Origin of the sequence: Pseudoalteromonas sp. JC28, from assembly GCF_013319255.1 — a bacterium.
In the GTDB taxonomy this organism is placed as follows: Bacteria; Pseudomonadota; Gammaproteobacteria; order Enterobacterales; family Alteromonadaceae; genus Pseudoalteromonas.
Genome location: NZ_QOKX01000005.1, coordinates 57,672 through 115,342, shown reverse-complemented (window position 1 = coordinate 115,342; position 57,671 = coordinate 57,672). Strand labels below are relative to the sequence as shown.

44 protein-coding genes (2 of these 44 cut by a window edge) are annotated in these 57,671 nt (G+C 43.2%); 23 read left to right on the top strand and 21 right to left on the bottom strand.

Going from position 1 to position 57,671, the window contains the following annotated elements; all coding sequences use genetic code 11:
* Positions 1 to 243: the beginning of a M90 family metallopeptidase gene (locus DS891_RS12375; protein ID WP_174169955.1), read on the bottom strand. The gene continues 588 nt to the left of window position 1, outside the view; only the first 243 of its 831 coding nucleotides appear in the window; the start codon lies at positions 241 to 243; its stop codon lies beyond the left edge, outside the window.
* A 182-nt stretch (positions 244 to 425) separates the two neighbouring features.
* Here DS891_RS12375 and DS891_RS12370 point away from each other — a divergent pair, with 182 nt between their 5' ends.
* Entirely contained in the window at positions 426 to 2,762 is a 2,337-nt protein-coding gene (locus DS891_RS12370) for a helicase-related protein (protein ID WP_174169954.1), read from the top strand.
* 296 nt (positions 2,763 to 3,058) lie between these two features.
* On the opposite strand, the gene DS891_RS12365 is transcribed toward DS891_RS12370, so the two are convergent.
* The 3 genes from DS891_RS12365 to DS891_RS12355 form a co-directional block, all read right to left on the bottom strand.
* Positions 3,059 to 5,974: a TonB-dependent siderophore receptor gene (locus DS891_RS12365; protein WP_174169953.1), complete on the bottom strand. Its 2,916-nt coding sequence runs from the start codon at positions 5,972 to 5,974 to the stop codon at positions 3,059 to 3,061.
* Between the two features lie 493 nt (positions 5,975 to 6,467).
* Positions 6,468 to 9,335: a TonB-dependent receptor gene (locus DS891_RS12360; RefSeq protein ID WP_010606579.1), complete on the bottom strand. Its 2,868-nt coding sequence runs from the start codon at positions 9,333 to 9,335 to the stop codon at positions 6,468 to 6,470.
* Between the two features lie 381 nt (positions 9,336 to 9,716).
* Complete coding sequence (locus DS891_RS12355) at positions 9,717 to 12,053, bottom strand: DNA polymerase II (protein ID WP_174169952.1); 2,337 nt, start codon at positions 12,051 to 12,053, stop codon at positions 9,717 to 9,719.
* Between the two features lie 167 nt (positions 12,054 to 12,220).
* On the opposite strand from DS891_RS12355, the gene dinG reads away from it, so the two are divergent.
* From dinG to DS891_RS12320, 7 genes are all read left to right on the top strand, one after another.
* Entirely contained in the window at positions 12,221 to 14,290 is a 2,070-nt protein-coding gene (gene dinG / locus DS891_RS12350) for an ATP-dependent DNA helicase DinG (RefSeq protein WP_174169951.1), read from the top strand.
* Positions 14,291 to 14,292: 2 nt separating this feature from the next.
* Positions 14,293 to 15,072, top strand: coding sequence for a TSUP family transporter (locus DS891_RS12345; protein ID WP_010606576.1), 780 nt, complete (start codon positions 14,293 to 14,295; stop codon positions 15,070 to 15,072).
* Positions 15,069 to 15,668 carry a primosomal replication protein gene (locus DS891_RS12340; RefSeq protein WP_039496840.1) on the top strand — a complete coding sequence of 200 codons (600 nt, stop codon included), beginning with the start codon at positions 15,069 to 15,071 and terminating at the stop codon, positions 15,666 to 15,668. Before DS891_RS12345 ends, DS891_RS12340 begins: the two co-directional genes overlap by 4 nt.
* Positions 15,668 to 16,573 (top strand): histone deacetylase, encoded by a 906-nt coding sequence (locus DS891_RS12335; RefSeq protein WP_174169950.1) that lies wholly within the window; start codon positions 15,668 to 15,670, stop codon positions 16,571 to 16,573. Before DS891_RS12340 ends, DS891_RS12335 begins: the two co-directional genes overlap by 1 nt.
* Before the next feature lie 27 nt (positions 16,574 to 16,600).
* On the top strand, positions 16,601 to 16,873 hold the full coding sequence (locus DS891_RS12330; RefSeq protein ID WP_174169949.1) for a late competence development ComFB family protein: 273 nt from the start codon (positions 16,601 to 16,603) through the stop codon (positions 16,871 to 16,873).
* The gene (locus DS891_RS12325) at positions 16,870 to 17,031 is read left to right on the top strand and encodes a DUF2496 domain-containing protein (protein WP_010375809.1); all 162 of its coding nucleotides are present in this window, start codon (positions 16,870 to 16,872) and stop codon (positions 17,029 to 17,031) included. Before DS891_RS12330 ends, DS891_RS12325 begins: the two co-directional genes overlap by 4 nt.
* 100 nt (positions 17,032 to 17,131) lie before the next feature.
* Positions 17,132 to 17,926, top strand: a complete 795-nt coding sequence (locus DS891_RS12320) for an NPP1 family protein (protein ID WP_045989194.1) — start codon at positions 17,132 to 17,134, stop codon at positions 17,924 to 17,926.
* A gap of 63 nt (positions 17,927 to 17,989) precedes the next feature.
* Here DS891_RS12320 and DS891_RS12315 read toward each other — a convergent pair whose 3' ends face one another.
* A complete protein-coding gene (locus DS891_RS12315; protein WP_174169948.1) occupies positions 17,990 to 18,454 on the bottom strand; it encodes a hypothetical protein in 465 nt (154 codons plus the stop codon).
* 285 nt (positions 18,455 to 18,739) lie between these two features.
* Here DS891_RS12315 and DS891_RS12310 point away from each other — a divergent pair, with 285 nt between their 5' ends.
* From DS891_RS12310 to DS891_RS12295, 4 genes are all read left to right on the top strand, one after another.
* Complete coding sequence (locus DS891_RS12310) at positions 18,740 to 21,850, top strand: efflux RND transporter permease subunit (RefSeq protein WP_174169947.1); 3,111 nt, start codon at positions 18,740 to 18,742, stop codon at positions 21,848 to 21,850.
* Positions 21,851 to 21,864: 14 nt separating this feature from the next.
* Positions 21,865 to 22,938, top strand: coding sequence for an efflux RND transporter periplasmic adaptor subunit (locus DS891_RS12305; protein ID WP_174169946.1), 1,074 nt, complete (start codon positions 21,865 to 21,867; stop codon positions 22,936 to 22,938).
* Positions 22,939 to 23,076: 138 nt separating this feature from the next.
* The gene (locus tag DS891_RS12300) at positions 23,077 to 23,832 is read left to right on the top strand and encodes a Nif3-like dinuclear metal center hexameric protein (protein WP_010375821.1); all 756 of its coding nucleotides are present in this window, start codon (positions 23,077 to 23,079) and stop codon (positions 23,830 to 23,832) included.
* A gap of 31 nt (positions 23,833 to 23,863) precedes the next feature.
* On the top strand, positions 23,864 to 24,667 hold the full coding sequence (locus DS891_RS12295; RefSeq protein WP_174169945.1) for a methyltransferase domain-containing protein: 804 nt from the start codon (positions 23,864 to 23,866) through the stop codon (positions 24,665 to 24,667).
* 12 nt (positions 24,668 to 24,679) lie between these two features.
* Here the strand turns inward: DS891_RS12295 and map are convergent, their stop codons facing one another.
* From map to DS891_RS12270, 5 genes are all read right to left on the bottom strand, one after another.
* On the bottom strand, positions 24,680 to 25,450 hold the full coding sequence (gene map, locus DS891_RS12290) for a type I methionyl aminopeptidase (protein WP_174169944.1): 771 nt from the start codon (positions 25,448 to 25,450) through the stop codon (positions 24,680 to 24,682).
* Position 25,451: 1 nt separating this feature from the next.
* The gene (locus DS891_RS12285; RefSeq protein WP_010606564.1) at positions 25,452 to 25,652 is read right to left on the bottom strand and encodes a ParD-like family protein; all 201 of its coding nucleotides are present in this window, start codon (positions 25,650 to 25,652) and stop codon (positions 25,452 to 25,454) included.
* A 181-nt stretch (positions 25,653 to 25,833) separates the two neighbouring features.
* Positions 25,834 to 28,107 (bottom strand): TonB-dependent siderophore receptor, encoded by a 2,274-nt coding sequence (locus DS891_RS12280; RefSeq protein ID WP_174169943.1) that lies wholly within the window; start codon positions 28,105 to 28,107, stop codon positions 25,834 to 25,836.
* 396 nt (positions 28,108 to 28,503) lie between these two features.
* Complete coding sequence (locus tag DS891_RS12275) at positions 28,504 to 28,878, bottom strand: rhodanese-like domain-containing protein (RefSeq protein WP_102057257.1); 375 nt, start codon at positions 28,876 to 28,878, stop codon at positions 28,504 to 28,506.
* Positions 28,875 to 29,363: a hypothetical protein gene (locus tag DS891_RS12270; RefSeq protein ID WP_102057258.1), complete on the bottom strand. Its 489-nt coding sequence runs from the start codon at positions 29,361 to 29,363 to the stop codon at positions 28,875 to 28,877. The genes DS891_RS12275 and DS891_RS12270 overlap by 4 nt, the downstream gene beginning before the upstream one ends.
* A 113-nt stretch (positions 29,364 to 29,476) precedes the next feature.
* Here DS891_RS12270 and DS891_RS12265 point away from each other — a divergent pair, with 113 nt between their 5' ends.
* Positions 29,477 to 29,995 carry a hypothetical protein gene (locus DS891_RS12265; RefSeq protein WP_174169942.1) on the top strand — a complete coding sequence of 173 codons (519 nt, stop codon included), beginning with the start codon at positions 29,477 to 29,479 and terminating at the stop codon, positions 29,993 to 29,995.
* A 415-nt stretch (positions 29,996 to 30,410) separates the two neighbouring features.
* Complete coding sequence (locus tag DS891_RS12260; RefSeq protein WP_174169941.1) at positions 30,411 to 32,051, top strand: methyl-accepting chemotaxis protein; 1,641 nt, start codon at positions 30,411 to 30,413, stop codon at positions 32,049 to 32,051.
* Positions 32,052 to 32,175: 124 nt separating this feature from the next.
* Here DS891_RS12260 and DS891_RS12255 read toward each other — a convergent pair whose 3' ends face one another.
* Positions 32,176 to 33,603 carry a serine hydrolase domain-containing protein gene (locus DS891_RS12255; RefSeq protein WP_174169940.1) on the bottom strand — a complete coding sequence of 476 codons (1,428 nt, stop codon included), beginning with the start codon at positions 33,601 to 33,603 and terminating at the stop codon, positions 32,176 to 32,178.
* A gap of 138 nt (positions 33,604 to 33,741) precedes the next feature.
* Here DS891_RS12255 and DS891_RS12250 point away from each other — a divergent pair, with 138 nt between their 5' ends.
* Positions 33,742 to 35,259, top strand: coding sequence for a winged helix-turn-helix domain-containing protein (locus DS891_RS12250; protein WP_174169939.1), 1,518 nt, complete (start codon positions 33,742 to 33,744; stop codon positions 35,257 to 35,259).
* 25 nt (positions 35,260 to 35,284) lie between these two features.
* Here DS891_RS12250 and DS891_RS12245 read toward each other — a convergent pair whose 3' ends face one another.
* Positions 35,285 to 36,130, bottom strand: coding sequence for a PD40 domain-containing protein (locus DS891_RS12245; protein ID WP_174169938.1), 846 nt, complete (start codon positions 36,128 to 36,130; stop codon positions 35,285 to 35,287).
* Between the two features lie 114 nt (positions 36,131 to 36,244).
* Complete coding sequence (locus tag DS891_RS12240) at positions 36,245 to 36,787, bottom strand: hypothetical protein (protein WP_174169937.1); 543 nt, start codon at positions 36,785 to 36,787, stop codon at positions 36,245 to 36,247.
* Between the two features lie 216 nt (positions 36,788 to 37,003).
* Here DS891_RS12240 and DS891_RS12235 point away from each other — a divergent pair, with 216 nt between their 5' ends.
* From DS891_RS12235 to DS891_RS12215, 5 genes are all read left to right on the top strand, one after another.
* The gene (locus DS891_RS12235) at positions 37,004 to 37,753 is read left to right on the top strand and encodes an SDR family oxidoreductase (protein WP_174169936.1); all 750 of its coding nucleotides are present in this window, start codon (positions 37,004 to 37,006) and stop codon (positions 37,751 to 37,753) included.
* Positions 37,754 to 37,869: 116 nt separating this feature from the next.
* A complete protein-coding gene (locus tag DS891_RS12230) occupies positions 37,870 to 38,217 on the top strand; it encodes a phasin family protein (RefSeq protein WP_017216260.1) in 348 nt (115 codons plus the stop codon).
* Between the two features lie 62 nt (positions 38,218 to 38,279).
* Positions 38,280 to 40,046 (top strand): class I poly(R)-hydroxyalkanoic acid synthase, encoded by a 1,767-nt coding sequence (gene phaC, locus DS891_RS12225; RefSeq protein WP_102057263.1) that lies wholly within the window; start codon positions 38,280 to 38,282, stop codon positions 40,044 to 40,046.
* Between the two features lie 113 nt (positions 40,047 to 40,159).
* A complete protein-coding gene (locus tag DS891_RS12220) occupies positions 40,160 to 40,840 on the top strand; it encodes a hypothetical protein (RefSeq protein ID WP_174169935.1) in 681 nt (226 codons plus the stop codon).
* A 113-nt stretch (positions 40,841 to 40,953) separates the two neighbouring features.
* The gene (locus DS891_RS12215; RefSeq protein WP_174169934.1) at positions 40,954 to 41,442 is read left to right on the top strand and encodes a hypothetical protein; all 489 of its coding nucleotides are present in this window, start codon (positions 40,954 to 40,956) and stop codon (positions 41,440 to 41,442) included.
* A 3-nt stretch (positions 41,443 to 41,445) separates the two neighbouring features.
* On the opposite strand, the gene DS891_RS12210 is transcribed toward DS891_RS12215, so the two are convergent.
* Positions 41,446 to 41,916: a DUF4920 domain-containing protein gene (locus tag DS891_RS12210; protein WP_010606549.1), complete on the bottom strand. Its 471-nt coding sequence runs from the start codon at positions 41,914 to 41,916 to the stop codon at positions 41,446 to 41,448.
* 138 nt (positions 41,917 to 42,054) lie between these two features.
* On the opposite strand from DS891_RS12210, the gene DS891_RS12205 reads away from it, so the two are divergent.
* On the top strand, positions 42,055 to 44,283 hold the full coding sequence (locus DS891_RS12205; protein WP_174169933.1) for a TonB-dependent receptor: 2,229 nt from the start codon (positions 42,055 to 42,057) through the stop codon (positions 44,281 to 44,283).
* Positions 44,284 to 44,358: 75 nt separating this feature from the next.
* Here DS891_RS12205 and DS891_RS12200 read toward each other — a convergent pair whose 3' ends face one another.
* The 4 genes from DS891_RS12200 to DS891_RS12185 form a co-directional block, all read right to left on the bottom strand.
* Positions 44,359 to 46,089: a hypothetical protein gene (locus tag DS891_RS12200; protein ID WP_174169932.1), complete on the bottom strand. Its 1,731-nt coding sequence runs from the start codon at positions 46,087 to 46,089 to the stop codon at positions 44,359 to 44,361.
* A gap of 256 nt (positions 46,090 to 46,345) precedes the next feature.
* Entirely contained in the window at positions 46,346 to 48,310 is a 1,965-nt protein-coding gene (locus DS891_RS12195) for a pre-peptidase C-terminal domain-containing protein (RefSeq protein WP_174169931.1), read from the bottom strand.
* A gap of 11 nt (positions 48,311 to 48,321) precedes the next feature.
* Complete coding sequence (locus DS891_RS12190) at positions 48,322 to 48,993, bottom strand: DUF1566 domain-containing protein (RefSeq protein WP_174169930.1); 672 nt, start codon at positions 48,991 to 48,993, stop codon at positions 48,322 to 48,324.
* On the bottom strand, positions 48,990 to 50,492 hold the full coding sequence (locus DS891_RS12185; RefSeq protein ID WP_368032196.1) for an ethylbenzene dehydrogenase-related protein: 1,503 nt from the start codon (positions 50,490 to 50,492) through the stop codon (positions 48,990 to 48,992). Before DS891_RS12185 ends, DS891_RS12190 begins: the two co-directional genes overlap by 4 nt.
* A 184-nt stretch (positions 50,493 to 50,676) precedes the next feature.
* On the opposite strand from DS891_RS12185, the gene DS891_RS12180 reads away from it, so the two are divergent.
* A complete protein-coding gene (locus DS891_RS12180) occupies positions 50,677 to 52,515 on the top strand; it encodes a di-heme-cytochrome C peroxidase (RefSeq protein WP_174169929.1) in 1,839 nt (612 codons plus the stop codon).
* A 66-nt stretch (positions 52,516 to 52,581) separates the two neighbouring features.
* Here DS891_RS12180 and DS891_RS12175 read toward each other — a convergent pair whose 3' ends face one another.
* Complete coding sequence (locus DS891_RS12175; protein ID WP_088530045.1) at positions 52,582 to 53,691, bottom strand: GNAT family N-acetyltransferase/peptidase C39 family protein; 1,110 nt, start codon at positions 53,689 to 53,691, stop codon at positions 52,582 to 52,584.
* A complete protein-coding gene (locus DS891_RS12170) occupies positions 53,691 to 55,139 on the bottom strand; it encodes a RimK family protein (RefSeq protein WP_010606541.1) in 1,449 nt (482 codons plus the stop codon). The genes DS891_RS12175 and DS891_RS12170 overlap by 1 nt, the downstream gene beginning before the upstream one ends.
* 334 nt (positions 55,140 to 55,473) lie before the next feature.
* On the opposite strand from DS891_RS12170, the gene DS891_RS12165 reads away from it, so the two are divergent.
* Positions 55,474 to 56,301: a hypothetical protein gene (locus tag DS891_RS12165; RefSeq protein ID WP_010606540.1), complete on the top strand. Its 828-nt coding sequence runs from the start codon at positions 55,474 to 55,476 to the stop codon at positions 56,299 to 56,301.
* A 1,060-nt stretch (positions 56,302 to 57,361) separates the two neighbouring features.
* Here DS891_RS12165 and DS891_RS12160 read toward each other — a convergent pair.
* Positions 57,362 to 57,671, bottom strand: partial view of an AraC family transcriptional regulator gene (locus tag DS891_RS12160; protein WP_174169928.1) — the final stretch only. 659 nt of this gene lie beyond the right edge of the window; only the last 310 of its 969 coding nucleotides appear in the window; its start codon lies beyond the right edge, outside the window; the stop codon is at positions 57,362 to 57,364.

The following is a 57,671-nucleotide window of genomic DNA, read 5'->3' as shown; positions in this document are numbered from 1 at the left end:
CCCATCTCTACCCAACACCCGTTTCTCGCCAAGAAACCATACAATATGTTTTTCCAGCTGTGCGCGGTCAACATCTGTCATCTTACGATAGATAGGCATGTATTTTAGCAATACTTGCTTATCTGAGGCGCTCAGCGTTTGATCTTGGTATTTACTTTGCCACTGCAGTCTTTGAATTTTTTCCCAGTTCCAATACAGAGAAACAAATAGAATAAGGCCGATAATAAGCACTATTTCTATCATGGCTTTTGGCCTTTATAAAATAACCTAAACTAGGAATAATGTTAGAAGGCGTATTTTATATCAGTTCCCTAACTTCTTATTCCGAGTTCAGGTTGAATAATCCGTCAAATATTAATTGGTACTGACTCCGACTTTTTCAAGCAAACTTTGTTACTATGGCGAAAAAATGCAAATGAACTGCTATGTCTTTACCCATTGAATCTTTACAGCCTCAGTTTACTCAAACACTAAGCGAACAAAATGCGATTGTTGTATGTGCCACAACAGGTTCTGGCAAATCAACCCAACTTCCGCTCTGGGCCTCACAACATGGCAGAGTATTAGTCATTGAGCCTCGGCGTATTGCTTGTACCTCTTTAGCTGAATATGTCGCGGCTCAAAGTGGCTCACCGCTTGGCGAAAAGGTGGGCTTTGCTATTCGGTTTGAGGGGAAGTTTTCACCAGACACTCAGGTAGTTTATGCAACGCCTGGTGTGGCATTAAGGTGGTTTTTTGAGAGCAAACTTGCAGAATTCAGCGTCGTTATGTTGGATGAGTTTCATGAAAGACGCTGGGACATGGACTTATTATTAGCGCTCTTAAAGCAGGCTCAATCACACAAACTAATTGTTACCTCGGCGACGTTAAACAGCCAAAAATTAGCCTCTTATTTAGGCGCCCCTATCTTCGAGTCAGAAGGATTCATTTACCCCGTTGAAGAGTGTTTTCACGCGCCCGATCCAAGAACTATGCCCCAAAAAGAGCAACTCGATACTCGAGTTTTTGCAGCTTGCCAATACGCATTGGAACATTGCCAGGGCGATATTTTGGTCTTTTTACCTGGCAAGGCCGAGATCCAAGCAAGCTTAGCTAAAGTAAAAGCGCTGCCAGCGACTATCGTTGGTTTATATAGTGGCTGCAGCCCAGAAGCTCAGCGCATTGCATTAACCGCACAAAGTACACGTCGAATTATTCTCGCAACCAATGTTGCCGAGACCTCGCTCACTATTCCCAATGTCACTTGCGTGATTGACTCAGGGCTTGAGCGTCGTACTCATTTGCGCCTTGGAAAAACCGTATTAGGCTTAGATGCGATTGCAAGAGATTCGGCAAAGCAACGTCTAGGACGCGCAGGACGCACGCAACCGGGACTATGTATCCGGTTATATGGCCAATACGCGCCATTGATAGACAGCACCCCGCCTGAGATCCAAAGAGAATCATTGGCAGAGCTTGTACTTGCGGCGGGCTGCGCAACAACGGGCATTTCGTCTATTGATTTTATCGACCCACTCCCAGAAAGCTCACTAAATAAAGCTAAACAACAGCTAATTACATTAGAAGCCATTGACGAACAAAATATAGCAACTCCGCTTGGCAAGCTGCTGTACCCGCTGCCCGTCGATTTTGAGTTTGGTTATGTGATCCATAAATTGGCTTCAAACACGCTACGCCAAGCGGCTATTGACCTTATTTCGCTACTGTCTGTGCCAGCCCGAGTCTACCAGCTACCTAATGATGTAGAGCGTTTAACAAGATTAAATAGCCGATTTACTCGAGGCTCAGATATAGAAATCGCTATCGCGGTGGTGAGAGGACAAACTGAAGAATTAATTGATATTACGCCTGAGGCGCTCACAGAAGCACAGCAATTTAGCACGCAATTGCGTGAAGCATTTGCACTACCGCCTTTAGATAAGGCAGCCAGTTTTGACCATGACAAACTGGTCATTGAGTTAGCTAAGCTAATGCCACACTGGGTTTATATTAATAAGCAAAACCGTCGCAACGGCTTTAACAATGGCCTAGCTGAAGTCATGCCTTCAAACCATACTCGCGTACCGGAACAGGCAGAAGCATTACTGGTATTAGATACTTTTTCTCTCGCAGGTAAAGGTACCAAACAAGCCAAGACGCTCGCGATGTGTAATGCGCTACTAACGAAAAAGCAATTACTTGAAATGGGCCTCGGCAACCAAACATTGCGCTCTGCCCATATTGATAATGGTGAGCTTTGGGGTGAGTTTATTACACATTACAGTGACGAGGTTTTAGGCCAACAAACTAAGCGCCTTGAAAAGCCTAAGGATGTTGTTTATGCCTTAGTATTTCTTATCCATAATAATACGCTCTTTTCAGGTTTGGCCAAGCAAATAGAAGCCAGTATTGAGCAAACTGCATTGTTCTACCAATTTCATGAGCGCGATGAACTTGTGCCCACACTCAACTCCTTTTTAAGTGACAAGCTAACGGCCCTTGGTATAGAAAGCTATGACGATATAGAACTAATCAGCGAACAAGACTTGTTATTCAAAGAAATTGAAGCGTGGGAATTAACACCGTTTATTGAAAAGTTTCCGCTAACCTGGTCAATTCCAGAGCTGACTATGGCGGTAAGCTATAACTTTAAAGGAAAAAGAATCGAGCTTACTCATATCAACGGTACAAGGAAAGGCGCACCAAAGAGGTGGGAATTGCCAGCCTGGAGTGGTTTTAAAATACGCTATCGTAAAGCGAGTAGAGTAGTCGATGTGACTTAACTTAACCTGAACTCGGGATAGTAACTTGTTCTTTAGCAGCTGTTATCCCTTACTACTGCGTTAAATTTGCTTGCTATAGGCCAGCTATTGACGCACAAATTTGCCTTGTATTAAGAAATAACTTCTGGCTAGAGTGATATTACGCTTTTGACCTTAGGTATTTTAGTTTAATAACTAACTTCTTATCCCAAGTTCAGGTTAACTTATTTTTGTCCAACCTCCACAATATTATGGTTGGGATACTGAAATAAAAAAGGGCTAACCGAAGTTAGCCCTTTTTGTATGTTAATTCATTTTTAGAATCGGATATTAAGACCAACGTTTAGACGACGGCCGTAAACATCAAAGAACTCACCTTCATCATATGTTCCTGGATTTCTCGGTGGTGTAATATCAAATAGGTTAGCTACACCAGCACGGACCTCAATCATTTCATTAACTGTATAGCGAGCATTCAATGTCCACTCAGTATATGAAGGAACGTCATTGTAGTTATTGACTTCAGCAGTCCACTTTCTATCGTTTACTGTCGAATGACGATACTTACCAATTAGACCAACATACAAATCATCGTATGTGTAGCCAATCGTCAAGTTACCTTGCCAGCGAGGGTATCTAACTTCGCCAACTGTTGGGTTAAATTCATACTCTTCGTTCGCAACGTCAGTGTTAAACTCGCGGTGCTCTAAGTATGTAGCAAGTAGACGGAAATCAAATGAACCAAACTCAGTCTCATACTTATATGTTGACTCGATATCAACACCTTTAAGTGCATAAGACGCTAAGTTATATGGTGCATTACGTACAATTGAGATCTCTTTGGTCGCTGGGTCACGGTCTACTAACTCGCAAGATGTGTTATCAAGGCTCGATGCCTCGTAACAATCGTTTACCACACGCTGCGCACCTAGAGATGCAATAGCGTCTTCTACATCGAAGCTCCAGTAATCAACAATTAACGTTAAGTCTTCTGTCGGTGTATAGATAAAACCAAACAATGTATCGTCAGAAGTCTCTTCTTTTAGATTTGGATTACCAGAATTCACACTTGGAGGTGTAACACCACGCCAATCAACAGATGGTCTCCAATTTGACTCTAAAGGACCTGGGTTAGGGATACCCGCGGCTTTACAGTTTGCGATAATATTCGATTTCTTTTCAGCATCAGCGGTTGCAATTTCAACTTGGTCACATGGATCTCTATACGGAGCAAATGACTGAGTACCCGCTGCATGAATTTGTGATAATGAAGGAGCACGAACTGACTGCGATTTAGTCGCACGGAAACGTAACTGGTCATTTACCGCATAGTTGAAACCAACCTTCCAAGCAACATTATCACCAACAGACGAGTAGTCCATGTAACGAGCTGCAAGCTCTAGGCTCAACGACTCAACAAATGGCGCGTCTGCTAGTAGAGGGATTGAAGTCTCTAGACCAATCTCATCAACCGTGAAAGATCCTTCCCAGCCATATACAAAGTTACCAAATACTAGGTTATTTTGCATCGCAGCTCCTGGTTTGTTAGAACCAGTTTCTTTCCTGTGCTCTGCACTAAGTGCAAACGATACGCCACCGGCTGGCATTTCGAACGCATAGCCAGATAGTACACCACCGATAATTTGCTGTTGTTTCACTTTCGAGATTGAAGCCGATGTAGTCACATAATCCATCGCTTCTTGAGAAGCACCGTTTAAGCCAAACAGACTAAGCGGTTGACAGCCATCCAACGCACCTAAAAGTTCACCTTCTTCATTACGGTTAGCACAACGAACAACACCATCAATCAACACAGCATCGATCGCGTTATTGTAATTTTCTTCTAGGAATTCACCATTCCAAACTGTGTCGTTTTTATTACGACCATAGCTGAAATAGACTTCATAATCATAGTCATCTAGCAAAACACCTTGGAAAGAAAGCGTCGTGTTTAATGAAGTACGATCATCTTCATAAGTACGGTTACCAAAGCCCTGAGCTAGTTTATAGACTCCGATTGTGTCGTCATCTTCGTAGCCTGCCTCTGCAAACTGTGCTTTTGCATCTGGGTGCCAAAATGCGTTATCCGCACGTAGGGTACTATATAAGAAAATTGGACTACTTTCAGAATACGCACTCGCCTTAGAGAATGAGATCTCGAAGTTCATTGAGTGGTCTTCATGGTAGTTATTTACAACATTTGAAAATACGTTGAAACGTCTAAGTGGCGTTGCCAAATATTGGTGTTCAATAAATTTATAACCATTAGCAAATTCATCACCGAAATAACGGTGTTGATCGTTAGGAGCTGGCTGTGGACCTCCACCTGTCGCAAATGGAGTTAGCTCCCCGTTGTCACCAAATACAAAGTGACCATCAGGTAGAAAAGCATCACCAGCACGGTCATAAATACCTAAAGTTTGAAGTCCACCGTATTGCGCCCATTTACCATCGGCAAGTACACGCTCTGGCAAGCCATCTTTGTCACTTGTGTTGTCTGGGTTACGTAAAGTCGTTACTGGGTTACGTAAAAAGTCACGCTGTTCTGCTGACAATTGCTCTGTTTCTGAGTATGACAAACTTGTAATAAAGCTTGTTTTCTCACCCTCATCACCAAAAGTGAATGAGAAGAATTCTGAGCCACCGCCACTTTGTTCTGGAGTAGATTTTTTATAGTTAAAATCGATTGTATCTTGAGACTTCTTCAAAATGATGTTTACAACACCTGCAACCGCATCAGAACCGTATACTGCTGATGCACCGCCGTGTACAACATCCATACGTTCGATCATTTCTGTTGGGATACCATTTAAGTCTACAGCAGGGTTATCTACAGAAGCACCAACATAACGACGACCATTTACAAGTACAAGTGTGCGACCCTCGCCCAACTGGCGTAAGTCAGTGGTATTAATACCCGCACCGAAGATAGAGTTTGTAGTAGTTGTTGGAGATGAACCAACACCTGAAGCTGGAAGTTTTTGAAGAAGGTCTGCAACGTTAGTAATACCTGCGTTTACTAACTCAACACCTGTAATAGAAGTAACTGGAGTAGGTGCAACTTCTGAAAAACGCTTGATACGCGAACCAGTTACTTGGATGCGCTCAACGCTCTCGCCTTCTTCGGCTTGCTGTTCTTCAGCTGAAACAGCTGTACTGGCGAATGCTGCTGTTGATGCAGCTCCGAAAGCTAATGCTAAGCGAACAGCTTTGCTTACTTTATTATTAAACATGATTGATCCCTGATTTTATTTTTATATATACAAAAACCATATGAAAACAATAATTTAATATTAATCAAATCCTGTTTCCAAAGTTGGTCGATTTATCGTATCGAAGGTTATACTACTTTTAGTACCAACATAGGGTCAACAATCATTTCATAAAATAAACGTAAAACACCACTACTTTAACATAAAATATCAAATTTATCCTTATAACTCATGAAGTTATAAAATTAAAAATAAGTTCACTTTTTTTACCCATTTTGTTATTCATCGCAAACTTTCCTTCTTTGCGCAACAATATGGGGACAAAAATCGCACTAGACCATCAAGTGTTGCTATGTATCAGTTGTTCATTGTAAGCATCACTGTGTAAAAGCAATCAATACGCTGTTGGAGTTGTTAAGGAAAAGTGTTTAGTGAGATCGGACTCGGACTTATTTTTGAGACAAAAAGTCGGCCTCGATTTGAGGCCGACTTGAGTCGAAATGCTAAACTTTGTTTAGAACTTTTGAGTTACACCCAAGAAGAACTGACGGCCGAATAGCTTGAAGTTACTTTCATCAGTGTTCGCATTGAACGCTGTTTCAATATAAGGAGGTAGCTCGTCCGTTAGGTTACGAATACCGGCTTGCACCGTTGTGTTCGTGTCAAATGAGTATTGTGCTGTTAAATCGTGATACACATATGAATCAACTTTAGCAACTAAACCTGCTAGTGAATCGTAATTATCACGCTTAATGTAAGTTAGATCACCGTACTCAAGACCAGACTGATAGTTTGCAGCCCACACAACACGTAGGTTGTCTAGGTCATAACGTAGATTGAATAAGATTTTGTCTTCAAAGTAAGACGTGTCATCTTCAAATCTGCCAACGAGATCTTCAACGATAAATGTACCTGTTTCACCATCAAAGTTTTCTTCTCCACGCTCTAAGAAGTGAGTCCATGATACGCTAGCAACAAATGCACCGAAGTCTGTGTCAAATGAATAATTCACATCAAGGTCGATACCGCGAGCAGTCATACTTTGTAAGTTTGTAGTGCGGCTGTCTACACGGTCAACTGAACCATCAAAGCCACGTGAGATTTTTGCACACATATCTTCGATAAGACCAGCATAACAACCCTGCAGAATATCATCAGTTGCTAGAGAACCAATTTTACCCTCAATGTTGATATCCCAGTAATCAATAGTGACACCTAAGTTTTCAACAAAATCAGGAGCCCACACAAAACCAATAGTGAATGTTTCGCCTTCTTCAGATTGAACACCTGTGTTGCCACCTAAACGTGTACGAACTTGCGCGTCAGCACTGTTGTGACCGCCTGCTGGAGCCCCCATTTCAAGACATTTAGCCTGACCGGCTGCAGATAAACCACCAATGTTTGCCGCAGAACACGGATCTGAAGCGCTTTCAAATGAATCAAGCTCTGGCGAATACAAATCGCTTAGCGTTGGTTCACGGTATACTTCGGAATAGTTTGCACGGAACTTTAAGCCATCAAAAATGTTTGACTCAATTTTAGCCATCCAAGAGAAGTTTGAACCAGTTGTGCTAAAGTCGTCATAACGTGCACCTAGCGTTAAATCTGCAGATTCAACACCTAAATCACGAACAAGTGGGATCAAGAACTCAGCCGATGCAGCTGTGTAGTTCTTAGATAGACCTGTTAGTGGCTTACTGGTGTTACCAGTCACTGAATCAAAGAACTTACCAGAATCATTTACTTGTTCAAACTCAGTGGTGTAATACTCAAGGCCAAATGCACTTGAAACATAACCTGCTGGGACTTCAAATAGCTCACCAAACACGTCAACACGAACTTGGTGGAATGAATCATTATAGTGATCGCCTAGTGGAGCAGTAATGTAGTCAAGCATCTCTTGCGTCACAGTTCCTGGGCCACCAAATACATTTAACGATACACAATCAGAAATAGGTGCGTCAGGCGTACCACATACCACATTGCCAGCGTCATCTTTGAATGATGGGCCTAAAGCTTTTGCTAGGTGTGGACCGTATAGCTGACCAAAGTCAGTATCTTGAAGGCTATTTGCACCATAGTTGTAGTAAGCATCGAACTGCCAGTTATCGTTAATTGCGCCCTTTAGACCTGCAACTTGTTGGAAACGAACATAATCTTGTTCAAAGTAACGACCACCCTCTAGCATACGACGACGAGAGCGATAAACATCTTCACCGAATGGGTTATAGTAGTTATCAGCTGACACACCGTTAGCCGTCGAACCATTTGACAGTGTAACTACATAGCCTGGGTCATAGGCTGTGTCGAAAGGTACAGCCGCAAGTTCCTGTTTTGAGGTACGCTTATTGATGCGTGTTTCTGTATATACAACAAGGTCATCGTTTAACTCAAATGAAGTATCAACAAAGAAGTTAACGACTTCAAAAGGTGTTTGCATTAAGTTTACTGGGTTGTAGTTGTAAGTATCGTTTACTTCACCACCGCCAACAAATGGACGCATGTCGCTTAGAGAAGGCTTACCGTCACCACCACTTGGGCATTTGTCGTTGGTAAAGTTACCTTTACCTTCAACGTAGAAATTACCACAAGGAGTAGAACCAGACCCTAAAATGAATACGTTCGCATTGTCACCATCTGGAATTAAACCGTTCTCGTAAAAGCTCTTAGCACCTTCTTCTGAGAGCACCTGCCAAGGGTATTGGAAGAAGTTAACATCTTTCACATCACCCTGATAGATTGGATCCTGCTTGGTATAATCGAAACCTACTGTGATATGACCTGCATCGAACTCTTTACCACCAACTAGTTGGAAGCTTTGCTCTTTACCACCACTAAACATGTCATACCAAGACGTTGTTGCTTTAACTTCAACACCAGTAAGTTCTTTTTTGGTGATGATGTTTACAACACCAGCCATTGCTGACGAGCCATACGCAACCGAAGCACCATCTTTTAGAATTTCGATACGGTCGATCATCGCAGCAGGAATATTCTGGAAGTCTGCACTTACAGGCTTGCGACCATTGATAAGTACTAGCGTACGCTCTGAACCTAAACCACGTAGTTCTACAAATACACCACCACTACCGCCGTTGTTACGCGTTGTTGTTGCTGGTGATCCAGACATAACTGGGTTTGATTGAACAAATTCACCAACGTTACTGATACCCATATCGCCAAGCGCTTCGCCGCCGATAACAGTAATTGGGGCAGTAGATTCAAGGTCGGTGCGCTTTAAGCGAGAACCTGTAACTTCAATACGCTCAACGCTTTTCGCGCCTTCTTCTTCTGCAACTACATTGGTTGCAAACACGGCAGCGCTAGCGCCACCAAACGCGATCGCTAAGCGAATCGCCTTAGTTAACTTATTGTTTAGCATGTGAATCACCCTGGATTGTTTTATTGTAAACAGCTTGTATTAATTATTATTTTGTCGCCTTGTTAATTTCTAAATTGGCAACATTAGGGGCAAGATATTAAACAAACACCCGAGTAATGATCAAGGTTAATTATACCATTTTTTGCAATTACCAATTGCGGGCACAAACAAACCACAACATAAGATACTGAATTAAAACAATAAAACCACATAACCGTGAGCTTGATAAAAATAAAAATCCACAAAAACGGGACTAAATATGAAAATAAGGTGAAACACACCATTTTAGTTAACAAAAAAGGAACTTCATTTTAGTGTGTTTTTGCTGATCAATTAATTTTGAGACTTGAAGGTGGCTGCAATTTGAAAGCACGATCCCTATTAAATCAAATCGAAACTTTGTTGCCCATCTGAACGAATTGATAGCTTAGATGCATTTGGAAGCATCTGATATATAGGAAGAATTTGTTTTTCAATGTACTGATAATAATCAATATCTACGAGCTTGCCTTGCTGCGCGAACTTGGGTCCATCGGTACTTAAATAATACGGAATTTGCGCCCCCTTTTTAGCAGTTTGCAACAATCCATCTTCGATAGCTTGTTTCGCCGCTTTTACCTGAGGAGGGATATTTTTTGTATATAACTCAACAGACTTACCAAGCTTCTTTTTATAAATGAGTTTTTCGTCTACTTTTCCAGCGAAAATCTCATTTATGTATTGATGAGTGATCTCAACGGTGTCGAGCCCGTCAAACAGCGCGCGAATAATTGCTTGTTGATATTCCTTTGCAATTTCCGTCCAATCACTACGCACGGTCTCCATTCCTTTAAAAACCAGCTTTTGCTCGCCAAGATCTGTGATCTGCCCAACATATCGCTTTTTAGAGCCGACTTCTTGCCCACGAATGGTGGGCATAAAGAATGGGCTATAATGTGTTTCAAACTCTATTTCTAAATAACTGTGAAGACCAAAGCTTTCCGTAAGTAAAACGCGCCAGCGCTCGTTAATTTCTATCATCAGCTGCTTGCCTATTGCTTGGCACGCTTCGCTACACAAAGACTCGGGTAAACAGACGAAAGTTGAGTCGGTATCGCCGTAGATCACCTCATATCCAAGCTGTTCAATCCAGGTTCGCGTTTGTTGCATTATTTGATGACCGCGCATCGTTATTGAACTCGCAAGACGGGGATCGTAAAAGCGACAGCCTTTTGAACCAAGTACGCCATACAAGCTATTCATGATGATTTTAATCGCCTGTGAGAGCATCATGTCTTTGTCTAATTTAGCTTGTTCACGTGCGCTGGAGAGCGCGGCGACTAAACCCGGTAAATGATGTTCTGTGCGGCTAAATTTACCTTCATTAAAGCCCTCTATGGCACGTTCAGGATGCTGTAATCCTTCTATTAACCCCATAGGGTCAATGCAAAAAGTGCGGATAATTGAGGGGTAAAGGCTTTTGAAATCGAGTACCAAAATATTTTGGTAGAGGCCTGGCTTTGAGTCCATGACATAACCGCCGGGACTGTCAAAGTTAATACCATGCTCAGATAAATTTGGTGCAATGTAACCGCTACGGTGCAGTAACGGTAAATACAAGTTGGTAAACGCAGCGACTGAGCCGCCCATTTTCTCGAGTTCCAAACCCGTCAACTGAGTTCGAGCGAGGGCAAATTCAAGTAAGTTTAGTTTACTAAAAATGTCGAGCACCAACTGACAATCTTGTAAGTTATACGCTGCGAGCGCCGGTTTATCATGATGAAACTGCCTGATGATTTCCTCAAGCCTGTCATCCTGTGCGATAAGCTTGGTAGTACCCAAAACCTTCTCAGCCACAAAGCTCAGTTTAAATGTTTCAAAGTGATAGGTCGCATTTTTCATCATATCGATGCCATCTAGCATCACTCTCCCCGGAATAAACACCCGGGTATAGTTACCTTTGAAGGTCGACATCGCTCCGCCATCTCGCCCTATCGCAAGTGCGACGCCGTTAGCCTGTGCGCGTTCCACAAGTATTGCGGCATCGAACTCAATCACATTCCATCCGATTAACACATCTGGGTCTAAACGATTCACTTGCTTGACCAGCTCTTCTAATAACGCAATTTCATCTTCAACCCAAACGACATTGACGGCAGCATGCTGCGCCTCACCTATCATGATCACCAGCTTTTTGGTATCGGTCACTAAACCCACCGAAAATAAGACCCCCTCGCCGTTACATTCTATATCGATAGAAAGCATTTCAAGGTGTGGCCTATAATCATCACAAGCCTTAAATTGCGCCTGAGTAATTTCGATATAGCCCGGTTTTTGCGTGGCTTTACCTTTGACCCAAGCAGCTCCGCGAATAAAGCGCTCCATTAAATAGCGGTCGGAATGGCGAATATCCTCTTCATATAACGCGATTTTATTTTCAAGTAGCTGTTTTGCCTCATAGAAGTGATTCAAGGTGCGAAATTTCACAACACAAACAGGAGCTTGATCGAAGTGCTTTAGTTGACTTGGCGAGATGCTAAACTGCAACTGAGCGCGACTTAGCAGCAGCTCTACTTCCGTTTTTTTATCTTGTTTAATGAAAAAGAGTGGCTGCTCATCCTCTACCCACACCTTGAGTAACTGATGTTGCGATTTGAGCCAATAACACAAGCGCAGTTGGCCATTTACCTGCATCTGCTGTCTCGATAAAATAAAGCCCTGATATATCGCTTGTGCCAACTCCAATACCACCCTAAAATAGACGAATCACTGTAATTATATCCACCTGTTTATTGAACATAAAGTCACAAACAGAATAAAACCTATCCATTAACGCAGTGATTAACTAAAAATCGAGACTCAAGTGATAGGCTTGCTTCATATTAGAACTCTAGGCTAAATAGATTATGCTCTCAGACAAACTAAAAAAAACCATCCGCCAAGCACATCAAAATGTCGCCTCCGCTTTAGATGGCTTTCGTCCTCGTCCGAGTCAAAATTATCTGGTCGCCGAAATAGCAAAAACACTCTCTGGTGATTATCACCGCACTCAACGTATTTGCGTGATTGAAGCAGGAACAGGTACTGGAAAATCTTTAGCCTATCTACTCGGCGCACTTCCTGTTGCACTCTCAAGTAAAAAGAAACTCGTCATTTCAACAGCAACCGTCGCTTTACAAGAACAACTGATCAACAAAGAGTTGCCATTTTTAAAAGAACATTCAGGCATAGACTTTAAATTTGACCTTGTAAAAGGCCGTCAACGCTACATCTGCGTACAAAAACTGATGGCTGCCGTCAGCGATGATGAGATGCAAATATCGATGATGCCGACAACCAGCAGCCCGCTTTCTCAAATGGAGCAAAGGTGTTTAAGAGAGTTGGCACTTGCTTACCAAGAAAAGCGCTGGCAAGGTGACAGGGATAGCTGGGAAGACACAATTCCAGATAAAGTTTGGAATGTTATCGCTTGTGATAAACACGCCTGCCAACGGCAACTAAAATCTCATCACTTATGCCCTTTTCATTTGGCTCGACAAAAGATTGCACAAATGGATGTGCTAGTAATTAATCACGCTTTGTTACTGGCCGACTTAGAACTAGGTGGCGGAACGATATTACCAGAACCAGAAGAAACATTTTACGTAATTGATGAAGCGCACCACCTGCCTCATATTACCAGAGATTTTTCTTCTGCTGCGGCGACGATTAAAGGCACTATCGAGTGGCTTGAAAAGCTACTTAAGTTTAGCGGAAAGATGGCAAACACCGTGGTTTCGCAAAAAGCCATTGGGCAGAATTTCAAACTGAACGATGCAGCCAATGACGCGGCGAAATATCTCAGAGCGGTAAGAGATATACTCGATCAGAGCGACTTTACCTATAACGATGACGATACCTACCGCTTTAGTCATGGAGAAGTACCTGAAGCGCTCACCGTAAAAGCAAAAGATATCGCTGATGCCACGCAAGATGCATTGCGTTGCCTTACCAAGATGCATGATGCTCTGTCGGGCGATGTTTCAGACGGCGATGTGCAAGCATTTTTAGCCGATCCGTTATTGGTTGAAAGCGGTCAATATATCAACCGGCTTGAACAACTCAACAAACTCTGGTTTAGCTATGCTCGAAAAGGCGACAGCGTGCCATATGCAAGGTGGATAAAACGCTTAGAATACAAACACCATCACGACCATTTACTTTGTGATTGTCCGATTGAAGTCGGCTATTATTTGAAGGATAACCTCTGGCGAGAGTGTGCAGGCGCGGTGCTCTGCTCCGCAACCCTAAGTGCTTTGGGCACATTTGATCATTTCGCCCACGAAAGTGGGTTGGCAAAAGAGCCTGGTGTTAAATATATCAAGGCTGATTCTCCGTTTGATTATCCCAATCAAGCAACATTGCATTTGCCAAAAACCCAAACAGATCCAACGGATAAAGCCTTTAGCGATTATTTAGCGGATGCCCTGCCAACATACTTAGACACCAGCAAGGCCAACCTTGTACTGTTCGCTTCTTATTGGCAAATGAACCATGTGGTAGAAAAATTAAGAGGTAAAAATCTCAATATTTTGGTGCAGGGTGAGCTTTCCCGTGACGCCCTACTCACTCGTCACAAAGCAAATATCGACCTAGGTCGCGGCAGTATCTTATTTGGTACACAAAGCTTATCCGAGGGGCTAGACTTACCCGGAAAATACCTAGAGAACCTCGTGGTAACTAAGATCCCTTTTGCCGTGCCAACGTCCCCTATTGAGGAAGCCCAAGCAGAATTCGTGCAAAGTAAAGGGGGGAATCCATTTTTATCTATCACTGTACCCGATGCTGCAAAGAAATTAGTACAAAGCTGTGGTAGACTGCTGCGTAAAGAATCAGACTCCGGCCGTATCACCATCTTAGATAGACGTTTAGTTACAAAACGTTATGGCAAAGCCATGCTTGATACTCTGCCACCATACAAAAGGCAAATTGATTAATAATGTTTGAACTCGCTTTAGATCCCACTACTTGGGGGTTACTTTGCTTAGTCGCACTGGCTGCTGGATTTATTGATGCAATTGCAGGTGGTGGTGGGCTGCTAACCGTACCTGCCTTGCTTACTGCTGGCCTTCCTCCGCATTTAACCTTAGGTACCAATAAGCTTGCCGCGAGTTTTGGCTCCTTAACCGCGAGCTTTACTTACTACAAAAAGCAGTTATTCAAACCTAGCTTTTGGATTGGCTCTATTATTGCCACTGCGATAGGTGCCGTATTGGGCACATTACTTGTCGACTTTTTAAGTATCGAGTTTTTAAATAAACTTATCCCCGTTATTATCATCGCTGTCGCAATTTATAGCTTAGTCGGTAGACTAAGCCCAACAGATTCCCATACTTTGCCAGAAGCGAATCGAGCACTCAAAATCAAGCAATGGGCGCAAGGTTTATCGTTGGGATTTTTTGATGGTATGGCAGGACCTGGTACTGGCACGTTTTGGACTGCGTCTAACAGTATGCTCTATAAAATGAGCTTACTTTTAAACTGTGGTCTTGCTCGTTCAATGAACTTTGTTTCCAACTTTATTTCGCTTATCACCTTTGTAGCCTTGGGTCATGTTAACTTTATGCTGGGTATCACCATGGGCGCCTTTTTAATGTTTGGTGCTTGGCTTGGTGCGCATTCTGCAATTAAGTTTGGCAACAAACTGATCAAACCACTCTTTAACACTGTGGTTATTGTACTTGCTGGCAAGCTCATTTTTGAGGCTTATTTCTCGTGAGTACAGGACTTATCAAGCTTGAGCAACAAGTCAGCCGCTTAAAGCAACAAGCAGCGCAATTTGACTCCGCGAAATGGTTTGATAAGAATCGTTATATGCAGGCACAGCCCAGCTTATTTGATGCCCGTGTATTTCGAACTAAAAGCTTAAAGCTCAGCGACTATGTTGAAGAAATAGCAGAAGCAATGTCCCACCTGCCGCCAAGTGAACAGCGCCACGCCTTTACATTTGCCATCGAGCGGATAGGTTCACAAATGGAAGCCGTGTTGAAGGTGTTAAAATCAACCCCGGTCTGGGCGAAAGAAAACAAACTAAATACACCAAAAAAAGCCAAAGTGTATAAGAAGGCTGTGCAGAAGATTATGCAATCGTCCCATGAGTTATATCAGGAACTGTCGCAAAATCATGAATTTGAGCGTCGATTGCAAGAAATGATTGATCTCAGAAGACTACAGATGGACAAAGCAGATCCCACTCAGGCTGCCAAACTCAATGCCGAAATATTAGCCCTTCATGCCCGCCTTGGCCGCTGCAGAAAGGCCATTTCCGCCACCGAGCAAAAAATTCAAGAAGTTGAGAAAAGTCAGAGCCGTTAATGCTTTACTACCACCCTATTTATAGCGAGCTAAATCTACCTGAAAAGCACCGCTTCCCTATCAGCAAGTATAAAAAATTATACCAACGAATAAACGCCAGTAAATTTGCTCAATTTATCAAAGAGCCCGAGCAAAAAATCACAGCTGATGCACTGCAACTTTGCCACGACAGTAATTACGTTGATGCCTTTCTAAACGGCACCTTGAGCGAAAAAGCCACTAAGAAAATGGGCTTCCCTTGGAGTGAACAACTAGTTGAACGCACTTTGATTTCTCTAGGTGGCGGTTTAGCGGCAGCAAAGTATGCGCTCGAATATGGATTTGGAGCAAACTTAAGCGGCGGCTATCATCACGCACATCGCGATTTTGGTAGTGGCTTTTGCATATTTAATGATTGGGCGGTAATCGCAGCAACGCTCATTGCCCATCAACGGGTGGAGCGCGTGCTTATTTTTGATTGTGACGTACATCAAGGCGATGGCACTGCAACGATCGTTGCGGATAGAGACGATATCATTACCTGCTCCATCCACTGTGAAAGTAACTTTCCTCGTGTTAAACCGCAATCCGATTTGGACTTTGCCTTGCCTGTGAATACACAGGACGCACAATATGTGGCAACCGTCCGCGAAGCCTTACAACTGGCGGTTCGATTATACCAGCCAGACATCATCCTTTATAACGCCGGCGCAGATGTGTATCAAGGCGATGAACTAGGACACTTTAGTGTTTCAAAGCAAGGTGTTAGGGCTCGAGATTCGATCGTTTTTGAGTATGCTCATCACCTCAATATTCCATTAGCTTTTGCTCTAGGTGGGGGCTATCAGCGCGATGTTGATCATCTTGTAGATATACATCAACAAACCTTTTTGGCTTTGTTCGATAACCCCGCTATTATGATATAAACTTAAAAGGAATGTGCAGGAGGCTGTATGAAGTTACATGATGATATTCATAATTATTATGAAAAGCTGGTAGTCGAACATATCGTCCGTCGTAAGTTAGATAAAATCTATGATGAAGACGTAATGGCCGACTTTTGTTGTACTGTTTTGAACCAACTTCCATCGCGTTATATTCGCTACGATGTCGACATGGAATTTTACCTGCCTCAGCCTGAGCGTGTAAAAATGGAACAAGCGGTAGAGTGTGCGATTGATTTTGCCATTTCGCAAATCGCTAAAAAGGAACAATTTCAAGTATGAGTACCCCTTTAGAACAAGCGCCAACTCACGTAAAACTTGCCGTCGACCTTATTATGTTGTTAGAAGAGCATGATCTTCCTGCAGAAGAAGTCATGGCTGCACTTGAAATTGTCAGATCTGACTTTCAAAAAAAGCTAAACAACCAACAAAAAACTTAACATTAAATATACATTTAAGTCATACTTCTTTTTTAACCTTAGATTCTAATCGATAGCGGTTGTGCAAAACGGCACAACCGCATTTATTAAGGAAAGCAGTATGACAACAACACAACTCCCTTTATTGTCTCTCGCAATTGTTGCAGCGTGTACACAATACGCTTACGCCAATGACTTTGCGGCATTAGACGAAGCCCTACCAGCTCCCTACATTATCAATGGTACTGAACCTGTGTTCGATTTTGACGGTGATGGTTGCCTGCCGAGTGCTGGGATCAGTAGAACTGGCGTGCAAAATTCAGGGCTAAAAACATCGGGGCGCATCACAGGTGATTGCCGAGATAATCAATTTTTAAATACTTCTAATACTGTGCATCGCTACGCTTGTAAAACAACGACTAGCGGCGAGTATTGTGGACACTTCTATGCACTTTACTTCAAAAAAGATCAAGTGTTTGATTACTTTGGTGGTGGTCACCGCCATGATTGGGAGTATGCAGCGGTATGGACTCGAGATGGGATAGTTACACACGGTAGCTATAGCGCACATGGCGACTTATTCACTAAACCTGCTAATGAGCTACCATTCGAGAACGGCCATTTAAAAATTGTCTATCATAAAGACGGCATTTTGACCCATGCACTGCGCTTCGCCAAATCAAACGAAATCGCTGAAAACCACTATTACCGCTTTGTCACACCCGCTATCATCAGTTGGTACAAAATGGCTGGAGATGGAATTTCGAACACGGAGTTACGAGAAAAGCTCAATCAATATGATTATGGCTCTGCCACCTTGCCCGTTAAAGACAGTCGCTTCCTCAATAACCTTAATCGCTTTAAACCCAGTGACTACCCAGTGTACTCACAAAGTGATGTAGATAACGCTCAGTAATTGCTATCACAAACTCACCTCACCCGTCGGTGAGGTGAGTCGATATGCTTATACCAATAGGTATTAACCTGCATCTTGCTCTTGCCTCAGCAGCCTTGCTTGCTCTAATTTATATTGTGCAAAGAAAATACTATCCATTTCACTTGTTTGCGGATCGATAAAATAGGCAATATCGCTTCTATATGGCTCAGGTGAGAAGTGTTTGCCATCTTCCCAATAGAGCACAGCGTGTTTTACTAATTCACTCAGATAGGTGTGATCCCACGCATAGTGACAAAAACCATGGTGCTCCCCCAAGTTGGGAGAGTATTTTTTTTCATAATGCGCCATTTGCCCAGTATTTTTGTAATCCGCAAATTGTTTAGCATCTTGCTCTGCAGATTGGGGATCGGTGAAATAGGCAATATCACGCCGAGGGGGTAAGGCTTGCGGTAATCCAAATTTATCCGTTACGCCACTGCATTTTACGACGATCCACTGGACAAAATGTGCTCCGATAACGTGGTCCCATTTTAACGCAACGTACATATAACCTCCTTTTGAACATCATTTATCAATTATTGCAAAGAACTGATCATGCCCAGCTAAGTTTAGCCACTTCTATTGATCTTACTAGTACAAGTTCAATTGCCTTTAATTCAGATCAAAAAGTTTTTCAAACTATAAAAAAGCGTTACAAGGTATTACAGAACCGCACTTTATCGCTTATTTTTGCCAATTTAGCGCTAGCTTTAGCAAACGTAAATTTCACCTTACTGGCACTTTTTTTACATCACACTACAATGCAGAAAAAGCAAGATTGGAAACGTACCGATGAATGTGACACGCAGTTCGCTAAAAAACCCAGCGAGTGTAATTGTCATCTTGGTGTTGATTATTTTATTTGGGCTGTTAAGTATATTTAAACTGCCCATTCAGTTGACGCCAGATATTGAGCAACCACAGATCACGATTTTCTCGGGATGGCGCCAAGCCGCCCCAGAAGAAATAGAATCAGTGATCATCGAACCGCTAGAAAATGCGGTAAAAAACACACCTGGCGCACTTGAGGTTAATACCAACATCAATCGTGGTAATGGCTCTATTACGCTAACATTTGCGGTGGGTGCAAATATGCAACAAGCGATGCTAGATGTGCTAACAAGCTTAAATCAAGCCCCACCGTTGCCACTTGATGCGCTAGACCCAGTCGTATTCGCCGGCGGTAATAACGGTGAAGCAGCAGCCACTTTGTTGGTCACGCCCAAAGACTATCAGGCAAATAGTCTCGATTTTGATATGGCGCAGTTTCAAAAGCAAATCGACGAGTTTATTGAACCAAGACTTGCACGTATTCCCGGCGTGGCACGTGTCGATCTAGCGAGTGAGCGGCCAAAAGAGCTGCGTGTTACTTTTGATCCGCACAAAGCCGCCGCGCTTGGTATTAGTTTAGATCAAATCAGTAATGTACTTGCAAGCTCTCGCGATACTTCTGGAGGTCTTGCCAACGTTGGGCGTCGTCAATATACCGTGCGATTCACTGGCCAATATGACCTTTCCAGTATGGCTCAAATGCGTGTCGGCTACTCTGGGGACAGGCCAATCTACTTAGGTGATATTGCAAGTGTTGAGCGCACCTTTTCAGACCGTTTGGGCATGAGTGGCCGCAATGGTAAACCGGCCTATTATATTCGGCTCTCTCGGGCCAACGAAGCAAATACCGTTGCCTTGCTTGATGAAATCAACCTTGCAATTGATGAATTAAACCAAGGGCCGCTGGCTGAAAATGGCTTATCGATTGAGCTCAGCTTTGATGCCTCCGTCCACATTCGAAATGCACTTTCTTTAGTAAAAAGTAACTTAGGCCTTGGGGTACTCTTATCTTGTTTAATTCTGTGGCTATTTTTTAGAGGCTTAAAAGCAACCTTGGTGATTGCAGCTACAATCCCCATTTCATTGATGGTCGCCTTTCTCGCACTTAATATCTTTGACCGTAGTCTAAATGTGATCTCGTTGGCGGGATTGGCATTTGCAGTGGGCCTTGTACTAGACGCCGCTATCATAGTCCAAGAGAATATCTCACGCTTAAGAGCTGAAGGATTCGATAACAAAAAAGCCGCCTTAAAAGGAGCTGCCCAAGTGACAGGTGCTTTATTTGCGTCGACAACCACCAGCGTCGCCATCTTTTTACCTATTCTCTTTATGGCGGGTATTGAGGGACAGCTATTCTCTGATTTAGCACTGACACTCTCGATTGCCGTTATTGCGTCAATGTTGTGTGCTATTACCCTTATTCCACTGGCAAACCATTTGTGGCCAGACTCTGAACTAAAACCAGATCCTTATCATCAATACTGGCAAAAGCTCACCAACTTCATCATGAAGTTGACCAATAACAGAGTAAAGCAACTTACTTGGATTGGCGTATTACTGGGTGGCTCGGTGGTTGCAACCATGACCATGCTGCCAAAAACTGACTTTATGCCAAGAGCCCCCACCGATGGCTTTTTCTTTAACCTAGTGACACCACCTGGTGGCAACGTACAGTTTATGGAAGAAGAATTGCTGCTGCGCGTGAAAAAGCGCTTAATGCCCTATTACCAAGGCGAAAAAGAACCAGGTATTAAAGACTTTAATTTCTATGCGTTTGGTTCTAATGCTGGCGGCTTTATCTATTCAGCCGACCCTCAACGTGTTGAAGAACTGATGAAAGTGGCCAGAGAAGAAATCTTCGTCGACCTTCCCGATACTCAAGTGTTTTTCTTTCGCGGCTCCATGATCCAAGTCGCCAATGGCGGCGATGGTCGCGATATCAATATTGACCTTACAGGTCCCAATATGGACGACTTAATCTCAGCTGCTCAAGTGGCTCTACAAGCTGTGCAAACCGCACTCCCTGAGGCAACGGCCAGACCTCAGCCGCGATTGGATATGGCAGAGCCAGAGCTTAGATTAACGCCTAACGATCGTCGGATCACCCAAGCGGGATTAACGCGTCGAGATGTATCTCAAGCGGTACAAGCTTATACCGGTGGATTATTCGTCAATGAGTATTTTGATGGTAACGAGCGTATGAACGTTATTCTTCGTGGTATCCCTTGGCAAAGCCCTGAGGAACTAAAAGCCTTGCCTATCGTAACCCCTCAGTCAGGAATTCAAACTCTCGGCGAGTTGGCAAATATAGAACGTACAGTTGGCCCGACGCAACTGCGGCGTGTTAATGGTCGTCGCACGGTCAGCATTGTTGTCACGCCTCCGGCTGATATGAGCCTGCAGCAAGTGCAAACCATCTTGAGTGAACAGGTGATGCCAAAAGTGCGCGCAAGCCTACCGGCCAGTGCGGGTGCTATTTTGGCGGGAAATGCGCAAAAGATGAATTCCGCAATGGAAGAAATGGCGTTGAATTTTGTCCTCGCGTTGTTCATTTTGTTCTTGTTAATGACCGCGCTGTTCAAGTCCGCCAAAGACAGCGCCTTGGTATTGTTAGTGATGCCACTGGCTATCGCAGGTGGCGTGCTGGCTCTGTATATCTTAAACCTCTTTACCTTCCAGTCCTTGGATTTACTGACCATGATAGGCTTTATCATCTTGCTTGGGCTGGTCGTTAATAATGCCATTTTGCTGGTGGATCAGACTCGCGTTGCGATGGCATCAGGTATGAGCCGTGAAGCATCGGTCAGACAAGCGGTGTTACTAAGAGCAAGGCCAGTTTACTTGAGCACCTTAACCAGTCTGTTTGGCATGCTGCCACTAATGCTCATGCCAGGCGTAGGCTCAGAAATCTACCGCGGCCTTGCGACTGTCATCGTCGGTGGTATGGCTATCAGTGCTTTATTTACCTTAGTGTTGATGCCGAGTTTATTGCAACTTGGGCGGCAAACTCCGCCATCTGAAACAAACAAATCAACGGCCAAAGCCCCGCTCAGCCTAGTTGCCAATCAGTAAGTAGTGAGAACAGAATGAAAAACCCGATAAAACAGACACTTCAGGCCCTAGCACTATGTGCTGGGATCGTTGCGCCACAAGCCATCGCCGTGGTGCCAGTCACCGTCGCAGAAGTGACAAAAGCCCCTCTCACGAGCGAAATTGAAGTTAGTGGCACACTGTATGGGAAAGACGACGTGACGCTGACCGCCGGAGTTAGTGGCCGTTTGTTGTACGTAGCAGAACCCGGTACCAGTGTCGCAAAAGACGAAATCTTAGTACGTATGGACACACTTCCGCTGGAACTCGATAAGGCCCGCCAAGCCGAATTATTAAATCGAGCCAAGATCAATTTACGCTTATATCAACAAGAATTGACTCGATTAAAGAAGCTCGCAAAAACCAGCAGTGCGGCAGAGAGTCAAGTCGATGAAATGCAAAATAAACATGACCTAGCGCTGTCGGATATCGCCTTAGCAGAAGTCGAACTTAAGGTTATTGACGATAAATTGACTCGCGCAACGGTCCGTGCACCATTTGATGGCGTTATCAGTGAACGTTTTAAGCGCGCGGGTCGAGAAATAAACCGCGCCGACGAACTGCTCACCATATTAGATATCCATCATCTAGAAGTTCGCCTATATGTGCCCGTTAAATACTTAAAGTTTTTGCAAAAAGGCATAGCGCTGCCAATCCGTTCTGGTGATTTATCGCAGCCAGATAACACGTCAGCAAAAGTCACAGCGGTGATCCCCTCAACCGATCCGCGCTCACAAACCGTTGAAGTGCGTGCAGCACTGGCAGCAGATCAGACCCATAGGTGGGCAATTGGTCAATTAGTTGATGTAGCGGTGCCGCTCACCAGCAAACAAGCCGTATTGCTGGTTGACCGGGACGCCTTAATATTACGTAAACAAGGCACCCATATCGTCAAAATAGATGAGCAAAATAAAGCCGAACAAATTCCTGTCACCGTCGGCAATGGCAAAGGCCAATGGGTGGAAATTACTCCCCGCACCAGCGATATCTTACATGCCGGTGATAGAGTCGCCGTTCGCGGTGCTGAGCGCCTGCAAACAGGACAAGACGTCGAGGTGACAAACCCTTAATAACAAACCAGTTACTAGCCCAATGAGCTCACTCATGGACGAGCGGCTCATTTTTCTTTTCCACCCCCACGATATTCTCCCTTTTTGATCTATCGTAAAACCAGTTAAACTAGCGCTATCTGAGAGTTAGGGGGTGTTATGAAACGAACCAAATTAGTGAATCAATTAACGGAATTACTGAAGCCATTTCAAATTAACGATTACTGTCCAAATGGTCTGCAAGTAGAAGGGACAGACGAAATCCAAAAAATCGTCACAGGTGTTACCGCCAGCCAAGCTTTAATTGATGCCGCTATTGAACGCGGTGCAGATGCCATTTTGGTTCACCACGGCTATTTTTGGAAAGGGGAAGATCAATGTGTCACTGGCATGAAAAAGCGCCGCCTACAAGCCCTGCTTGCCAATGACATCAACTTAATCGCTTACCACCTTCCACTGGATGTTCATCCTGAACTCGGAAATAACGCCCAGCTCGGTAAGTTACTTGGGCTTGAATATGAAAGACCGCTTGAACCTTGGAATAAAAATAGCGTAGCGGTAAAAGGTAAATTAACGACGCCAATGACTGCTGTTGATTTTGCCGCTTTAGTTGAAGAAAAACTCGGTAGAAAGCCGCTCTTAAATGTTGCTGGCGATCACCCAATCAGCACCATCGCTTGGTGTACAGGTGGTGGACAAAGCTTTATTGATCTCGCGGCAAGCCAAGGCATTGATGCCTACTTAACGGGTGAAGCATCAGAGCAAACCATTCATTCATCAAACGAACAACAGATCCACTTTATCGCGGCTGGACATCATGCCACAGAGCGTTACGGCGCGAAGGCACTTGGTGAATATTTGGCAGCACAGTATGGTTTGGATGTTGAATTTATTGATATCGACAACCCGGTTTAATACCACTTTGCTTAACTAAGTGATCTCGCATATGGCTAGAAAAAAGCAGCAACAAAAACCGGCACCGACAGATAAAAACTTTGCTGAACTAACGTACAAGTTTAAAAACAATATCTATGGCACCAATAAAGGCAAAATCAGAGAAGCTGTGCTCAAGCGTGACTTGAGCGCACAAGTTGACTGGTTAACGCAATCAAGTGGCAAACGCATATTAGATGTTGGCGGCGGACAAGGGCAATTGGCGCTCTATTTAGCATCGCTTGGCCACCATGTCACTGTGATTGATATTTCTGAAGAGATGCTTGAACTTGCCAAAACGCGCGCGGATGAAGCCGGACTGAGTGACCAGCTGCATTTTATCCACGCGCCCCTGCAAGCACTCGATACGCTGCACTTAGGACAATTCGACTTAGTATTGTGCCATGCGGTGCTTGAATGGCTAGTTGAGCAACAAAGTGCGCTTATGCTGCTAAAGTCGCAGCTGAGCGAAACTGGCTTGCTTTCGCTAATGTATTTCAACCATGAGGCGCATCTGATGGCCAATATGGTGTACGGTAACTTCGACTATGTGCAAAAAGGCCTTAAGGTAAAGCAAAAAGTAGGTCTCAGTCCCAATAAACCAATTAGCCAAACTGATATGGCAACTTGGCTTAATGAGGCAAAGCTCAGCGTTATGCAAAAAACCGGTGTTCGCTGTTTTCATGACTACTTAAGGGAGTTGAGTAAGGCGGATGAAGATTTTGACGCTTTGCTCGCCTTAGAGCTTAAATACAATCGCCAAGAGCCCTATGCATCTCTAGGTCGTTATACCCACTTGATGTTAAAACAAGCGTAAGTACAGCACTGCTTACGCTTCTTCCGCTCTTAGGGTTAACACTTCAACGCCGTCATCTGTTACCAACACAGTATGCTCCCACTGCGCCGATAGCTTTTTATCTCGGGTTACCACAGTCCAGCCATCTTTTTTGGTTTTAATTTTTGCGCTACCCTGATTGATCATCGGCTCAATGGTAAAGGTCATCCCAGGCTTTAGCGTCATCCCGGTATTTGCTTTGCCATAGTGCAATACATTTGGCGCTTCATGCATTTCTCTACCGATCCCATGACCACAATACTCGCGTACCACAGTGTAGCCGGCTTTTTCAGCCACTTGCTGTACAGCTGAACCGATATCCCCAAGCTTTGCTCCAGGTTTAACCATTTTTATTCCAGCCCACATCGCTTGGTAAGTCGTTGCCACTAACTTTTTGGCTGGGAGTAATGCGTCTGGCATCACATACATTTTGCTGGAGTCGCTGATAAAGCCATTTTTCTCAAGCGTAATATCGATGTTTACAATATCAGAAGACTTTAAGATTTGTGATTTACTCGGCACACCATGGCACACGACCTCGTTCACAGAGCTATTAAGGACGAACTGATAACCATATTGACCAAGGCTGGCAGGACGCGCTTTAAGCTCATCAACAATAAAGTTGTGCACTTTGTCATTAATCTCTAGCGTAGAAATTCCGGGTTCAATCCAACTATCAATATAGTCAAACACTTGCGTAAGCAATCGCCCACTTTCGCGCATCAATTGGATCTCATCAGCGGTTTTGAAGGTAACCTCTTGCATCTCAATTTCCTTTTGGCTGTTGTGACTTCACTCGCGTCATTTCTGCCGTAATGATCTCTGTAAACGTAAGCGTTGGATTGCGCTCGGCAAGTCGCCCAATTTTAATCCAAAACTCAGCCTGTGAATTGATTGAGCGCGACATCACAGTGCTTGCTTCACGGATCTCATCGTGTAGTTCATCTGAAATTTTTACGATACCCATTTATATAAACCATATACATATCATATATAATTCATATAATAACGGAGTTGCGGAACAATGCAAAATCTAATGCCAATTTGCTTCTTATTTTGAAGCAAAAAAATTTGAAGCAAAAAAATGCACCGCCTCGGCGGTGCACTCCGTATTTTAAGCTTAAGTCACCCAAGCTTAGGTTGACTCACTAAAAGCTATAGCGCATCCCTAATTGCCAATTGAACGGTTCGCCGTGCATTACATAGCCGTCCCAAGATGAAATACTGTTGTAGTAACTTTCATCCAGTAGGTTGTTGAAGTTAAGCGACACACTAAGCTGTTCACTCACTTCATATCTTGCCATTAAATTAAGTAACGCTCCGGAAGATTGTGTGATCTTATACGCCTCGCTACCGCCGCCCGGCAATGGCCTTTGTGGTATTGCATAAAAACTACCTTGCCAATTAATTCCAAGCCCCGCAGTCAAGCCGTCAACAAACTCGCTAAAGTCATAGGTGGTATACAGGTTTATGAGCTCTTTGGGCTGATCCGTTAACAGCTCTTTGCCATCTTTTGATTCAGTTTTGTGTTTTGATAGCCCTAAGCTGATATTCCACTGCTCATTGATAGAGCCTGTAAATTCAACTTCAAAGCCTTCTGTCGTATCGCCTTCACCGCGCTGAATATATGGTCTATTGCCCTGCGGAGTTAGATAGCTGTCTGGGTAATTTGGATCGGCAATCGCAAGTCCATTTTCAACATTGCGATACACCGCTGCCGTAAAGTTCAAGGTGTCATCAAGTAACTCACCTTTTACCCCTAGCTCATAGCTTTCGCCTGTGCTTGGGTCGAGCATTTTATCATTGATATCAAAATAGGCTTGCGGCTGAAATGCTTCGGTGTAGCTTGCGTAAACACTATATTGCTCATTAATATCAACCACGAGCCCGGCATAAGGTGTGACTTCTGTATCCACCTTTTCGTGATAGCGGTTACGAAGAAACTTACCGTTATTAGGATCATAGAGGTCAATATCGTACTCCCAATTGGTGATCCTAGCGCCAACAATAAGCTTAACATCATCATGCGGGTTAACACGCACGGCCACAAATCCACCATTAGAGTCTGTTACCGTCAAACTATCACGGCCTAAATCTTTAAATGGATAGCGCGGCACGTCACCTGTCCAATCGTGAAAATTTAACCCTTCTAATGAAATAGTAGTCTGGTTGGCTTCATTACCAAATGACGTACGCTCCCGCTTGAATTGGTTGTAGCTGAAAATGACATCATGCGTACGACCAAATAACTCAACCGGGCCTTGGAGTGACAAGTCTATTGTCTTTTGTTCATCTTCGGAGCTACTTATTACAGCACTGTAACCGAATCCATTATCGCTGCTACCATCTGGGTTAATAGGCCCATCAGGATAGACGAAAAACAGCAGCCCACCTTGCATCTCAATGGTATTGTAAGTCGCGATGGCATGGAGTTGCCAATCGTTTTCAAACGCGTGATCAAGCCCAACAAAATAGGTGTATTCTTCGATTGGCCAGCTACTCCATTTTGCCGTCATCCCGGTGTCACCACGGCGTCCCTGATAGCGACTACCATCAGCGTAAAAGTAAGGTTGAGAGTGGCTATTTATCGCCCCTTTTGAAGCAGTATCAGCATATTCCACACCGAGTCGCAATAAGGTGTAATCGGTCAGATCAGCCTCAACGGTAGAGTATATAGACGTCTTCTCTTGGCTATACCGCTCAATGTAGGAATCTCTTTCATAATGTGCAGCAACAAAGCGGCCGCGAATACTGCCCTCTTGGTTTAACCCACTCGCCACATCCACCTCTGCGCGGTAATTATCCCAACTACCAGCCGAAACCGCCACACTGCCCTTAAACTCATCGCTTGTTGCACGTTTTCTTACTAAGTTTACGGTCGCGGTTGGGTCACCAACGCCAGTTAATAAACCATTTGCACCACGTACAATCTCAACACGCTCATAAGCAACCGCATCACCATTTACATTTGGTCTTCGGCCACCTGGGAACTGTTGCACACCGTCTATTTGGATTAAATTGACATCACCGCCACGTACAGAAAAACGTGTCCTATCAAGACTGGCTCCCCGCTTTGCATAAAAGCCCGTTGCATGTTCCAAGATCTCATCAATGTTAACCGTCTGCCAATCTTGCATCATTTGATTTGTGATAACGGTCACCGCTTGAGGCGTCTCACGCTGTGATAAAATCATTTTTAATGCCGCTTTGTTCGAAGACTCGGTGTAATTTTTTACACTCGTACCAGTCACATAAATATGCTCTAGTTCTTGAGCCCTACCATCACCCGCGGCATCAGCAGCTAACGTATCATCAGCAACTTCAGCGGCATGTGCATTGCCGTGTAGTGAGAACAGCACAAAAGTGGCGCAAAGAGAGAGTTTTAAAGAATTATTTATTTTACGTGAAGATGAAGAGCACATCGTTTTTCCCTAAATTAACTTCATTATGAAAACGATAGTGATTATCATTTATATTACCAACTCTTTCAAGTCCCTTTTTTAGTTATATGCCGTTATTTGAAGCGCAATTCAAGTGTGGTAGTGACCAAAACTTATTAAGCTTTGCCGTTTACCTTTTGTTTTTACCCGCTACTATTTAACCTGAGCTGCGGATAATTAATGCCTTTCTAGCAGCCAGTTTTAGCGCTAACTGCGTTGAATTCACTTCCAATAGCCAGCTATTGGTGCGTAAATTCGCCTTGTTTTCCCTAAAACTCTCTGGCTAGACAAGGAAAAACTAAGTTGTGCTTTAGAAACAATGAGTTGGAACATTCCTTATCCAAACCTCAGGTTATTTACTCAAAAAGTAGGGAGCCCCTATTTCTTCACCACAGGTAAAGACTTCGCCAGCCACTTATTCATATCACCTTCTAGGTGTTTTAAGGTGTAGCCTTTTGGCGCTAGTGCCTCAATAAAGATGCCAGCCCTACGCCCAGAGCGGCAGTACACAACGAGTGGTGTATCAGTCAATTTAGTCAGTTCTTCCTGATGCGTCTCAATCTCGTTAAAAGGAATGTTTATTGCCCCTTTGATATGTCCTGCGGCAAACTCTTCAGGGCTTCGTACGTCCACTATGGTGTAAGCGTCTGCTGACATTTGATTTACCATCAGTGCTTGCTGTGTGATCGTTTCCGATTGGGCATAGCAAATACTGCTAACAAACCACATAAAGCTAATAATCAGTTTTCTCATTTTTCAGTCTCCTTTTTGTACAATCCATCAAATACTATTTGCCACTTTTCAGCCCCTTGCTTACTCAGCCAAACCTGACGTACCGTACCATCTGGGTTCGCAGTCCATGTTATCTTATCCGTCACCTTAATACCTGCTGCATTTTTCCTATCCCCTTGTAATACCATTTTCCCTTCATGAAACTCACCATCCAACCGCAACAACAGTCCGCTATTATCCACCCAAGTTTGATGCCAACGATGAGTGGATGCATCATAAATATTTATACTCTCACCACGATACCCAAGTTCAGTGGTATAACTTTCTTTAATAACACAGCCATCATACTCACGGGTAATGCGATTACGCCCAGACTCAAGGCCTCCTACACTCGTTACCGACCAATCTCCAAGCCAAAAATCAAACTGTCTAAATCCTTGATCTTCACATTTAGCTAAGCTATTACAGCTAAAAAACAAAATACTAATAACCAACCATACCTTCATTTCACTGACTCCTTATATCCAACCTTGTTAGCTTAGCGGGGATTAACCAAACAGCTAAAGAAATCAGGAAATACTCCGATACAGTTAGAAATAGAGATAACAAGGATAACGTTATGGAAATTCAAATGAAGCCACATCACTTTGCCGGCGCACCAAACGCAAACAACGAAACACCTACTGCCACGAGTAATTCCACAGAAGAAACGGAAGAAAAACCTACAAATGAAGCCATATTGACTGAGTTTATGGACAAACAGGCAAAGAAATACAAAGGTAACAACCCAAATTTTAAGCAACAATATGAAATGTTAGAGCAGTCAGAAGCCCTAATGAAAGAGCAAATCCAACATTTACAACAGCTTATTAGCGAGTTAAAAAAAACACCTTTACAACGAGCCATAAAAGTATCCACAGTAAGCGATGCTGATATCCCAACAACACAAGAAAATACCCTGAGATATGAGCATACCGGCGCAAAACAGTATCGCGATAATGAAACAGAAAAAGAAATTGAGATTTTAACCCAACAACTTGATGAACTTAAATCACAGCATGCTGATATAAAGCAACAGATGATCCAAATGGTACTTGATGAAATGACTAGGCAACGAGATAAAAGGTATGAAGTCTAAATAGCTCAAATACTTCTATTACTTCATAGCGAGTTAACGAAATCAATATTATGCAGTTTTTTACAACTTCAGTTTAGGGTGAATTTTAATTCACCTATAGACCACACTTCAATCTCATAATTAAACACTATCCATAAAACCCCATAACACTAAGCCTTTAAACAAAAAAACAAAGTAATTTAGCAAATTTTAAAAAAGCGTGCTTTTCGAAAATAAAACCACTAAAAGAGAATAAAAAACCATATTAATTTTTCAATAAAAAACCACAGTCCCAAAACACCAAATTTAATCAACAAATAATACAAACTGAAAACATTCGCAAAAAATATTTAATTACTAATACCACCCACTTTTCAAATACAATACCGCCCCTTCAAATATCAATCACCACTAATGGTTTCGTTGAGCTCCAATAATGCAGTTAAAAAAACTATCTATATCTAACCAAATAACGTTAAGTTTCACCTTACTTTTTGTCATTTTCATTAGCGTAGGCCTGATGAGCTACCAAGGAATGAAAGAAGTGAATGCCAATCTAAACTACATTGTCAGAACCAGCATTCCATCTATGGAAACCATTAAAGACATTAAAATTGACTTAGCAACTATACGTAAAGATGAGTTTAGTACTGCATTAAACCCTGAAGACCCAGAGGTGCACAACTGGCTTGCTATTTTAAGAGATCTGAAGAAGTCATTGAATGACAAGATAGCATTTTATCAATCATTGCCAGTCAGCAAAGAAGAAAAGGCACTGTTCAATGCGTTTATTACCGCTTGGCAGCGATACGTCAATGCGACTTATCATTACGAAAGCCTTATCCTAAGTGGCAACGCAAAAGAAGCAAATCGTATTATTTTGGATAGCTATCCAGTGTTTGCCAACGCCATGTCTGAGCTGAGTGAACTGGAAGCATTAAATGATAGCAGTGTTGAAAATTCTGAGCGCTCGGCTATATCAGCAGTTAATAGCACCCTATTTACTTTAGCGATTTCTGGATTACTCGTTGCAGTAACCATAGTCATTATCTGCATACTTTTGAGTAAAGCGATTAAGACACCGCTTGCTTTATCCGTGGATCTTGCAAGTAAGATAGCCCGTGGCGAGCTAAATCACGCAATTGCACTTGAAGATACAGGTAAGAACGAGCTCGGTTTATTGACCCAATCTTTAGAAAAAATGCGTTCACAGTTACACGCCTTGATCACCATGATCAATGACTCAGCCATTCAATTAACTGCGGCAGTAGAAGAAGTAAATGCCATTTCTTACCAGAATGCACAAGGTATGAATGTACAGCAAAATGAGCTGCAATCCGTCGCATCCGCGATGACACAGATGCAAGCGGCGATTAGTGAAGTGGCTAAAAGTACAGAAATGGGCGCTGAATCAGCAAATCAGGCAAGTGAAAAAGCCAGAGAAGGCAGCGACGCACTTAAATCAAATATCAATCATATTTCAGACGTTGCACAAACAGTCACATCTGCAGGTGAACTTGCCAATAATCTCGAAAAAAACTCACACAACATTAATGTGGTTGTTGACGTAATCAGAGAAATCGCGGAGCAAACGAATCTATTAGCATTAAATGCTGCTATTGAAGCTGCTATTGAAGCTGCTCGTGCAGGTGCTCAGGGACGTGGTTTTGCTGTTGTTGCGGATGAAGTCCGCTCACTGGCCCAACGTACCCAAGATTCAACCACGCAAATTGTCGAAATTGTCAATGACCTACAAACCAAGTCGAAGGAAACCGGCGTGGCAACCAAGAGCTGTGAGCAGGGTATTGCACTTTGCGTTGAGCAATCAGAAGTCGCTGGCAATATGATCCATCAAATTGAATCTCAAATTGATAGCATCGCAGCCATGAGTACACAGATCGCGTCAGCTTGTCATCAGCAATCTGTGGTTTCAGAGGAGCTGAACAAAAATATCGAGACTATCAATTACTCGGCTGTTGAAATGACCGAAGGCGCCAACCAAACCGCGACGGCGTGTAATGAAATGAGTAAACTTGCCCACGACTTAAAGTCGCAAGTCGACAAGTTTACGCTCTAAAATACCGCCATAATGGATAAATAGCGCCTAAGCCTAGGTACGGCTAGGCGCTATATAATTGAGGCACTCTATCATCAAAAAAACAATGCTCGGTAACAGACATAGCAAAAGTTGATTGCAGCGCTCACTTTAGGACGGATTCTACAAATCTCTTAGCCGCCTCATGGTTACTATCTAGTTGCAATAGCTGCAGGTAAGTAACACGTGCATTGGTTTTATCTCCTTTAATAAGATACGCCTCAGCGAGACTGTCATAGGTATTCGCGCTTTTTGGGTGTGCCGCAACATTCAATTTGAAAAATTCAATTGCGGCGTCGTAATAACCGACTTCCAATAATTGATACCCAAAGCGATTTAGTTGGCGCTCACTTAATCCCTTCCCCGCACGAGTTTGGTGCTGATAACTTTTAATCGCAACTTCAACACCGTCAGATAAAATCGTTGCAAAAAGCAGCCGATATGGACTTAACTTGGGCGATGCTGCAGCTTTACCTGCAAGGATTTCAAGTATGCCATCAACCATCTGTGTCAATGGTGCGCCGCCTGTATTATCCAGTAAAATAATAACCGTTTTGTCCTCCAATACTCTTGCAATCTTTGCCCCAAACCCTGGGATTCCACCGCCATGGTGAACCAGCGTTTTAATTTGACTGTCATCTCCTTTGTTGGTGATTTCCCAGCCAAATCCGTAATTTCTGTGTTTGGAAGGGGTAAATAACAATCTCTTGATTTCAGGCGTTAATAGTTTATCTGTGTATAATGCACGCTCCCACTTATACATATCTTGCACCGTTGAATACATTGCGCCCGCGGAAAAAGGCACTGTCATGTCAATAAAATCGGCATGTTTGAACCCCTTTAACGTGGTATCGTAACCATTCGCTAGGCCTTTAATTACCTGCTTATGATCGGCAAATCCAGTTTCTTTCATATCTAGCGGTGCTAATATTTGCTTTTCAAGTAGTTGCCAGTAGCTGTTTCCACTCACAAGCTCAAGGATACGTCCAAGTATAGTGTAGCCGGCATTGCTGTAACGAAACGCAGAACCCGGCTCAAACAGCAAGTCTCCTGAGCAAAAATGGTCGATAAACTCATCGCGATTATAAGGGTTGTGACTTTGCACCTGACGAAATTCGGGGTGTTGAAACACATCTGGTAAGCCTGACGTGTGATTAAGTAACTGCCTTATGGTAATTTGGCCTCCCGTATCCTTTCGGTATGTGGGTAAATAGCTGGAAATGTTGGCATCAAGCTCAATCTTTCCTTTCTCAACCTGTTGTAATACCAAAAGTGCCGTAAACTGCTTGCTCACTGATGCTAGCTTAAATTTAGTGTTGGGTTGATTTGCTATTTGCCACTCTACATTGGCAAATCCATAACCTTGCTGCAGTAACACCTCAGATCCTCGAGCAACCAAAGCGGCACCATCAAACTCTTTAATTTGGTGATACTGCGCGATATAGTCATCTAGTTGTTTTTGCAGTTGAGTCGTCGCCTGAGCGGGCATAGAAAACAGGCATAAAAATAACAGTAAATGGGGTAATGCTTTCATGTAAATCCTTGTTTATTGTTATGACGAGTCTTACTCTACGTGTCTAATGCTGGCTTGCCAGTGTGCTTTGGTGACATTGCGTGACAGAACAATTAAAAGCATTTAAATCAATAAAATAAAAAATACAGGATTTATAACTTGCAGTATCAGTTGAATCAAAAATGGGATTTTGATGTATCTTCTCGCACCATCAGTCATCGCGATGTATCTCATGTACTGACACCGCTCGCGCATAGATTGTTGCTGAACCTGATTGAGCATGCACCTCACCTTGTGAGCCACCAGCAATTAGAACAACAAGTTTGGCTTGGTCGAGTGGTGACTCATGATGCGATTAAAAAACAAATAGCAAGGCTACGAAAGCTCCTTGAAGATGATGCCAATAAACCAGAATATATCGTGTCTGAACGCAGCTTCGGATACCGCTTTAGTGCAACCGTTAATAAGATAAATCATAAACCGCAAGCGCCAGCAGTAAAGCGATTTACGACTCTAGCCGGCGGAAGTATCGGCCTAGCTCTGGCGTGCATTATTGGTATATATCACTCCCCTTTTACCTCACCATTTTCTTCAACAAGCTATGACGCAACATTGAGCATCGCCCAACAACACTTTACCCAACAAACTTTAGAAGATAATTTACGGGCGATAGCGCTGTATCAGCAAAGCATCACTACATCACAAGATGTAGATGAGAGTTATAAGGGATTGAGTCGAGCATTATTGAGCGACTATAATTTATATAATCAGGTTGCAGACGCGCTGACAAAAAGCCGGAACAATACAGAAAAAGCACTGAATTTAACACCCGATAGTCCGTCGGCAAAACTGCTTTTGGCTCAAGTCCATTCTCTTCAAGGGCATTACCAACAAGCGCAAAAAATTCTAAATGACACCGTAGCAAATACGCCTAATTGGCCTTTGTTAAAGTCACATCTGGCCGAAACCTATCTCTTGCAAGGCAATACCATTGATGCATACCCACTAGCACGCCAAGCTTATGAGGCTTCTCCCAGCGAACCCAAAGTAGTTGCTAGCTACCTCCACTGCCTGCGCAAAATGCATATGGCCAACTGGTTTAACAAGGTACTTGTCAACCCCAGTCCTGAAGTAAAGGCATCTCCTTGGATACAACTAGAACACGTCCAGTTTTTGCAGCAACAAGCGCGGCATGAACAAGCCATCCAACAACTTAATTTATTAGCCAAAGCCGCGCCAAATTCCCAGACATTAAACTGGTTCACAGCCCTTTCTTATCTAAGTAACAATCATCATGATAAAGCGACCAATGTTTTAGCGCTGACGGTTGAAAAGCACGGTAGATATGCATTATTCAGTCAATTATACTTGTCATTTCTCACTGCTAAGCATCAATCAATAAGTAGATATATCGATGATATTGCCAACCAGATAAAGGCCGGCAACCAAGATCCTGAATTGGTCTTTAGCCTCGGCCTCATCAGCCTTTACCATCAACAAAATGACAAGGCTCAGGACTATTTCAAACAGGCTATTGACCAGGGATTTAGTGACGAGTTTAGGTTTAAAGCATTGCCCTTCAACATCACGGCAGATCAAGCTCATTTTGTAGATAACATTGTTGAGCAGCTTACTCTGACTAACTTAAAGAAAAGAATAAAGCGCACACCGAAGTAATCACTGTGCGCTGTATGCCAATAAGTTAATTGGCAGGTCTTAGCGTTTCGATGACCTGAGCATCAACCCAAAAAATATCAGCATCTCTTGAAGGTGTGGTACGGTTAAAGAACAGATATTTGCCATCTGGCGTTACACTCGCTGACGCCTCCCGCGCACTCGTGTTTACTTTGTCTCCCAGATTAATCGCTTCGCCCCAACTACCGTCTTTCAAACGAAAACTGATATAAAGATCTGAGTTACCAAACCCTGAATCTCGAACCCCGTCCCATATAATGTAAGAATCATCGGGCGCGATAAATGGATGTGCATTATAAAGGCCAGTGTTAATTTCAGGACCTAATTTAACCGGTCTTTGCCGTTGACCATTTTTCACCTCAGAGATCCTAATAACATCGCCACTTTTATAATCGTCAAACACATACGTACCACTCGCAGATGCACTTAACCGCATGATCCCCCAGCTTTCTTTATCAAACATAGGACCAAGACTTTTGGCTTCAGACCAGCTCCCCTCTCGACGCGTCATAATATATTTACCCATATGCATGGTCTCGCCACCTGGTGCTAGCAATGGCCTGCCAACTCTTGGACCTACTGTCGTTTCATACCACTGTTCACCTCGCTGCTCGTATGCAATTAAACTCCAACGGTTCACGTTCAGGTCCTTTCGCGTAAAATAAAAAGTTTTCATGTCGGGAGAGAAAAACGCATTGTGATCTCTGTGCTCTGTTGACACCGTGCCAAGCGCAAATACTTGAGGTGTGTCCCCAGGTGGTGTTTGGCCAAGATAAGGACCGGATATAAGCTGCGCATAACTCTTAGCAGACATTGATATCATCAACAGCGCTAAACCAATGTTTATTTTCATTTTTATTACTCACTTTCTTCTGTTAGAGATTATTTTATGAGAGTGGGTAAGGTAACAATTTCAGCAAAATTCTCTTGAATTTCTGATGATTTATTAATGACCTTTATCTGATTTCTACCGTTTTCCTTTACGTTTAAGCTCCTCTAATCGCTCCCGCTCCGCTAAAATCATCTTTAACATCTGGATGCGAAGTTCCGCTTCTTGCTGTTTAAATTCAGAGAGCTGCTCTTCAAGCACTTTCACTTCATCTACTTTTGTTTGGTCACGATACTTTTTACTGCCTACATGTTCGATTAAAGCTTGCTGCTCATCATTAGTCGCGTCTGGGAGTTGTTCGACCCGTAAAAAACGCTGCTCTTGGGACTGCATTAGCTTATTAATTCTCTCTTGGAGCTTACGAATTTGCGCTTGAATGAGGTCCATTGCCTTTTCTAAGTTTTCATAATCCTCTTTAAATACAGGGTTATCTTCCTTATAACCAGCCGCTTCGTCATCGAGTTCTTTGGAAAGCATCGCGGGTACCTCTTGCTTTTCCTCCACACCGCTTTGGGATTGCGATTCTAACTGGTTGGAAGCAGCTTGAGCCGAGCCCTGTGATTTCAACTCAGCTAGTTGCTTTAACGGTGATAAGCCACCTTGATGTATTTGAATATCCATTTTCACTCCTTGGGATAGACACTGATTGTTATACATATCGGAAAAGCTGGAAAAAACTTAATTAAATTTATGTTGTGCGTTCCTAATTTCGTTTCCGCTGTCTTCAAACTGACATCAACTCGCGACCAATTTGTCATAAATACCAGCAAAAATACTCGATAAGCTAACTCGGCTAGGAAGTATGTTGGTATAGCCTCTTTTTTTCGCGGGAGCGTTATGGAAAACAAGCAAATTGCAGTGGTAACTGGTGCCTTTGGTGGGATTGGTTCTGCTATTACGAAAACACTCATTGAAAAAGATTTTTTTGTTATAGCGATAGCAAGCGAAAGGCGTAACGAGGCCGACTTTGATCTCTGGCTTAACACGCTACAAATAAATCCAGCTGCAGTAAAACCTTTATTCTTGGATGTGACTAACGCTGAGCAATGCCACGCAGCGATGACTCAGGTCCTACAAGAATTTGGTAATATCGATTTACTCGTAAACAACGCCGGGATCACACGCGACTCAGCGTTTAAAAAAATGACCCACGCGCAATGGAGCGAGGTGATCAACACCAATCTAAATTCCCTTTTTAATATGACCAACCCTATCTTTGCGGCAATGTGCGCTAATAAGCAAGGTCGTATCGTTAATATCTCTAGCGTTAATGGCCTAAAAGGTCAATTTGGGCAGGCAAATTATTCCGCTGCGAAAGCGGGCATGATTGGGTTTACTAAAGCGCTAGCCTATGAAGGTGCGAGAAGCGGTGTCACCGTCAATGCAGTAGCGCCAGGCTACACGGAAACGCCTATGGTAAGCGCCATGCGTGAAGACGTATTAAATAGCATAAAAGCACAAGTACCGATGCAACGTTTAGCCACGCCTGACGAAGTTGCAGCCGCAGTTGCTTACTTAGCATCAAATACAGCCGGTTACATTACTGGCGAAACCCTGTCGCTCAATGGCGGCCTATATATGCAATAACCTAAAAAACCTCAGGTTAAATACCACCGAGGGAGCGCGCTGTCCCTGATGTTCGGTGGTGCTAACTGATCACTATCATCCATTGTGTTAATTTAATCGATAACAAGGAAAAGACCATGTACAGCGATTTATTCAAAACATTCAACGAACAAACTGAGCAATTCTTTGCACCAGCGGTACAGTTTAACCAAATCGTAGCAAAAAACATCGAAGCACTCTCAAAAATTCAGCTGCACTCGGCTGAACAGATCACTAAAACATCCATTGAGCAGCTAAAGCAAGCGACTGAAATCAAAGATGCAAAATCTATGATGGATTTTAACGCAAGTCAGTTGAACGCGTTAAACGCTCTAAGCCAACAGATGATCCAAGATGGTCAAAAGCTTTCTCAATTAGGTCAAGAATTTAAAGACAGCTTAGAATCTCTTGGCAAAGAAACCCTAAAAACCGCGAAAGCGCAATAACCTGCAATTTTGGGCGACTTAGGTCGCCTTACCCGTTCAAACAACACAAAGGATCTACCTGTATGGGCACTCAAGAAAATATTGAGCAAGGGTTAACTGCGTGGTGGCAATATAACCAAGAATTGTGGCAGCTCGCAGCGACACATTTTGGTAAAGAGAATCCATTACAAAATGCATTAAATGAGCAAAACCAAGCCGACTTACAAAGCTGGCTCAGTGCACTCAATCAGCAACCGGAAACCTTTATTAAACAGCAAAATGCGTGGTGGCAGACTCAGTTTGCAATTTTTCAAAACAGTTTTATGCCACAAACTACCGATGATAAAGAAGACATTATTAGCCCAGAACGTGGAGACAAACGCTTTGTAGACCCTGATTGGCAAGAAAATCCTTGGTTTAACTACCTTAAACAAAGCTATCTTTGGTTTGGACAATCACTACAAAACACCATTGAAAATACTCCAGGCCTCGACCCAAAACTTAAGGAGCGATTAGCGTTTTTTGCAAGACAGTCCGTTAATTCAGTATCACCGAGCAACTTTGTTTCAACCAACCCTGAATTACTTAAGCTGACGTTAGAAAGTAACGGACAAAATCTATTCGATGGACTGGCGCGCTTAAAAAAAGATTTAGCCAAAAGTACTGAAATGCTCCGAGTCAGCATGACCAATGAAAATGCGTATACACTCGGGGAAGACCTAGCTTGTACACCGGGTAGAGTGGTATTTCAAAACCACTTGTTTGAATTGATCCAATATCATCCGACTACGGAGCAAGTACACAAGACTCCCCTGCTTATCGTGCCGCCATTTGTTAATAAATACTATATTTTGGACTTGAGAGCAGATAACTCCATGGTTAAATGGGCACTTGAACAAGGCTATACCGTGTTAATGATGTCATGGAAAAACCCAGATCCAAGCATGGCAAATATTGCGTTTGACGACTACGTCGTAGACGGTGTGTTATGTGCTTTAGAGCAAACTGAAAAACAAACAGGCGAAACACAAATCCATACTGTGGGTTATTGTATCGGCGGTACTCTACTCACCTCATGTATGGCCTATATTGCTGCTAAGCGCATGAAACAAAGAGTAAAAAGTGCAACCTTGTTGACCACGATTTTAGATTTCTCACAGCCAGGTGAACTTGGCGCATTTATCAATGAGCCCACCATTAATGCGCTAGAACAGTATAATAATCAAAATGGCGTGATGTCTGGGCATCTGCTCGGTACTTCTTTTAGTATGCTGAGAGAAAACAGCTTGTATTGGAATTACTTCGTTAATAACTACCTCAAAGGCAAAGCGCCCGCTGACTTAGATTTACTCTATTGGAATAGTGATAGTACAAATCTAACAGCGGCCTGCCACAACTTTATTTTGCGGGACTTATATCTTAATAATCAGCTTATTGAAGACAAGTCTGTCAGTATTCGTGGCACTAAAATTGACCTCAGTAAAGTAAAGCAACCTGTCTACTTTCTCTCTACCCGTGACGATCATATTGCGCTGTGGCAAGGCACTTTTGAGGGCGCCAAAAGACTCAGCAGCCCGCTCACTTTTGTGCTTGGGGAGTCAGGTCATATTGCCGGAGTGGTCAACCCGCCAAGTGCAAACAAATATGGTTATTGGTTTGATGGACAAGACCACGAGAACCCCGCTGAGTGGCTTGCCTCGGCAAAGCATGAAAGCGGGTCATGGTGGTCGCATTGGGCACAGTGGTTACATCAAATAAACCCAGAGCAAGTTCCAGCCCGTGCCGCGCAAAGTGATGAACAACCGGGGATTTACGATGCCCCCGGAGAATACGTCAAACAGAGTATTTAAGAAACTTACAATCAAATCAATTAGAGGCAAGCTATCTTGCTTCTAATATTTCCCGTTATTGACACACGCTACACATTCGGTCAGTCTAGAACGCAAAAATATAGGGAAATAACATGATTGGATTTCTTCTACTTGTTGCGGTATTTGTGGTCTTTGTTGGTGTATTACAATATCAAAAAGTAAAAATGACGGCGCGTAGACGTAGTTTTATTCAAGATTACGATCTCACGCATTTAAGACCCAAACTCAGTCAACATTATCCTGAACTTACCAATGAGCAACTTACACAGGTTGAATTGGGCCTTAAGCAGTTTTTCCAAGCGAACTTATTGCTCGAAGATCAGTCCTTAGCTATGCCCTCCCAGGTTGTCGATGCGCTGTGGCATGAATTTATTTTACACACACAAGAGTATCATTCCTTTTGCTATGAGGCCTTTGACCGTTTCTTACATCATTGTCCATCTGAGGCAATGAAAGGGAAAAACAAAGCTCAGCTCAGTCTGCGTAAAACATGGAGAGCCTGCTGTAGCATCGAAGGAATATCTCCTCGCAGACCGGCTACTTTACCTATATTATTCGCAGTTGACGCTTTACTTAATATTCCAAATGGCTATTACTACTCGGCAACTGATTTTCGAGAGCCCATTGCCAAAGGCGACTCCAGCAGCACAACCTATGCGGGGCACATCGGGTGTACGTCAATGGACAGTGGCGACAGCAGTACCTCCTCGTCGAGTTCTTCAAACTCAAGTTGTAATAGTGGCTCAAGTTGTGGCAGCGGCTGTAGCAGTTAGTCTTAATAATTGATGAAGTAACCTTTTACATTCGTTAACGTTAAGACCTTATATTGACGCTTAAGATTAGCTACTATTTGTACCGGTTTAACTAGTTTTCGTTTGGTGATCCGGTGCCTATTGTTAACAAATATTACTGCTTAGTATTTTCAGCTTTACTGGTGTCAGGGTGTCATCAGTTGGGTGAAGGCCAACCTTTGTGGAAAATAGCCTCTGAGGGCATTATCTTTGACGGGCAGCTGCAAACACATCTTTCCGCAGCTTCAATTCAATGCGAACAGTGTGAAGTCAAGCGCCAGTCCGATATGCGCCCTTCTGGCCCCGCGGATTACACATTGGTGTCGGAAAACCACAAACTAAAAGCGATTTGGGGTAAAAGTAGTAATGCCGCTTTATATATTCCAAATAACGCCGGCAGAACCTTAATAAATTTAGCACCAGATACCGAAACTGGTGTCTGGATAATGGATTTAGATAGCACACCAAAACCCCTAAAGGTGGGTAAGGTGAATTATGTGATGCTTGGTGCTGACACTTACCAAGTGGTGATCAGCCCAAATTCACAGCGTACAAACTTCGAGTACGCCGTCCTTGTGAAATAGCTTTTATTTCGTTTCTAAAATCGTTACTGCATCCGGTTTGAGCCTAACTAGACTCATCCCCTCAGTGACTTTGCTTGCATCAAACGCTTCACCGTTTTCGTGCGCTCTATGGGCCAAATAACGCTTCGTTTTCTCAATATCTAGCTCGAACTGTTCAAGTACACCAGTCGCATAAGCGCGCTTGCCAATGGCTGACATTGGAAAAACCATATCGCCATCCCGTACCTTTACGTTTATTTCCTCACCATTATCTACCTTCAGTGTCATCCAACAGCCACGCTTTTTGCACACTTTTACCACTTCACCTGACAGCGTGATCTCACTTCCCGTAAACTGCTCCGAGTTTTTCAATACATCTGCGGCCGCAACAAGCTTGTTCATGTTCGCACCGCCGCCAAACTCAATTGTTTTAGCATCAGCCGTTGATACTAGCAGTGTGATAACTAAACCACAGAGTAAATTGTTTATCTTCATATTTTTCCTTAAAAGTCAGAATAGTAACGCCTTTATCTATATAACTATAAGTAATTATTTATTGCAATTAGATCTTATAACAACTAACATCTTCGCCGCAATTGCAAATGGTAATTATTTTTATTAAGGATTAATAATATGAAACTCTCTACTCTCTCTTTATCCATTCTTGCAACCTTCAGCGGCTGGAATGCATATGCTGAGCCGTCTTCCCCAACCAATTCCGAAATTGAAAAAATAGAGGTGTTGGGACACAAATTATCGACCTTAAACCATGATGTAGCGGCTTCAGTTTCAGCGCTAACGGAAGAGCAAATAGCGCGGCAACAAGCATCCGATTTAAACCAATTACTCAAGACTCTCCCCAATGTTGAACTATTTGGTAGCGTGACGCCGCTCTCTGGACAACCCGCCATTCGAGGGTTGTACGGTGAACGAATACACATCTCTGTAGACAATGTGAAACGTAAGATTGATTCGGATGGCAGCCAAAATATCGCGCAAATTAATTCCTTGGGAATAAACCCAGATCAATTAAAGCAAGTGCAAGTATTGCGAGGTGCCGATTCTTTAACCGTCGGTTCAGGGGCCATCGGAGGGAGTATACGACTCGTAACCAAAAACGCTGCAGATTACCTAAATGACCAGCATGGATTTGGCGTCAAAGCTTCGGTCACACATTTATCTGTATCGGATGCCAATGATATTAACGTCAGTCTATTTCACCTGAATGATCACAGTGATACGGTCTTGTCTCTTAGCCAAGTGGAATTTAACGATATTGATGTCGTGGCAGACACCAAAGCCGCAGAAGACGATAGTATTCAGCAGATAAGTAAAATAAAGAATCAGTCAAAACGTCAAAACCTCGCGCTTAAAAATACTTGGTACATCAACGAACACCATACTTTGAGCAGTAAAATTGATTACAGTAAAACCGAGTCAATCGATCAGCCATATGCCCAGCGCATAGACTTAGCGTTGGCCTATCCGACACTTGCAGAAGATTACAAAAATGACTATCTGGAAGGGATGCTCAACTACACGTATCAAGGTGTTAGCGAGTTGCTTGACTTAGATATACAAGCATTCTTTGCACAAAAAACCTATGATGAAATCACCAAAGGTTATATTGAACGCGGCAGCAACAAAATTAACTATGATGGTGAGAAAAATGGAGAAAGTACGCGTAAAGGCCTGAGAGTTGCTAACTTGGCTACATTCACTGGGAAAATAAAGCACAAGCTAGCCATTGAAGCGCAGTACGAATCCGAAAGCTTCGACCAACAGCAATGGGACGAAAATCCTGCTGATAAGTCAACCTACTATGGCGATAGCGACGCCTCCAATTGGTCAATTTCTGTTATCGATCAAAGTCAGTTTTTAAATGAGAGATTACTCCTTACAGGAGGTGTGAGATTCGATAAATACACCCGCTCAAGTAACCATTTTGTCGCCTATTCCGATAATGATGATTCTGAACTCTCTAGCGAGCTAGGAGTAACTTTTAAAGTCGCGGATTATCTTAATTTTTACGCTAAAGCCGCGGAGGCATTTCGAGCACCTTCGCTTCAAGAGTTGTATAAAAAAGATGAGTGGAGATGTCATATTGGTGGAAAAATTTGCTTTAGCGAACCGCAACCAGATTTAAAAGCCGAAGACTCTCAAAGCTACGAAGTTGGTTTTGGTTTGAGTTGGCAAGACTTATCCTTCGCTGATAACTTCAGTGTAAAAGTCATGTACTTTGATAGTGAGGTAGATAATTACATCGACAATGTACCTTTTATGTACTACATCGATGAGAATGGCAATAAACAGCTCGGCTCACCCGGCCCCAATCCCAGCAATGGGGTCCCTGTCGCCACACACCGTGATTATAGTGCGAAAAACATCGGCAAGTTATTCAGTCACGGTATTGAAATTGAGGCACAGTATTCATTTAAAAAATTAGACATCTACCTAGGATACGCCTCTATGAATATGGATGTCGTCGGTGTACCTAATTTCTTTTTAGGCACTATTGACCATACACGCCAGCCATATTCTGAAGCACCAGCAGATAAGCTTACTTGGAATACCAATTATCAATTGAACAGTAATTTAAATCTGGGTTTTCAATTGTTACACTACAGAGCTCAACAGCGCCTTAGCGAAGATCTCATCACACGCGGATACGGTACTGGGACCTATACTATCTACAACCTCAACGTAAAATACCAAGGTGAGGGAGTATTATCAGGCTTTTCTGCCCGACTGGGTGTAGACAACCTAACGGATAAGCGTTATTTGCGAGCGCCAGCAAGTGAAGCGAACGACCCCGCAGAGCTTGGCAGAAACATTAAAGCGACAGTAAGCTACCAATTTTGATAAAGTAAATGTGATTTTAGAACAAAAATGCCGACTTAAAGTCGGCATTTTTAACATCATTTGGGTTTTTGCTCGTTATAGTTTTTTCAGCTTCATATCAGTGCCAAATACAAGGCCATGATCTGCAACATCCATACTAAACTCAAACACCATATTTTGCTGTAAAAGTGCATCAATACCTTCGGGCATTGGTTGACCAGTCGCTTTTGCCGCCTCTAACATTGGTGCTAAAAACGCTTGCATATCCATACTGAAATGCGTCATGCCATTAGTTTCTAGTGCTTGGCTTGCCATTTTCTCAGCAATAATTGTCGCCTTTTCACCCGTAAACAGCACTAAGTGATCGCCTTTAACCGCCAACTTGATATCCATACCCAATGGCTGCGGAGATGGAATGTACTGGTTAATTGAAACCGGAGTACCATCTTCTGGGATTTGAATTTGACCCAGCATAGGTGCAAGCCCTTTCACCGTATTAACAAGTACTAAAGGATCTTCAGCAGATAATGTGACTAGCGCATCAAACGTTTTAGGTTCTGGCATGCCTTGGTCGTTTGGCTCCATAACAAGATCAAAAACGGATGCACTCACGCCTTTAACCGAGTTCGCCATGCCTGTCATCATCGCAATAGCCATTGGACTGTTTTGTTTCGCTTGCTGCTGTAGTGCAACGAGTTCAGAACACTTGAATTCAGCTTTAGTAAAGCGGCCCCAAAGGGTGTTTACAAGCGGTGCAACTTTTGCAACATCAACACCATAGCCAAACCCTAGCACTTTCTCTTCGCCGTTGGTGACGTGCGCAGGAATAAAACCACGGATAGACCCAAGCGCTTTCATCAGTTCAGCATCTTTACCCACCACCACAGTATCAACTTCAAAGTCGATTGCGGAATTTGTAAATTGGATATTCTTGGTACCCAATACCGTCGCAGGCCACAGATTGGCGATTTCGCTGTAGTCCGCCTGACACTCTGGAGCACGTACCGCTGCTAATTTCTCAGTACCACCACCTAGCTGCAATAGATTATTTAACATACGAGTCAAATCAGACTGCTTGTTTGCAGTAATACCATCGACGATAGCCACATGGTTCAGAAACGCAATTGACGAACCATCAAAACCAAACTGCGTATTGTATTGCTCAAGTTTGCCAGATTGCGCCAGTGACTGGGCTGGTTTGGCAATACCCAAAGCAACTTTTAAATCCGCTTCGGTGTTAATTGGCGTGTTAAATGTTGTTGTTACCCATTGACCTTGCACGGATGTGATAAGCTCAATTTTAGCTTCTGGCGCGAACTCAAGCTGATAACGCGTTAATGCGACACCATCAAGCGTATCTTCTTGGTATGTGATTTCGGCATCTTTTGCAGCCATTTTTATCGTACGTTGAAAAGCCTCAGGATCCGCCAGTTCATAGCGCAATGTTGGCAGCAAACCAACTGTGTAGAATACACTTCTGACCGTATCACCCATGCCTAAGATAGCTTTCATTTGTTCAGGGGATGTCATCGCTAGATTGTATTGCTCTAGTAGCGTTGCTACAAAGTCCAAGTGCTTATCATTTTCTTTTCTAAGCAACCCAGTTATCTCTTCGATATTTTGAACCTGTCGAAGCTCTTCAGGCATGAAAGACAAATATTTTTGTTGCTCAAAAGGCGTTAATTGCCCCCAAAATACCGCGGTATCAGCCGGAACATATTCCAGTTGTTCCATCGCGATGCTTGAAAAAGATGATGATTGAGTGGTTACATAAGCACCAACGGCAATAGCCACAGCACCTAAGCCAACGAGAAGTTTTGTATTCATAATGTGATCCTTGTTATCACCACGGAACATAGCCAAACACGTGGTAAATTTATTCTTCCCTACGAACCGCAACGATTGCGCGCGTCAGAGGTCGTTGCATAAAGACAATTGCATGTCCAAAAATGCAGCGCTATTGTACCTCGATTATTGTCTCAATTCCATTAATTGTGAATGATCAAGCTACTCTCAATATTCGGTCAGTTTTAAAATGAGCTTGATCGTTACACCAATAACCACCAAGCTCTCATTTACAGGGTTATTGACTTTCTGCTTGTAGAGTCAACCCTGAAAAAGCGGCGTAACCATAGAGCCCAATATGCCAAGTTCCCGCATTTGGATTGGTGATTGTGCACGTTTCATTATTGCCATTTTCATAAGGCCGACATTCGTAGGTATTACTATTTGGTTGTTGACCAAAACGCAGATATAAATCAGCATCTCCAGTACCACCCGATGCCTTTACTTGCAGGCTCTGTGTTCCCTGTGCCACGTCAAAAGTATAATACTGCCACTGACCTTTACTGGCGGATTGATCCAACCATTGCTGGCTATTACCTTGATCTGGAGGAGTGTCAGTATAAACCGTAGCTGTTAACGCAACGCCCGAATAACGCTCATAGCCATCAAGCATGACATAGTAACGACCTGTTTGTACTGGAGTAATTGTACAGACTTCATTATTACCTGATTTATAGGGTCGACAATCGTAGTTTTGTGTCGTTGGTTCCGCATTAAAGCGCACATACATATCTACATCCCCACTGCCGCCCGCCGTTTCAACTCTTAGCTGCGTTGCTCCTGCTGGCACATCAATGTAATAAAGTACCTGAGAAGACTTAGCACCAGTGACATTCGCTTGTGTTTGACCACTGATAAGTTCAATTGCAGCTGGCGGCTCAATAATGGGAGTTTCTATCACAGATAGATTATTGCTTGCTTTGATCAGATTCAGTTCATCACCAATTTCGGCGGCATACCACCATGTCATATTCATAGGTAACGCAAGCGGATCGGCATCTCGCTGCGCCTTAGATAAGGCAGTTGCATTGCTTGAAAACTCAGCAGTTCGAACAGTAAGCTTATCATTTGTCACACTCAACACTTTAAACTGTTGAATACTCGCAAGGTCGATAGTCCAGCTTTTTGGATCATTGGCGCTTCTCGCTGGTGCACCCCAGCTTCCCTCACCCACATAAACGGTGCCGCCTTGGGTCGTTGCAGTAAAGCCATTGCTGGTAGGCGTTAGTGCGTAAGTCAGTTTATTGATATGAGTATCGGACTCTACCACTAAGTTCATCGCATTATTATAGAAGTCTTGTGCCCACCAAGTGTGTAATATGGTGTTGTCTGACTTACCTGAATAGTGAGGATACATCGGCTTATGATACTGAGCGATACGCCACGTTGCGCTGTTGCCCTGAGACTGTAAGTCGCTTTTCAGCCAATTGTTCATCGCTGTGGCATAGCTCGACCAGCCACTATTTTTAAATTGGCTGTTTAAGGTATAAACCCTTAAAAGCCCCGCCACGTTAAAAGCACCATAGGTATCTTTTGCTGTACACGCACCATCTTGGTCATAATCTACGCCAAATACTTCGCATAGCGTTTTGTAGTTATCGTCTTCGTGATTGCCATGTGTTGCTACAAATGGATAAATTCGCTTGTATGCAAGGCCATCAATCAAATCATCCGAAAAGGTTAATTGCCAATCTTTTAAGTATTCACGCATTTCAGAAACGGAGTTTGCATTGGTGTAATCGCCACCATGCATAATAAATAGCGGTCGAATTTTAGCGATCAACTCATTGCCTTTACGGCGTGTTGTCCAACCCGTGCGCGTATCACCACCAGCTACAGCAGTGATCCCTGATGCCGTTTGCGGCGCAGTTCTGAACCACAAACGCTGACCGCAACCTTGTGAATCACAAACACGATAATAAACCGCACTATCAGAGGTTAAGCCGGTTAATTTCACAAATGAACTTGAGAGGCCACCGTCAAAGGTATGCGTAGCGCTGACCGCAGCACTTTGCCAACTCTGCTCATCCGTTGTGCTGCCATATTTAACAATATGATTAGTGCCTGATGTAGGTGTAAACCCTATTGTTGCTGAAGTGCTTGGACTGGTGTCCCACACAAGACGGTGGTAGTCACTCGCAGCAAAACTGCTGCAAGATAGACCTGCTGCAACCACAAAAGTTGCCATTTGAGTATATTTCATTTCCTTGGTTCCTAGTTTAGAGTAACAGGCTCAGCACGACTTTGAGCCAATGAGAGTGGTGTTGATGGCGTAGCCACCAACATGACAAATGCGGCGTTTGCGTATGGGAGCGAAAGCGCCTCTGCAGATTGAAAATTCACAGCCGTTGCTCCTAACTTTTCACGCTTAAATGACTTGGGTAATGGCACGCCAGCCTCACCACTCCAATAGTCACCATTTTTAATGTGTGGGAAAAAATCACTTGCGATATGGGGTTGTCCGGGACTATTTGGCGTTTGAATTAAAGAGCGTAGCTCATCAGGTGTAGGTAAGCGCCATTCGGCACTACCACATAAAGAAGCTTGGTTGGTTTTACGGATCAGATCTTGGCTATCGCAGTGGGATGCTTCGAAATAACAGTCACCTTGATCAGCATGACCAAATTGACCGTCATACCAAGAGTAACTCCAATAGCCATCGTGGATAGACTCATCATCTCGTTTTACTTCCCAGAGCAGATTAAGCTTTTTGTCATAGACACAATGCCAAGGACCCTGCCAGACAGACAAAAACTGCATGTCATTAGTGACTTTAATAAAGCGTGCATGAGTTGGAATTTCTCGCTCAGAGGGGCTGAATAACAAGTAGCTAATCGCCACAGCGGCAATCGCTAAACTAAGTATTAAACGTGAGGCTACGGTCATAGCATATACCTCAATTGAATCGCTCTGTGGTGACGAGTATGCGCGATTTGTGCGTGATCAAATGCCGAAACCCACATGCAAACACCAGAGCGCAGTTCAACATCAAGAGGAGAATGCGTTTGGTGTTTACGTACCAGCTCTAGCGTCCAATAGCCATCGTGCCACTCTCCCCTAGCTCTAACATCGGCTCTATCTCCCTCAAAACGATTTGAACGGTACAACACAGATGGGAGCTGTTCACCAATTTTCGCCATGTCTCGTTGAGGGTTGTAGGTTTCGCTGGCAAACCAATCAAGGACTTTGCGCTCAGTGATATCTGGCGATGGGATTGGCATTCGCTTTGGCGTAACCTCAGTCGGTGAGTACCAGCGCCAGTTCATCACATAAGCACCGCTTTCTTTGCCATCAGGTTGATACCCTGCGGTGTAGCGTCTTTGCCCAAGTGCAACGCTTTGAGGTGGCCCAAAAAAATTATCATCGGCCAAGTACATGTCATTGGTTCTCAGCGCTTTCCAGTGCCATAAGTCTCGCGTGCGGCCGTCCGTACTTGCGTGATAGCCCTTGCCATGCCAGTTACGGGGCTTGTCTGTAAGCGGCGCATCGCCGTATTGAACGGTGCCATCACCTCCTAGTTCACAGGTTGTCGATAGCATGATGGCAAACTTATCTTCGTAATAAGTGCGCTCGTCAAAGCGATAAAAGCCATTTTCTTTTACTTGCCAACCGTCCGAGGTTTTTTCCAGCGGCAGATGCTCTAGACTTTCGGTCGGATCTTGCCAGCGGATCAGAAAGAAGGTTTCATCATGGTTGCTCAACGCTTTTATTTCGACCTCACTACTCCCATCCAAGAAGTTTGCACCACCAAATGTAGTTAACTTAATAGGCTTAGCACGCAACCATTCAGGCTCGTCTCCTTTACCGTCTATTTCAAGGTGACTTTGCCTTGATAGCGGCGCAACTTCTAACCGTAAATGCTGATCTGCAACAATAAGCTTTATGCCAAGGCCGCAAAAATACACCAGAGCAATACTGCAACTGAGCAAAATAAGCGCATTTCGGGGCAATAACACGCTCAGTACTTGCTTGCCCTTAAACACCGTGTGCTTTATGCCATGTAACACCAAATACAAAAAAATGCCTGTCGCTGATAACCCATGAATGACTAAACTTAGACTCTCTGGATTGAGCCAAAGTAACCATCCTGTGGCTATACTCAGCACAATAACAAGATACCCAATGTAGTTAACAGCTTTATCAAACTTGCTTGGTGCACCACGAAACGGTGCGCGAATGGTTGCCAAAGTAAAAACAATCGCAATCAAGGTGAGTAAGCAACCAAATAACACATGTATTGACAGCAACGCGCCTTGTGGAAGCAAAGGCGAAAGAAACGCCAGAAAATCATGATTGATAATGCCTAAACGAGGACCTGTCAGTAACCCAACCAAGATAACTATTACCGCCATAACATGAAAAATGGCAAAACTACTTCGACGCACAACCGCTCCCAAACAAATAAAGTAAATTTAGTGTAAACAAATAAATTTACATAAATATTTCATATTTGGAAAGATGAGACTTTCTCATCTTGTGAATCAGCGGCAAGTGTAATGCCGTGTAACTTGATTGTTAATTAGTTTGTACTAAGGTAGTTGGTACTTCCACCGTCACGGACAGTTCAACATGAACAATAGACTAGTAATAAAATATGTAAGTGCAGCAGTGGCTTGCACATTGTTTCTCGCAAGTTGTAGCTCACCAAGTAAAAAACCTTCAGTGCCAAAAGAAACGCTCGACCCAGTTGCAGAATCTGGTCAAGTGCCTGAGCGAGTTTGGCTCAATCAAGGATGGTCAGATAAACTTCGGCAAGACTTTTGGTTCACGGGCCAAGGGTCACAAATCATTCCCTATACTTGGTTTACTTGGTTAGAGCAACCTAACAGTAAAAAGCTCTTTCGCGATAGCGAACATATGGAAATGCTGCGCTACCTGCCCAGTAAAACCGCCGCCAATAACCCTTCAGGCTTGCCCATCGGTTTTGCCGTGCATAACAATCAAACCACGGGACAAGCTTGGGTCGGAATGACCTGTGCCGCATGTCACACTAACCAAATTGACTATAACGGCACAAAAATCTTGATAGAAGGTGCGCCCACCCTCGCCAACTTTGTACTCTTCTTTAGCCGCCTAAATGCCGCGTTAGAAGCGACCCTTAACGATAATCAAAAGTTTAGCCGTTTCGCGATGCGCGTATTAAAAGAAGGGGCATCGCAAGAATTGATTGATGATTTACGAGACGATCTCAAGCATGTGGCGCTTGCAACCGCCGAGCGACAAACCGTTAATGACTTACCCGAAGACTATCCAGACGATTTTACCAGCTATGCTCGACTTGATGCGTTTGGCAATATTCAAAACGCCGGTACGGCATTTGCGCTTGACGACCTTAACAATAAAAATGCGCCCACCGCGCCCGTCTCCTATCCATTTTTATGGGGGACGCACCAGTCAAATGTTGTGCAGTGGAATGCTTCCGCACCCAATATTCCTGTGGTCGGCCCATTAGTACGCAACATTGGTGAAGTTGTGGGTGTGTTTGGTTCGTTATCCATTGAAGAAGCACCGGTTTGGCAGCGCGTTTGGGGGAAACATGCTCGATATAGCTCAACGGTAGACTTACATGCGTTAGGGCAACTAGAAGCGTGGGTAAAAACACTTCTGCCACCAGCTTGGCCTGAGCAATACCTTCCAGGGATTGACACCAATAAGGCGGCACAAGGAAAAATGCTATTCCAAGCAAATTGTGCTAGCTGCCATCAATTAATTGACCAAAAAAATCTACTTAAAGATTACGAAGCGGTAAAAGTACCGGTAAAAGAGATTGGAACCGATCCGACTATGTCTAATAACGCCAGCTGCCACATGGCAAAAACATTGTTCTTGGAAGGCACAAAAACCGACATTATCGCGGGAGACAAATTCCAAGCGGTGGATAGCGCTATCGATATCCCAGTAAATGGGGTTGTGGGTCTAGTGCTAAAAGATCCCATCAAAGCAATCGAAGCGGGCTTAATAGCAGAGCGCACCGGGCCAGATGGTAAGAAAACCACCGTGAAAAAATCCATTGAAGAGCGCCTCAAAGTCTATTTGGCAAATAGACAACAGTTAACCCCCAATACTAACGAAGACTGTGTGGATGGTTTTTACGATGCGGGTGTCTACAAAGCAAGGCCGTTAAATGGAATTTGGGCAACCGCGCCTTATTTACATAATGGCTCTGTGCCAAACCTATGGTCACTACTACAATCACCAGAGTCGCGCCCAGATACCTTCTGGGTTGGCAGTCGTGAATTCGATCCTATCAACGTTGGTTATATTACTCATCAAGGCATGAACGAGTTCAAAGTGAACAAAGCCAGCGGTGAAGTGATGCCGGGCAATGATAATAGCGGTCACGTTTACGGCACAACCTTGAGTGACAATGAAAAATGGCAAATCGTTGAGTTTTTGAAAACGCTATAAACGCCGTTTAGCGCTATAAACAAAGGGCCGAATACAGGCCCTTTGACTTATAACCGAAAAGGTTATTTAAAATGACTCGTGCAACACCACCAGCGCACTTAACTTGCTTGCGCCAAACGTCATCATTTTTTCAAAATCCGACCTTGCGATGGGTACTTGCTGGCAGTCGATAGGGTTTTGGTCGTCCTCAACATCAGGGTCATTAAGATATAAGCACAACTCATCCAACCCCGTAATAAGCACCCAATGCGGCGCCTTTTTACCGTTTAGCCGATAAGTGCTGATCAAGGCCAATACCGCACTGCCCTGTAACAACCATTGTTCAACCTGTTCAAGCTTTACATCGGCTTGGTGAATAGCAATATCACGATATTCACACTCTTGACGGAATTGCTCATGAACTAAGGTCATCACCTGCTTTTTCTGCGCGCTTCTCACGCCATCTAAAAATAGCGGGCCCGCCGTATTCACCATCACCTCTGCCGCAAAACCACGGCGCTCCGCAGCCAATGCCAAACCAAATGGGTGACAGCCGCCGTGACCTGCGGTCATAAAGATGGTGGTCGCTTCACGCCATATCTCAAGCTCTAAGGCCTGATCGCCCATACAGCCTGGATCTATGCTTGCCATTGCCATCATCAGTGACGCCGGTCCGCAGGTAAAGTCTGTTGTTTGTTGATACCAAGGAGCCTGATGCAACACCGCCTTTTGCGACAGCTTACGCACACATTTTTGCATTCTTAGCGCGTCATCATGATCCGCATAGTAGTTTTGATACTCGCCAAATACACGATAACCCATGCGTTTATATAAGCCGATGGCAGCGTCATTGCGTTTAGCCACTTCTAAACGCATATATAACCAGCCCATTTCACCCGCTCTGACTTCAAGCTCAGACATCAGTTGGCGTGCGATCCCTTTACCTTGATGATGAGGCGATACCGCCAATGAATAAAGCCTTGCTAGCCGCGTTCCTTGATGCAACCAAAGCAGCCCATAGCCCACAAGTTCCCCTGCCAACTTTGCAGTGAGCAGCAGGCTATGTTCAAAACTGATGTAATGCTTGAGTTGGCGACGACTCAGTCTATCCGCACTAAAGCAGTTTTGCTCCAGCGCATTCAGTGAGTTCAAATCCTGCAGTGTCGCCTTTTCAAGCACCAACGCGGCTTGCAACATTACTTTTTACCTCTCGCTTCAAGGCGTCTTGAAAATTCAGACATCACTTGCATGTACAGCTCGTCACCGAGATATTTGTCTTCAACCCCTTGGTCAATATTCGGGTTGTCGTTTACTTCAAGCACGTAGGCTTTGCCGTTGTGCTCTTTAATATCAATACCATACAAACCATTACCCACGACTGCCGCCGCTTTTAACGCTGCGCGTAACACCGCTTTTGGCACTTCAAACGTTGGTAGCGTGTCAAACCCACCCGAGAAATTACGTTTTGACTCGTGGTTATAGATTTGCCAATGGTTACGTGCCATATGGTAACGGCATGCGTAAATTGCACGGCCATTTAATACCCCAATACGCCAATCGTAGTCCGTGTATAAGTAAGCTTGCGCCAACACAATCGCAGAGACGCTCATCAGCTCTTGTAAACGCTCGCCAAGCTCTTCTTTGGTTTTTACTTTAAATACGCCTTTTGAGAACGAACTCTCAGGCATTTTAAGCACCATAGGTAACGATAACTCAGCAATGAGTTTATCGATTACTTGTTCATTACACTGACTCACAAATCGCGTTTCTAAACTTGGCACCTTCTTGTAATTAAAGGCATCATGCAAAAACACCTTATTACAACAGCGTAGGATCGAGCTTGGGTCATCAATTACCACTAAATCTTTTTGCTCGGCTTCTTGCGCAAGGCGATAAGTATGGTGATCAATCGCTGTGGTTTCACGAATAAATAGCCCATCGTATTGGCCTAAGTTGTATAACTCAGCCGCTTCTAATGGATGTACTTTAATGCCAAGCTTTTCACCCGCTTTAACAAAGCGGCTGATCGCCCCTTTATTACTTGGCGGCAATTTTTCATCGTGGTCCACCAGCATCGCAATATCCCAGCGATACTTTTTGTGACTCTTACGTTTGTTCCACTGAGTGGCATGCACATGACCTAATACTTGAGTACAAAACTCAAGCTGCGCCACCTGTAGAGTCGAAAAGTCGCGACGCTGCACCTGCACACGCACGCCTTTATCTTGCTGCTGTAATGTCACTTTTAGTAAAGGCGCTGGAAATTGCTGAAATAAATACGCCGCCAACTTACTAAATTCAGGCTGTTGGGTTTCGCCCATACAAATGATCAGCTCAGCGTCATCGGTAATCGCGATCCCACGCTTATCAAACCAGGCTTGCGATAAAAACAACGCATTATCGCCATCACGTAAACCATTAATAACCTTTAGACTCGGAAGCACTTGGTGATTACGCGCTTCAGCAAGTAAAGAGCAGTAATAACCTTGGCTTAAATAACGGTCACAGTCACATAAATTAATCACTCGAAGTTTTGATTCACCGAGCTTTGGGTACTCTTGCAAATACGTTTCAAACGTCACTACGTTATTTGCCAAAGGCAGTACATCTGCATTTTGATCAACAACGAATAGAGTAGATAGCATCTAAATAATCCTTAGGTGGCGATGCGTTAGCACATCAGTACATGATGGTTTAGGCACCCCACGATTTAACATAGGGTTAGTGGGCAAATTCAAGGGCCCACATAAAAGTGGAGTAGTTGTAATCTTAAATATAGCACTTAGCAATTGAGTAATTTTGATTCTCAAGATAAATCTTTCTTGCTGTCGGCGGCTGGAATAAAAACCTTTATTTTCAATCGGTTAAATAAGTTAAAGGTTCGATAAATAAGATTAATGCTAACGATGAAGAAAAATTGCATTATCAGTAAAGTTTACAATACTTAATTGATCAAAAATAAAATAACAGGACTTCCTCATGCAAAGGAAAGCAAATCTTCTGGCCCGACTTCGTATCGCATATGAAACGACTAAAAAAGAACTACTAATATTATTGTTGTTACTTGCAGTCGTTGTTGACATGCTGCCAACTGAATTATTTTTTAGAGTTGAAGTAGCCAACACCATCAAAACAGGGTTGATGTTACCTATTGCATTTATCTTGCTGGAGCTTTTGTTCAAAATATACGATGCTGTTTTGCACAATCGTAGAGAAGTAAAAATAATTAAATCCAATGACTTGTTAGGAGACATTGGTCGACTATGTGAATCTGAACGAGAAATAAATATCAAATATATCGGTGTCGCAGGAAGACATGGCTGGAGTACTGTAATTGCCAGATTTTTAGATCCAAGCTCAGAGATGTGTCTTTTGAGTAAAAAGCAAATAGTCATAGAGATAGCTTTATTAGCGCCGCAACAAGTCGGCTCAATCGATGGTGGTACGGAAAGATATTCTGTAGTCCAATCGGTATTAAAGGAAATAGAATTTACCAAGCAAAGGTTGCAAGCCGAGGGAATGAAACACGTCACGATCAAAACTTACCTTTATGAACATACTCCTAATTTTCTTGGTTTTTTGGTTAATGACAATTATTTATTCACTTCCTTAACCTATTGGGAATATGTTGGCACCGGAGAGAAGTACCTTAGAGGTGGCGGCACTGATTACATTGTTTATGATAAGAACGATGGATTCGGAGGAGCTTATTATCTCAAACGTTTTGAAAGCTGGTTTTGTCATTGCGTAGAAAGTACGCATCAAGAATCATATTGCTCTGAAGAAGCAAAGCATAAAAAGGACTAGCGGTTTAACATGATTAAAGAAGAATAATCACTACTATTCGACTTTCAACATAACGTTGCCGGTAAATTTAGGTTTAAAAAGAGAGCGAACAGATAATACCCATCCCATATTTTCACCGATACAGGGAAGGCACTTCAAAGTTGAAGCTGTCATCTTTTGAATACACAAACTTTAGGTGGGTGTCAGCACAAACTGAAGTGGAATCCCACCCTGTCGGCTACATACCTGAAAATAATTATTATGATTGGCAAATCTAGTTGTTATTGCTCTATAACAAACACAACTAACACTATGATATAATGTGATAAATTTTATTTTATTGATTTTTGTTCTTGTGAATTTTTATGGTAGTTTTATCAAGTCGCATCTTAGGACTCGTACACAGCGAGTCCCCGACTGGAATTGACTAGATTAATGTAAATAGCTCTACACTCCCGGAAGAAAAATATTTACTATGCGATATTTTAGTGAAACCTATTATTTCTTCATTGAAGCTTTCATGTTGAATTTTAGTTGATTTAGGTATTTGTAAAAACTCTATACCTAAAAAACTTTAAAAAACTAGGCATTTAATTTCGAGTAAAAACATGATTAAAACCCTACCAATTCCGTTTTTTCTTTTTCCATCAAAAAGTTATCTTTAACTTTACCAGCCACACACAAAACCTTAAACTTGATAACCATTAGTTTATTTTTACTAATTATAGGTTTTAACTTTTATTTTTTAATACAACCAATTAGAGGAAAAGGTTTAATTCCAAAAACACTTAAATCTAAACGAGAAGGATAAATATAATGAAAAAAACAAACCCTAAAAATTTCTTTAAAAATTTAGCACAACACCAAGTTGAATTTTCTTTTCTCTCATCTTTATTTAGATCTAAAACATTATTAATAATAACCACCATATACCTATTGCTATTTATAGGATTTGTTAATTTATTATTCAAATAATTAAGAATTGAGGAATCGATGACGCCCACTATAGTATTCCCACTACATATTTGCACCGAAGCTGGGAATTTGACTAACAAACCAAAACTTACCTACCTTCGGTTCTTCACTTTAGCTTTGACGGTGGCTTCCCATACCATTTTAAACAAACTTTATTGAGCGCACTTTGCTCTGTAAAACCGAGTGCGTCTACAATATCGAGCAATCTGGTGTTGTCGATGAGTTGTTCAAATCTATGCTTTCGCTCTTGGTCGAGTAAGGTTCTAAAGCTGGTGTGTTGTGCTTTTAGCTTACGCTGCATCGAACGCACACTCATGTTTAATGCCTTAGCCATACTTGCTTGGTTGACTCCAGTCAGTGAGTGCTTTGCCGCCAGTAAATTGGCAACACGCGTTTTTAAATCATGATTATCACAA

Coding starts and splice junctions, on each gene's coding strand:
- dinG (WP_174169951.1), top strand. CDS start 12,221: ATGCTCTCAGACAAACTAAAAAAAACCATCCGCCAAGCACATCAAAAT.
- map (WP_174169944.1), bottom strand. CDS start 25,450: ATGCAAGAGGTTACCTTCAAAACCGCTGATGAGATCCAATTGATGCGC.
- DS891_RS12195 (WP_174169931.1), bottom strand. CDS start 48,310: ATGAAATATACTCAAATGGCAACTTTTGTGGTTGCAGCAGGTCTATCT.
- DS891_RS12245 (WP_174169938.1), bottom strand. CDS start 36,130: ATGAAAATAAACATTGGTTTAGCGCTGTTGATGATATCAATGTCTGCT.
- DS891_RS12210 (WP_010606549.1), bottom strand. CDS start 41,916: ATGAAGATAAACAATTTACTCTGTGGTTTAGTTATCACACTGCTAGTA.
- DS891_RS12315 (WP_174169948.1), bottom strand. CDS start 18,454: ATGTACGTTGCGTTAAAATGGGACCACGTTATCGGAGCACATTTTGTC.
- DS891_RS12295 (WP_174169945.1), top strand. CDS start 23,864: ATGGCTAGAAAAAAGCAGCAACAAAAACCGGCACCGACAGATAAAAAC.
- DS891_RS12320 (WP_045989194.1), top strand. CDS start 17,132: ATGACAACAACACAACTCCCTTTATTGTCTCTCGCAATTGTTGCAGCG.
- DS891_RS12360 (WP_010606579.1), bottom strand. CDS start 9,335: ATGCTAAACAATAAGTTAACTAAGGCGATTCGCTTAGCGATCGCGTTT.
- DS891_RS12280 (WP_174169943.1), bottom strand. CDS start 28,107: ATGTGCTCTTCATCTTCACGTAAAATAAATAATTCTTTAAAACTCTCT.
- DS891_RS12260 (WP_174169941.1), top strand. CDS start 30,411: ATGCAGTTAAAAAAACTATCTATATCTAACCAAATAACGTTAAGTTTC.
- DS891_RS12370 (WP_174169954.1), top strand. CDS start 426: ATGTCTTTACCCATTGAATCTTTACAGCCTCAGTTTACTCAAACACTA.
- DS891_RS12165 (WP_010606540.1), top strand. CDS start 55,474: ATGCAAAGGAAAGCAAATCTTCTGGCCCGACTTCGTATCGCATATGAA.
- DS891_RS12175 (WP_088530045.1), bottom strand. CDS start 53,691: ATGTTGCAAGCCGCGTTGGTGCTTGAAAAGGCGACACTGCAGGATTTG.
- DS891_RS12345 (WP_010606576.1), top strand. CDS start 14,293: ATGTTTGAACTCGCTTTAGATCCCACTACTTGGGGGTTACTTTGCTTA.
- phaC (WP_102057263.1), top strand. CDS start 38,280: ATGGGCACTCAAGAAAATATTGAGCAAGGGTTAACTGCGTGGTGGCAA.
- DS891_RS12300 (WP_010375821.1), top strand. CDS start 23,077: ATGAAACGAACCAAATTAGTGAATCAATTAACGGAATTACTGAAGCCA.
- DS891_RS12235 (WP_174169936.1), top strand. CDS start 37,004: ATGGAAAACAAGCAAATTGCAGTGGTAACTGGTGCCTTTGGTGGGATT.
- DS891_RS12230 (WP_017216260.1), top strand. CDS start 37,870: ATGTACAGCGATTTATTCAAAACATTCAACGAACAAACTGAGCAATTC.
- DS891_RS12220 (WP_174169935.1), top strand. CDS start 40,160: ATGATTGGATTTCTTCTACTTGTTGCGGTATTTGTGGTCTTTGTTGGT.
- DS891_RS12205 (WP_174169933.1), top strand. CDS start 42,055: ATGAAACTCTCTACTCTCTCTTTATCCATTCTTGCAACCTTCAGCGGC.
- DS891_RS12310 (WP_174169947.1), top strand. CDS start 18,740: ATGAATGTGACACGCAGTTCGCTAAAAAACCCAGCGAGTGTAATTGTC.
- DS891_RS12325 (WP_010375809.1), top strand. CDS start 16,870: ATGAGTACCCCTTTAGAACAAGCGCCAACTCACGTAAAACTTGCCGTC.
- DS891_RS12180 (WP_174169929.1), top strand. CDS start 50,677: ATGAACAATAGACTAGTAATAAAATATGTAAGTGCAGCAGTGGCTTGC.
- DS891_RS12255 (WP_174169940.1), bottom strand. CDS start 33,603: ATGAAAGCATTACCCCATTTACTGTTATTTTTATGCCTGTTTTCTATG.
- DS891_RS12305 (WP_174169946.1), top strand. CDS start 21,865: ATGAAAAACCCGATAAAACAGACACTTCAGGCCCTAGCACTATGTGCT.
- DS891_RS12335 (WP_174169950.1), top strand. CDS start 15,668: ATGCTTTACTACCACCCTATTTATAGCGAGCTAAATCTACCTGAAAAG.
- DS891_RS12270 (WP_102057258.1), bottom strand. CDS start 29,363: ATGAAGGTATGGTTGGTTATTAGTATTTTGTTTTTTAGCTGTAATAGC.
- DS891_RS12170 (WP_010606541.1), bottom strand. CDS start 55,139: ATGCTATCTACTCTATTCGTTGTTGATCAAAATGCAGATGTACTGCCT.
- DS891_RS12365 (WP_174169953.1), bottom strand. CDS start 5,974: ATGTTTAATAATAAAGTAAGCAAAGCTGTTCGCTTAGCATTAGCTTTC.
- DS891_RS12200 (WP_174169932.1), bottom strand. CDS start 46,089: ATGAATACAAAACTTCTCGTTGGCTTAGGTGCTGTGGCTATTGCCGTT.
- DS891_RS12285 (WP_010606564.1), bottom strand. CDS start 25,652: ATGGGTATCGTAAAAATTTCAGATGAACTACACGATGAGATCCGTGAA.
- DS891_RS12265 (WP_174169942.1), top strand. CDS start 29,477: ATGGAAATTCAAATGAAGCCACATCACTTTGCCGGCGCACCAAACGCA.
- DS891_RS12330 (WP_174169949.1), top strand. CDS start 16,601: ATGAAGTTACATGATGATATTCATAATTATTATGAAAAGCTGGTAGTC.
- DS891_RS12275 (WP_102057257.1), bottom strand. CDS start 28,878: ATGAGAAAACTGATTATTAGCTTTATGTGGTTTGTTAGCAGTATTTGC.
- DS891_RS12190 (WP_174169930.1), bottom strand. CDS start 48,993: ATGACCGTAGCCTCACGTTTAATACTTAGTTTAGCGATTGCCGCTGTG.
- DS891_RS12240 (WP_174169937.1), bottom strand. CDS start 36,787: ATGGATATTCAAATACATCAAGGTGGCTTATCACCGTTAAAGCAACTA.